The sequence below is a fragment of the Rufibacter immobilis genome, assembly GCF_003721565.1.
GTDB lineage: Bacteria > Bacteroidota > Bacteroidia > Cytophagales > Hymenobacteraceae > Nibribacter > Nibribacter immobilis.
In genome coordinates this window covers 229938-287608 of the sequence record NZ_RJJE01000001.1, presented here as the reverse complement: position 1 = coordinate 287608, position 57671 = coordinate 229938, and the positions used below count along the sequence as shown (strand labels likewise).

Genomic DNA, 57671 nt, shown 5'->3' with positions numbered 1-57671 from the left:
CCTGAGCGTAGTTCAATGGCTTCTACTTTCAAGATACCATCGGCGTTCAGGATAAAGTTCACGTCTACCTTAGGAAAACCAGCGGGCATGGCCGGAATGCCTTTCAGGTCAAACTCAGCCAGTTTTCGGTTTTCTTTCACCAGATCGCGCTCTCCTTGGTACACTGAGATTTTCATGTTCACCTGCCCGTCTACCGACGTAGTGTACTGCCGCCCGGCTTTGGTCGGGATCTTGGAGTTGCGCGGAATGATGGAATCCATCAAACCGCCCATAGTTTCAATGCCTAGCGTGAGCGGCGTTACGTCCAGCAACAGAATGTCTTTGCGGTTCCCGGCCAGCACATCGGCTTGGATGGCGGCACCCAGGGCCACCACCTCATCGGGGTTCAGAGAGTTGTTTGCAGGTTTCCCGAAGAAGTCGCTTACGGTTTGGTACACCAGCGGCACACGGGTAGAACCGCCCACCATAATCACAGTGTCAATCTGCTCAGGAGCCAGACCAGCGTCTTGCAGGGCCATGCGGCAGGAGGTCATGGTGCGGTCCACAATGGGCGTGATGAGTGTTTCAAAGGTGTGCTTGTCTAACTCTAACGTAACGCCGTTTAGTTCTGCGGTAAAGGTCTCCTGGCTGCTCAGGGCTTTCTTGGCTTCCTCGGCCTTGAGCCGAAGGGCTTGGGCCGTATTGGCATCCTGAGCGGCCAAATCAGCTACCAGGCGGTTGCCCAGGATCCAGTGCTCAATGATGGCTCTATCCATGTCATCGCCGCCCAGGTAGGTGTCGCCGTTGGTGGAGAGCACCTCAAAAATGCCCTGGTGGATCTTCAGGATGGAAATATCAAAAGTGCCGCCGCCCAGATCATACACGGCAATGGTTTTCTCCTCGGTGGGTTCTAGCCCGATGCCGTAGGCCAGAGAGGCCGCCGTAGGTTCGTTCACAATGCGCAGTACCTCCAGCCCGGCCAGTTTGCCGGCATCGCGCGTGGCCTGGCGCTGGGAGTCATTGAAGTAAGCGGGCACGGTGATGACGGCGCGGTTCACCGGAGTTTTGAGGGCGTGCTCGGCGCGGGCGCGGAGCTCTTTCAAAATCTCGGCAGAGAGCTCAATAGGCGAGTAGAAGCGGTCCTGCACCCGTATCTTCACCAGCCCTTCGGAGTTGTCGTCAATGATCTTGTAGCCGAAGAAATCTTTGTGCGCGCCCAGGTCTTGGTACGATTTGCCCAGGAGGCGCTTTACGGAGTAAATAGTGTTGGCAGGGTCAGTGATGAGGTAGTCTTTGGCGGCGTTTCCTACCACGGCCTCGCCATTCTCTCCGAAGTGTACCACAGACGGAACTATGGTCCCTAAACCTTGGTCGTTGATGGCGATGGCGGCCCGGTCTTCTGGGTGCATGTACGCCACCAAACTATTGGTAGTGCCTAAGTCAATGCCCACAATCACCTCTTCCTGTTGAATAGAGGCGGTGGTTAAGTTTATCGCAATTTTAGCCATGGGGTCAAATTTTAGGAGACGCATGAAAGCCTCTCGGCGCAAAAGTACAAAGAAATAGCCTGTGAACAGGTTTACGGTTTCTTCTTAGTAACTGATTGACTTGGCGCTATATAAAAAGCCCCGCTATACCTAGCGGGGCTTTTTATGAAACGAAAGTTTCTGTTTAGCGGCCGTTTTTGGAAAAAGAGGTCCTAAACAGGAAAAGCTGACTCTTCCCCTTGGCATAAGCGCCCGCTTACGCCAGAGAGAAGAGCCTCTGTAGAGATGAATTGCGTTTAGGGGCCCTTTTTCCAAAAACAGCCCCTAAACGCAACGGAAAGAGAGGCTTATTTACACCGCGTCTGACAAACTGCTGAAGGTGAAGTCTCTGATTTTGAGCGGTGGCAGCAGGTAGTTGTTGCTGGATTCGCCGCTCACGGTGCGTTCACTTTTGCCAATGGCTTCCAGGTTGTTGAGCATGATGATGGGGCTCTCGTTGAACCGGAAGTTCTTGACCGCGTGCTTGATCTTGCCGTTCTCAATGTAGAAAGTTCCATCGCGGGTGAGGCCGGTGAGCAGGAGCGTCTGCGGGTCTACGCTCCGGATGTACCACAGGCGCGTGACCAAGATGCCTTTCTGGGTGCCTTTGATCAGGTCTTCCAGGCTCTGCGTACCGCCCTGCATAATGGCTGTGTTAGGGAACGGAACCGGTGCTATCTTCTTCTGCTGTGCCCAGTACCTGGAGACCGGAATCTGTTTCACCACGCCTTTGTCTATCCAGGTGACTTTGTTCAGGGCCTGACCATCGCCCGCCCAGGGTGACGTGGGTAGCTCTGGGTGTGCCGGGTCTGAGTAGATGGTCACCCGCTCGTCCACCAATTTCTGCCCAATTTTGTTGCCACCGCCCGGTTTGCTCAGGAAGCTGCGGCCTTCATCTGCGGAGCGCGCATCCATCCCGTAGAACAGATTCTCCAGCATCACGGCCACGGCGGCAGGCTCCAGAATAACCGTGTATTTACCCGGCTCCAGAGCTTTGGCGTTGGCCGAGCCCGTGGCTTTGTTTACCGCAATGTTAGAGACTGAGGCGGTGTCTAGTTTGCTCACGTCATTGAACCCTCTGGAGACATACCCAGAACCGGTACCGTCTGGGGTGCGCACCGTCAAGGAGAAATCAACGCCCGTGTCTGTGTTATAGGCGAACAATCCTTTGCTGTTCATCATGGATTGGAACCCCACGTTGTCTTGCAGATAGCCCGCTGCGGTCATGCCTTTTGCTTTGGCAGCCGCAATACTCTGGGCCACCATTTCGGCGCGTTTGTCTGGCGTGATGGCCGCCGTAGTAGCCGAGTAAGGATTGGTGGTTATATATTTCTGCGGACCCAGCACGCCCATGTATTCAGGGTTCTATGGGGCTAGTTTAGCCAATTCTTCTGAGCGACGCACCACTTTCTCCAGAGAGGCATCGTCAAACTCATTAATGGTAGCCGTGCCCACCCGTTTCCCGAAGGAAGATTGCACCACCAGCGAGGTGGTATGCGACTCACCGGCCGTGGAAACTGAATTGCGCGCATAGCGCACGTTGCCCGCTTTGCCGCCGTTTAGGTTCGCCTCGCACTCATCGGCTTTGCTCAGGGCCATCACCTTCTTCAAGATGCCCTGGGCTTGGTCTTTACTTAATATTGCCATTGTTGTTAGTTAAGAGTTGAGAGTGAAGAGTTAAAAGTTGAGGAGAAAGTTGACATCTGTTTTGGGTCTGATTTCAGAAAAACAGGCTCTAAACGCACCTTCCAATTCCGCGGAGCGAAGAACAGGTGTGTCACCAACTCTTCACTCCTAACTTTTAACTCTTAACTATATCTAGATTTTCCGGCCTGTGTTGATCACGTTCACGCCGTTGAAACGGGTGGTGGCGGAGCCGTGCGAGACGGCGCTGCTCTGGGTGGGCTGGCCTTTGCCGTCGAAGAAGGAGCCGCCCAGGCGGTAGTCGCTCTCGTCGCAGACGGCGGCGCAGGAGTTCCAGAATTCCTGGGTATTGCTCTGGTAGGCTACGTCTTTGAGCGGCCCCACTATCTTGCCGTCTTTGATCTCATAGTACAGCTGCCCCCCAAACTGGAAGTTGTAACGTTGCTGGTCAATGGAGAAAGAACCATCGCCTATGATATAGATACCTTTCTCCACGTCTTTGATCATGTCATCTACGCTCAGTTTCTGTTTGCCCGGTGCCAGAGACACATTGGCCATGCGCTGGAACTGCACTGAGCTCCAGTTGTCGGCGTAGCAGCACCCGTGCGATTCTTTTTCCCCGATGATGTGGGCTTGGTCACGGGTGGCCTGGTAGTTTACCAACGTTCCGTCTTTCACCAAGTCCCACTGTTTGGTTTTCACGCCTTCATCGTCATACCCCACCGCACCCAGAGAACCGGGCTGGGTTTTGTCGGCGAACAGGGTTACTTTGTCGCTGCCGTATTTGAAGTTCTTGGTTTTCCATTTGTCCAGGGTGGCGAAGGAAGTTCCGGCAAAGTTGGCCTCATAGCCCAGCACGCGGTCCAGCTCCAGCGGGTGCCCCACGCTTTCATGGATGGTGAGCCAGAGGTGCGAAGGGTCCAGCACCAAATCATACTTGCCCGCCAGCACGCTCTTGGCCGTGAGCTTCTCTTTGGCCTGTTTGGCGGCGGCGGCGGCGTCTTCCACCATGTCATAATACTTGCCGTAGCGGGTGGTAATGCCTTTGTACTTGCCCTCGGGGCGGGCGCTTAGGTATTCAAAGCCCATGCCTACCGGCGAACTCAAGGATTGCCGGGTCTCAAACTTACCGGTTTTCTGGTCAATGGCAGTTGCGTTCAGCACTGGACAGATGCGGTGCACGTCTTGGTCAATGTAGGAACCGTCTGAAGACGCGAAGTATTTTTGCTCGTTCACCAGAAACAGCGCGGAGTTCACGTAATTGGCCCCGTTCTGCATGGCGGCGGCGTTAGCCCCAGCAGGATGTCTACTTTCTCTTTCAAGGGCACCTCAAAGGCGTTGCGCTCAATAGGTGTTTTCCAATTTACCTCGCCGTAGCCCCGTTGCGGAGCCAGTTGTACCGGCTCAGACTGCAACTTAGAGTTGGCTTTGGCAATGGCCACCGCCAGTTCGGCGGCTTTGGCGGCTCCGGCAGGCGTGACCTCATCAATAGCCGAAAAGCCCCAGATACCGTTCACCAACACCCGTACGCCCAACCCATACGACTCGGTATTGACCGTGTTCTCCACTTTGTCTTCCCGCGTGATGAGGTACTGGTTCAGGTAGCGGCCAATGCGGACATCGGTGTAGGTGGCGCCTCTTGATTTGGCGGCGTTGAGGGCGGCATCGGCTATCTGCTTTTTGAAAGCCACGTCAATGGGTTCCAGAACGGCCTCCGGAGCAATGTCATGGCCCCAGACGGGAATAGGAAGCATAAGCGCCCCTAAGCCTAAGCCGGAAAGATGGAGAAAGTCACGTCTTTTCAAAGTATAAAGGGTTAAGAGTTAGTTTATTAAATATAAGGGTTTGGCTTGCATTCCCAAATTGGGTATAAGGTTTTTCTATATTGATGGGGGTTCAATGGTAGGTTATGTCACGCATTCCGTCCCCCTTCAAAGGGGGTAGGGGGATGATTACTCTGGCAGGCCAAGGCATTCCCGAGAAGAATGTTAGGGCAATCCCTCGTGGTTGCCCTAATAGGCATTTCTTTCTAATGCTGTGTAGCAAAAGCTTTTAGTTCTTCAAACGGCTTTGTCATCCCCTACTCCCTTTAAAGGGGGACGGAATGCGTGCAAAACGGAAATCTTAAGCAGAATTATTTGTGGAGAGACGGTTAGCTGTAGCCATAAAGAAAACCCCACTTCTGCCGGAGGTGGGGTTTTTGCCTGATTTCAGAAAAAGAGCCGCTAAACGCTATTGGCAACCCAGTATCTCTACTGAGCCGATGGGTGCCCCCGGCGGCAGGTCTTTGTGCAACTGTGGTTTGGCGGCGGCAGGTTGTTTTAATCTTTCCAGCGCGAGTAACGCGTTGGCTTTCATGGCGTCATCAGAAGCTTTGGAAAGTTTTTTCAGTTGCTTCTCCAGTTCCTGCAGTTTCAAGGTGGCAATGCCACGCACGGAATATGCCGCGTTTTCATTCTGAGACAAAGCCAGAAGGTGCGTTAACACCAGTTGCTGCGTGAGGAGCTGCGTTTGTCCTTTCAGACCGTTCTGGGTCTTTGCTTTCCAGGTTTGTTCCAGGATCTGGTCCAGCACTTCTTCTAAGCCTAATCTGCTGCCCCGGGCTTTCAATTCTACCAAACGGGCGGCGCGTTCTGGGTGGAACAGGAAGGACAAGGTAAAATCTGCGGAGGCTTCGGCGGCGGCCAACGGATCAAAGGTGAGCCCGGTGCGTTTGTCAAACAATTCCCGCGTAGGCGACCAACCGGCGGGCCTTGGCGGGATGAGCGCAATGATGTTCTCAGGAAGCGCCAGCACCTCTGGCTGCAACGTGGCAAGCAGAGCGTCTAAAGCTTTCTGTTGTTCGGCGGCAGGGACTTTTTCGGTGACTAGCTGTCCATCTCCGCGCGAGGCGTAAGTGTAGTTCAGGCCGCCTACCACTTTGGCGGTGGCTTCTACCTGGTAGCGGTGGTAGTTATAGATAGGCACCAGCACGTCTTCCAACATCGCCATGGGCGTACCTTGCTTAATGTTGTTCACGCCAAATTGCGCTAGTGCTTTTTCCCGGATCGCCAGTACCTGACGCAACTCATCGGCGGCGTTGACCCCGTTGTCCCAGAGGTGGGCCTGCGGATGGGCTCCACCGGGAGAGCGGGCGTCACGGTCAGAGATGAATTGGAGGCCTCTTCTGTGGCCTTCGCGGAGCAGTTGGTCCAGGGCCTGTGTTTCATCCGTGCCCTTGGGGAAGTCTTGGTACCCATAGGCTACGGCCAGTTTGTCCCACTCGCCCATGCCCACGGCGTAGGCATCAGCCAAATCAATCTTTCCGTCTGGGGTGAGTCTTACGGTAGGGTGGGGGTAATCCATAACCGAGGCGCGGTTGCTCACGCTGGCGGCGTAGTTGTGCATAATGCCCAGCGTGTGCCCCAGCTCGTGCGCCGACAGTTGTCGCAGACGCGCCAAGGCCATCCGCATCATCTCGGGGTTGGCGGGTTTGCCTTCCTCATAGGGCGCTAACAAACCTTCGGCAATTAAATAATCCTGGCGTACCCTGAGGGAACCCAGACTTACGTGCCCTTTCAGGATTTCACCGGTGCGCGGGTCTGTCACGGAGGCGCCGTAAGACCAGCCTCTGGTGCTGCGGTGCACCCATTGAATGACATTGTAACGCACATCCATGGGGTCAGCATCAACGGGCAGGATTTCTACTTTGAACGCATCTTTGTACCCGGCGGCTTCAAAGGCCTGTGCCCACCAGCGGGCTCCGTCCAGCAAAGCACTTCTGATGGGTTCTGGGGCGGCATGATCCACGTAATAGACAATGGGCTCCACGGCTTCAGACACAGCCGCACCGGGGTTCTTCTTCTGCAGGCGGTGCCGCGCAATGAATCGCTTTACTATAGACTGGTTAATGGGGGTGCTGAAGTCCATGTACTCAATCCCGAAATACCCGGCCCGCGGGTCCATGGCTCGGGGCGTGTAGTTGCGGTCGGGCAGTTGAATGAAAGAATGGTGCTGGCGCAGCGTCAGGGCTTCTGTGGAAGGAGCCACCTCCCGCACGAAGTTGCCGGCGTCATCTCCGCCCACAAAGGTGAGGGTGGCTTCAAACTCGGTGTTCTGCGGAAAGTTCTTGGTGCGCGGCAGGTAGAAGGCAGAGCGGGAGGCATCCAATCTATAAGAGCCCTGGCGTGATCGCCGAATGCTGCCCACTACATCATGCGCATCCCGTAGCAGAAAGTCAGTGGCATCCACTAGTACTCGGTTCCCTTCTGAGGCTTCTACCTTAAAGCCCCACAGCGTGGACTGCGCGAACGACTGGGCCACGGCCTGTTCCTCGGCGGGGTTGCCGTTCATGGCGCGGTAGCTTTGGTTAGGTTCTATGAGCAGCACCTTGGGCCCTACTTTCTGGAAAGACACCACGTGCGTGCCGCCCAACTGCCCTCTGTCCAACCCAATATCATTGGAGCCCAGCCCTGCCGGTAGCGAGGAGACATATAGAAAGGGCGTGTCCAACTTGTCTATCTCCAGAAAGATTTTGCCCGTGGCCTCGTCCCAATAAAAAGGGAAGAAGCCCGCGAATTTCTGTAGGCTCGCCGTTTTGGCGGCAAAACCGGCAGGTTTGTTCTGTGCGTGAAGAGAGGTAAACGCCAGCCAAAGCAGGCAAAGGAGCGTAAGCGTTTTTCGCATGATTTCAGAAAAGGAGGTTCTAAACGGAATCAGCGAATAAGGTAGGCATTTTCAAACATAGGGACAAGGCTATGTTTTTGGGGATTGAAATAAGGAAACAGTATTTGTATTACGTTGTTATAGGCATATTACTATCAGTACTTATATTTTGTTATAATTAACGCGTTCTATTTAGGTAAAGGCAATATTTTATAAGTAATAATAAACATGTCATCATATTTTTGATGTTTATGCCATTGTTTATTAGAAGCTACATAACATTCTATTTTGAATGACTCAGATATATGTTTTTCTTTAATAGATAATTGAAAAAGGTTTCCTTCTTGATTCTTAATTTCGAATATTGATGCACCATTTATGAATACCCACCAAATTCTGTATGTTGTAGGGGAGAAGCTTTCGTCAACCTGTACTTCAATTTTAAGTTCATCACTAGGGAATAGAATGTTGTTTCTTGTATTTAATGAATTAATAACTCTTTTATTTCCTACGACTAGCAATTCTGATGAATGGAATTTATTACCTAATGAATCAGTGATGGTGATAAAGGTTGGAACATTGAACTCTTTTTCTTTATTCATTTTAATGAAATATGACTTAATAGAATCGATAATATCATGAGAGTAGCAGATGACTTGCTCTGCTTGTCTAAAGCTTATCGGGTTTGCATGAGAGAGGTAGTTTCTAGGTGTGATTATTTTACTAAAAGTGTGTTTTGCTTGCTCCCTTCCAACGGGGAAAGCTTCATTTAATGCATCATTGAAGTACTTGTTATAAAGGTTAGGATTGCATATAATATCAAATATTTCTTCAATGAACGTTGCATCAATGAGTCTGCTAAACCTTTGAGGCTCTTTTGTTACCTTATCTTGACAAGACTTGAGAATAGCAGATTTAACTAAGTTATTACCGTTTTTATCTTTAAAATGAAAATAATCTTTTCCGAAGTTTTCAGATAACTTAGTGTCAATTAGGCTTCTAAGCCATAGTTCTAAAGACTCTAACGCATTTCTGCATGTTGTTCTTAATTCATCTTGTGTAGTGTTATTAAACATTTTTATTTAAGTATATCTTCTTTTCCTATTTCTTACTACAGCGTCACCCCAAACTTCTCACCCAAACCTTCCAGATCTTTCACCACCGGCGGGAGCAGCGGAATCCCTTCTTTCAAGCGGACCGCTTCACTCTCACGCTCGGGGTCACCGGGAATTAAGACTTGATGGCCGGCCTTTGCTTTGGAATTCCGGAAGGTGGTGATCCAGTTGTCCATGTGCTGTTTGAAGTCCTCGGCGGGGCGGAAGGCATCTACGCGCATCGCCCCGAAAAAATGCCCGATGCCCTCGCCCACGGGGTTGGCGGGCGGCGCCAGGAAGCTCACGAACGGCGGTACCCACGGACCATAATTGGCCCCAGATAAAACAGCCGAGAAAATGTCTACCACTGCGCCCAGCGCGTAGCCTTTGTGGCTGCCGGTATCGCCGCCCAAAGGCAGCAGGGCTCCGCCATCTTTCAATTCGTTGGGGTTGGTGGAGGAAGAACCGTCGGCGGACTGAATCCAGCCGTGGGGTGCCTCCAGGTTCTTGCGTTGCAGAATCTCCAGCTTGCCGTTGGCAGCGGTGGTGGTGGCCAAATCGGCTACAAATGGCGGCTGCTCATTAGCCGGAATGGCTACCGCGATGGGGTTGGTGCCTAAGAGTCTTTCCAGGGAATAGGTAGGAGCCACCAGTGGGCTGGCGTTGGTCATGGCCATGCCAATCATGTCATGTTCCAGCGCTTTCATGGCGTGGTACCCGGCAATGCCGAAGTGGTTGGAGTTCTTCACGCTCACCCAGCCGCTGCCCACGTTTTTGGCTTTCTCCAGCGCAATCTGCATGGCTTTGGGCGCTACTACCAGGCCAAGGCCGCCGTCGCCGTCCACGGTGGCGGTGCTGAGCGTTTCGTGCACCACGCGCACGGTGGGGGTGGCGTTGATGCGGCCGGCTTCCCACAGGCGCACATAGCCAATGAGGCGGGCCACGCCGTGTGAATCTATCCCGCGCAGGTCGGCGGAAAGCAAGGTTTCGGTGGCTAGCAAAGCATCATCAGGAGGGCAGCCAATGCTCAGGAAAATCTTCTGGGTGAAATCAAAAAGGCGTTGGTAAGAATACATGCGCAAATTCTACTTGTGATGCCCAAAGGTAAGCGAAACCGCAGGAAACATTCCAGCAGAAACGCTTTCTTTGTAGCCTGTTATTTTCTTCCCATTCTCTCGTTGTCTGCCCTTTATGAAAAAAATTGTTGTTTGCCTCTGTTGTCTGATGGTCTGTTTAGGGCACGTTTTTCCGGTTTTAGGCCAAAAACAGGAAGCAATGCTTACCCAGGTGAAAGCCGTTACGGTATTCCTGAACCGGGCGCAGGTCACCAACGTTGGGCGTACCACCGTGGAGCCGGGCATTACTGAACTGGTGCTGGAGGGCCTGCCGGCGCAGATAGATGAGCGCAGCGTGCAGGTAAACCCCACCGGCAACGTGACTTTGCTTTCGGTGCGGTATGAGCAGAATTTCCTGCGGAACACCGGGAAGCCCAAAGAACTGCAACGGCTGGAAGATTCTCTGCAGAGTTACAACGGCCGCATCAGAACTTTAACCGACCAACGGGAGGTATTGCAGAAGGAGGAAGCGCTCCTGCAGGCGAACCAGAATATAGGTGGTTCCCAAACCGGCCTCACCGCCGCCCGACTCAAAGAAGTAGCCGATTACTACCGCACGCGCCTGCTGGCGATCAGGAAAGAAATCCATACCGTTGACGTCCGGCTTGCGGTGCTGAAGGAACGGCAGGGGCAATTCAACAACCAGGTGAACCAAGCCAGGAGCAACCAGAACGCCAACAACCGCGTGATTGTGGCCGTGCAGGCTGCGGCAAGAACCCCGGTGGGACTGGAGGCCACGTACCTGGTGTACAACGCCGGCTGGGAACCCATTTATGACCTTCGCGCCAGCGGAAACCAAGGGCCGGTGCAACTGCAATACAAAGCCAACGTGCGGCAGAACACCGGCGTGAACTGGGACAACGTGCAATTAACTCTAGCTACCACTAACCCAGCTGAAGGTGCCCAGAAGCCTGAGTTGGAACCGCAACGTGTTGGGATTTTGCAAGATCCTCCAATTAGAAGAAAAGTTAAATTTTCACCTCCAGTAATCAAGAAAGACGAGGAGGTTCTGCAGTTACGAGAGGAAGTTGTCACCGCCGCCCCTGCTACCAGCACCGCAGACTTCACCGAGGCTGTTTCCACCACCTTAGCCGCCGAATTCAAGATCGGGATTCCGTTCAGCGTGCCTTCAGACGGAAAGCCCCACACCGTAGACATTCAGCAGCACAGCCTCCCTACCGCTTACGCCCATACTACCGTTCCTAAACTGGATAAAACAGCGTTTCTGGTGGCGCATCTTACTAACTGGGAGAACCTGAAGCTGTTGCCCGGCGAGGCTAATGTTTTTCTGGCTGGCACTTTCACCGGGAAATCGTTCCTGAACCCCGAACAAACCCGCGACACGCTCACTTTATCCCTGGGCCGCGATCAGAATGTGGTGGTGCAGCGCGAACGGATGAAAGACTACCAGAAGCGCACCACCTTGGGCAGCAACGTCAAAGAGCAGTTTGGGTATGAGATCAGCCTGCGCAACACCAAGGCCCAACCGGTCACCATCACGGTAGAAGACCAGATTCCCTTAAGCACCACCTCTGAGATTGAAGTGGAAGACGTAGACACCAACGGCGGCCAATGGAACAAAGAAACCGGTAAAGTCACGTGGCAAGTGGTGCTCAAACCAAATGAAGAAGTGAAACGGTCTCTGCGCTACGTAGTCAAGTACCCTAAAAACAAGCAGGTGAGCGGCTTGTAATACTTTGTAACAGGCAACGCAATGGAGTGCTGCGTTTAGGGGCTGTTTTTCCAAAAACAGCCCCTAAACGCAGGTGGCTCTCGCACGCAATTCCTCCCGCTCCAGGCAACCAGATCTCCTGCCGGGGCATCCTCTCTGTAGAAAGGCATCCTGATTATTTATGGAACGGATTTTGCCTTGCCCTGAATATCAGATACCGCTAATATTATGAAAGCACCCCTACTCTCCCTCCTGTTGGTTTTGCTGCTCCTCTGGGGTGGCCGGGCCGGCGCGCAGTCTAAGGTTCTCTATGAGCAAACCCGGCTGGAAAGCGTCTCTATCTCCAGTTTCACAGACACAGATTTAGGAAACTTGGCCCGCGAACTGGGCTATGACAACCACAACAGATCTGGCAAGCTGGTGCTGCCGGTGGAGTTTGAGCAGCGGGAAAAAATCACCCGGGAGGGGACTCAACTGGTGCTGTACGCGGCCGTCCAGAACGTGCGGGTGCGGGAGCAGGTCCTGTACCGCGATTTTGATTTCGCCGATGTCTTAACGCCTTCTTCCCTCAAAGCCAAGGTGCAGTTGCTGGGCCGCGAAGACAAGGTGCTGCAAACCTTTGAGGTAACTGGTAAAACTCTGCGCGAAGACGGTGCCACGGTGCTGGTGCAGACCTCGGTGCAGGATACTTCGGCTTTTCAAGGGTACAAGCTGCGGGTGGTGGAGAAGAAGCTCAGTTATTCTGGTGAGAACTACAGCGCCCTGCGGAATAGGTTGGCTTTGCTGAAGCAGTACCAGGAAGCCGATATCCGCCTGGCCCAATTTACCAGGGACCTCCAGACCATCAACCCCAACGACCTGGAGTACCTGCCCGCCCACAAAGACCGGCTCCAGAAGCTGGAACGCGAACTGGACCAACTGGTAGACAGCCGCATGGAGCGTGAACTGGGCCTCAACCGCCGCGACCCGCTGCAATTGCGCCGCCGGGTGAAGGAGCTGGACCATGCCTTCAGAGAGCGGCACGCGGCGCTGGACCAGATGTGGGCCCGCCTGCCCGAGATATATTACAACCGAGGATTGGAACTTGCCCTGAACGGAAATTCCCGCGCTGGGCGTGACTTCTTTGAGCGTGCATTGCAAGCCAACCCTGCCTTCGCGCCCGCGCACCTGCAACTGGCACGCCTAGATTACAAAGCCGGTTATCTGAAAGAGGCCAGCCAACGTATCCGGGAGCTGCTCAACCGCATGCAGGTAGACCCAGAGACGTACCGGTTTGGGCAGGAGTTGGCGCTGGATATTCAGAACGAGTATGTGCGCAACGGCGAACAGCTCAACAACCAAGGCAAGTACCAACAGGCGCTGGAGCAGTTTGAGGAAGCCCGTGATTTCTGCCGTGGCATCTCCAGCCTGCGCTGCCGCCCTGAGCTGTGGGAAGAAGGAATTGTCTTCGCCAAAAACGGTCTCTATGACAATTTGCTGCAGTCTGGTAAGCAGGCCCTGAACCAGAAGAACCTGGTGCAAGCCGAAAAACTGGCCAAAGAAGCCCAGCAGTACGCGCGCAACAACAAGACTGCCATAGATTCAGATGCCGCCGCTTCTGCCTTGCTCCGTGATGTACAGCAGCAGATGTATTTGGGGCACATGACCAAGGGCCGCCAAGCCTTGCAGACCAAGCAATATGCCGTTGCCCTAGAGGCGTTTGAGAAAGGAAAAACCTTGGCCAGCGACTACAGCCTCACCCCGCAACCCGATGCAGATAAACTGATCCGCCAGGCTGCCCGTCCGGTCATCATGGAAAAGATAACGCAGGGGCAACTGCAGGCCAGCGCGAACAAATTGCCCCAGGCCCGCACCATTGCCTCTGAGGTGACCAATCTGCAGATCAGGTACGGGCTGGTCAACGACAAAGAACTGGACGGCAAGTTTAGGGCGCTCAGCCAGGGAATTTTCTCCCAGGAATGTGCCAACGCCCAGGCTACCTATGACCAGCACTTGCAACGGGCCATGCAGTACAGCCAGGAACGGAAATTCGCGCTGGCTGCCGCCGAACTGGACAAAGCGGTGGCCGCAGCCCAGCAGAACGGCGGTTGTGCCATCTCATCGGCTACCGCCCAGACGGAACTGGACAGGATAGATGCACCCGCGTTTTATCAGGAGCAACTACAGAAAGCAAGCCAGCTGATAAGCCAAAACAAGGTAGCAGAAGCCGTAACCGTGTATCAGGAGGCGGGCCGACAGTTTGAGACAGACAGGGTAGGAGCATTCGGGCTGGTGCATGAGGCGCTGCTGCCATATGCTCAGCGCCAGGAGAACAAAGCTTTCATGGCCGAAGTGGCTCGTTTCTCCTCGGCCAACGGCGATGCCGCCGGAGCCATTGAGTTGGTGAAGAAATTGGCGGCGCTCAAGTACACCAAGTACAACCTGAACCAGTTGCAGGAACAGGTAGGCCAGCACCTGGCCACCCGTGATGCCCAGGCCAACCCCAAAGCCGACTACAAGCAACTGGCCAACACCTACACTAACGGCTCCAAAGACCTGAAGAAGCTGAACAAGGCGTACCAGAAGCAGTTCAAGAAATTGACATAGCCCTGTTTTTAATGGGGTATAGGAGTTAGATCATATTTACGTTTTGGGCATGTTTTCTGAAAAACGTGCCCAAAACGTAATTAGCCAAATGTGTGAGATCTGCGGGTGTAAACATCCCCCTTCGCCCCCTTCAAAGGGGGAGTGTCAGCAATAGTGGCAAAGCCGAGCCTTGACCAGCGGTCAGCTTCGAACAAAAGCCTAAAGAACCAACTGTCTCTACTACCCGCACCATTTCCAGTCTTTCCCTAGAGCGCCTCGCTTGTGGCCAAAGAAAAGCAGAAACTAAACGCCAACCACAGCTACTTGGCCACAAGGGCAGTGCGAGAGGGGAAGACGGGGCCCCGCGGCCGTGAGCGCTTATCAGAAGAAATGAAACAACAGAGCTCCTAAAGCCATAAAAAGGCAGTTGCTCCGTGGCATCAGCCAAATGCGTGCAAAAACAACTTTCCTACTGCTGCAACAGCTCCGCCAACATCCCTTCTTTCAGGGCATAGGCAGACACTCTCATCTGATCCAGGTTGTACTTCTCCAGCACCCAGTCAATGGCTACGCAGGCTACCACAATCATGTCTACCCGCATGGCCAGCATACCCGGAATAGCTAGACGCTCGGTCCGGTTCTTTTGCAGGAGTTCTTTGTATTGGCGCTGGAAAGTGGTGAGGGGTAACTCCATCTCCGGTGATCCTTCCGCCTCACGCACTATTCCCTGTTGGGCCAGGTCCATGTCTACCAAGGTGTCAAAGGTACCGGAGGAGCCAATCAGGACCTCGGGTTGGTGCTGTAGAACGGCGGCGGTCAGTTTCTGGAGCTGGTCTTGCAGGTAATGGCGCAGGGCCTTCACTTGCGCGGGCTGAATGGCCGGTTCCTGATCTGGATAAAATTTGTCCAGGAGGCGCTGCGCCCCAATCTCAAAGCTTTTCTTCCAGAGAATGCCTTTGTCTGTACCAATGATGAACTCCACGCTGCCGCCGCCAATGTCCATAACCAGCGCGGGTTTGGGACCTATCTGAAGTGCCTGCTGCACGCCTTTGAAGATGAGCTCGGCCTCCCGGGCACCGGAGACAATCTCCACCTCAATACCGGTATGTTCTTTGATGGCTCGCACTACCCCTGGGCCGTTGCTGGCGTTGCGGAGGGCGCTGGTGGCGGTGGCTTTCACCACGGTTACCTGGTGCTGATTCATGATCTCCCTGAACTCCGCTAGGGTTTTCAGGCCTCGCTCGCGGGCCTCAGAGGTAATCTCGCCTTTGCTGATGCCGCCTTCGCCCAACTTCACGGGTATCTTGGTTTTATACAGCGTCTGCTGCCCACCTTGGGCATCCAGTTCAACAATGAGTAAGTGGAACGTGTTGGTTCCAAGGTCTATGAGGGCAAAACGGCGCATCTTTTAATTTAAGAATTGGGAAATGGAGAAACGGAAAAAAGTTTGGTTGGTTAAGTGTCTGGCTGAGGTTGGGTAAATAACCCTATTTACCATTGGATACTTTCAATCTTTTACGTTTGTAGAAAGCAATTTTTTGCTCAGAGATAGTACCCTCTAATAAAGAATCCACACAACTGAAATTCTTTAGATTCTCATCCAGTGGATGGCATTCGCTAACCTCAATGGAAATGCGATGCTGGTTGTTCTTCGTTTTAGAAATAATGGATTTCTTAATGTAAGAATCACCTGCATCCCCCCAAGTTTCTGCTATCTCGTATTTCTGGGTGACAGTACCAGTGGGTAGATCAAAATGGAAAAGCATCATTTTGCTTGACCAGTAATCACCTGGTACTCTAGTGAGAAGTGCTACGGTGGTGGGGGAGATATGAAATCTCTTTGTGGCGTAGATTTCAGTGTGTTCTATGACTTCACCTTTATAAGGCCGATCTTCCCGTGAATACAACAGCGAATCGAACATAATACTAAGGGCTCTGGGAATTTCTTTGCCTTTGTAAAGAAAAGCAGCTGACTCAGGATCTTCATCTCCAATGGTGGTACTCACTTCCAAGGGAAACGCAGGAACACTATCGTATAAAGCCAAAAGATCCTGAGCGGAGTAGATTTTTTGAATTGTTTTCGCTTTTGTTTCCTTGCCCGGTTTTGGTGATGGAGTAATAGAGGCTGATGCCTCCTTCTGGTTACAGGAATAAAGAAGGAGGCTGACAAGGAATAACAGGTATTGTATTTTGATCTGTGTCATAGAGTGCTGGCTATTTCACCGAGCTGAACCGGAAGAACGTGCCCAGCGGCAGTTTGCGTTTGGCTTTATCCTCTAAGTACAACTCGCCCAGTTCCTCGTTGCGCACGGTTTGCCCGAAGGAGGCTCTGATGAGGTTGTCCAGAATCAATGCGGAGAAGCCCAGCGAGTACAGGTTGATCACAAAGAAGTTGTCCTGCGGGTCCAGCAGTTCTGAGCAGAGTTTGATGAGCTCGTTGATCTGCTCTTCCAGGAGCCATTTCTCGCCGTCGGGGCCGCGGCCGTAGGCGGGTGGGTCCAGGATGATGCCCTGGTATTTGTTTCCGCGTTTCACCTCGCGGCGAGCGTATTTCATGGCGTCTTCCACCAACCACCTAATGTTGTCCAGGTTGCTGGCTTCCATGTTCTGGCGGGCCCAGAAATTGACCTGCTTCACAGAGTCCAGGTGGGTGACATCGGCGCCGCCGGCGTTGGCCGCCAGAGACGCGCCGCCGGTGTAGGCGAACATGTTCAGGACCTTCGGCTTGCCGGGCAGGGCGCGGGTGCGGTCATAGATGAACTGCCAGTTAGGGTCCTGCTCGGGAAACAGCCCCACGTGCTTGAACGAAGACAGCCCTAGCCGGAACCGCAGCTTTAAGTCATGATAGCGGTAGTTGATGAACCACTGCTCGGCCATGCCTTTCTTGAGCTGCCACTGGCCTTTCTCCTGGTTGCCTTTCTCCCGCTTGAACGTGGCCTGGGCCAGCCGTTCCCACTCGCGCTCAGAGAGGTGTTTGTCCCAGGCGGCCTGGGGCTCCGGGCGGGCCAGAACGTAGTCGCCGAAGCGCTCCAGCTTCTCAAAGTTGCCGCAGTCAATCAGCTCATAATCGGTCCAGGCGCTCGTGGTCAGGAAAGAATACATATCTTTGTAGAGGTAGTGATGCTGCAAAGGTACACCTAATTCGTATCACGTAGTACGTATGATGTAGCAAGACAGAAACGGGTGATAGATAGCCTACTTCTGTTTTAGGCCCGATTTCTGAAAAACGGCCTCTAAACGCCTGTCGTGATTCTTGATACGCACTACGTGCTACACGATACCCCAAAAGAACATGAACTTGACTTTCTATAAATACCAGGGCACCGGCAATGATTTTGTGGTGCTGGACAACCGCAACCAGGACCTTGAACTGAGCCGGGAGCAGGTGGCCTTTCTCTGTGACCGCCGCAAAGGCGTGGGCGCCGATGGCCTCATGCTGTTGCAACCCAAAGAAGGCTTTGACTTTGAGATGGTGTACTACAACGCAGACGGCAGGCCCAGCTCCATGTGCGGCAACGGCGGACGCTGTCTGGTGGCGTTTGCGCAGTTCCTGGGCGTGGTGGAAGACCAGGCCTATTTCCTGGCCGCCGACGGGCCGCACCAGGCCTACCTCAAAGACGGGCTGGTGCACCTGCAGATGAGAGACGTAGACACCATAGAAGACCTGGAAGACGCCTGCTTCCTGAACACCGGCTCCCCGCATTACGTGAAGCAGGTGCCCGCCCTGAAAGAACTGGACGTGTATGCCGAAGGCCGTGCCGTCCGTTACTCAGACCGTTTCAAGGCCGAAGGAACCAACGTGAACTTTGTGGAGCACCAGCCAGAGAACAAGCTTTTCGTGCGTACCTATGAGCGGGGCGTAGAGGATGAGACCTTCTCCTGCGGCACGGGTGTGACCGCCGCCGCCCTGGCCGCCAGCCGCGCCGGTTACACCAGCCCCGTGCAGATTGAGGTGCTGGGCGGCGAACTGCAGGTAAGTTTTGAGCAAGAAGACGGACAGTTCAAGAACGTCTTCCTCATAGGTCCGGCCGTGCAGGTATTCCACGGGGAAATCAACCTGTAAAGAACGCTTGCGTTTAGGGGCTGTTTTTGGAAAAACAGCCCCTAAACGTAAAAAGCTCTGGACGCTGGCTGTGTGGTCATTCGGGCGGCGCCCGATGCTGTGGTCCGTTTGCGTTTAGCGCCCGTTTTTCAGGAATTAACTCCAAAACAGAAACCACCTTCGCCTCATTTGCCATGCTGCAAACTTCCCGCATTGCCCTTCGCGCGCCAGAACCTTCAGACCTAGACTTTCTCTTTGACTTTGAGAATGACACTACGCTGTGGCCGGTGAGTTTGTCCCTTACGCCGTTTTCAAGGGAGGTGCTGCGGCAGTATCTGGAGAACGCCACGGCAGACATTTACGCTGCCCGCCAACTGAGGCTCATGGTATGCCTGCGCGAAACGGATAACATCGTCATTGGCACCGTTGACCTTTTTGACTTTGAGCCCCTGCACCAGCGGGCGGGGGTGGGCATTGCCCTGGCCGCCGCCCAACGGGGCAAGGGGTACGGGTTGGAAGTGCTGCAACTGCTGGAAGCATACGCCGCCCAGGTGCTGCAACTGCATCAATTGTACTGCTCAGTGGGGCAGGAGAACACAGCCAGTCTAAAGCTTTTCCGGCAGGCGGGCTTTCAGGAAATAGGGGTGCGCCAAGAGTGGCTCCGTACGCCCGGCGGCTGGCAAAATGTGGTGGAGTTCCAGAAGTTGCTATCTGTTTCTTGAAAAAAAACTATTGTGCCCCTCTGCCGTAGGAAGAAGGGGTATAGCATAAATACTATAAGTTCTTTCTGGATTTATACGGTATTTAGCTGAGTTTCAATGTGGATTGCTGGGATAATCCTCTGAAACGCAGCTTTTTTTCCTGGTACACGTATGCTAGTTTAAAAAAAGGAAAAGACATACGCTTGCTTTCCCTTTAAGGACCCACACTTCATAACTAGCTTTCGTATTATGTTTGACCTAGACTCAGATTTCATCCCCAGCGGGGGGACTAGCTCCCTTTCGTCTGAACCAGAGGTAACTTCAAGCGCTACGTATTTATCTTCTGTTTCCAATACCCCCAAAGTCTCTCCCAAGTCAGTCTCTGACAAGAGTTCCCTGGAAGAATACCTGGCTTCTGTGTCGGCCATTGTCTGTCTGTCGCACCTGCGGTGGGACTTCGTGTACCAGCGGCCTCAGCACTTGTTGTCGCGTTTTGCCAAGCATACCCGTTTGTTCTTCTTTGAGGAGCCTTATTTCTATGACAACGCCCAGCCTAGGCTGGAGATGCAGGAGCGGGAAAACGGAAGAGTTACGGTAGTGGTAGCCCACTTGCCCAACGGCTTAACCCCACAGGAGTCAGATGCCAAGCAGGCAGAAATGCTCAATGAATTCATGGCCGACCATGATCTGGAGAAAACGGTTTTCTGGTATTATACGCCTATGGCGCTGGAAATTTCGCGTCAGTTCAATCCTGCTCTGGTGGTGTTTGACGTGATGGATGAGCTTTCGGCGTTCAAATTCGCACCGCCGCGCCTAGTTGAGCTGGAGGCAGAGCTGATGGCCAAGGCCGATGTGGTGTTCACCGGCGGACAGAGCCTGTATGAAGCCAAAAAAGACCGGCACAAAGAAGTCTACGCGTTTCCCAGCAGCATTGACAAAGCCCATTTTGCTCAGGCCCGCCAGCCGCAGGCCGATCCCGCCGACCAAGCCAACATTCCGCACCCGCGCATGGGCTTCTTTGGCGTGGTAGACGAGCGTTTCGATATTGAATTGCTGCGTGAGGTAGCCTTGGCCCGTCCAGAGTGGCAATTTGTGATCATTGGCCCGGTGGTGAAGATAGACCCGGCCGTTCTGCCTAGCAGCGAGAACATCCATTACCTAGGCGGCAAATCATATCAGGAACTGCCTTCTTACCTGGCAGGCTGGGATGTGGCCATGCTGCTGTTCGCCCATAATGAATCAACCAAGTACATCAGCCCTACTAAAACGCCGGAGTATCTGGCTGCCGGTAAACCCGTGGTGTCTACCTCCATCAGAGACGTGGTGCGCCCGTACGGCGAGCAGAACCTGGTGCAGATAGCAGACGGCGCCCAGGCGTTTGAGGCCGCCCTGGAGAAGGCGCTGGTGCAGAAAGAAGACAAAAACTGGTTGCGCCGCACAGATGACTACCTAACTGGTATTTCCTGGGATAAAACCTGGCAGAACATGGTGCGCCTCATGCAGTGTATCAGCAAAGAGAAGCGCGCCCAGCAACCAGCTGCCTCCATAAAGTAAAAGTATTTACTGCGACATTTCCCTTTTGGCAGTGGTGTCCGTTTAGGGGCTGTTTTTCCAAAAACAGCCCCTAAACGGACACCACTGCCGGCCCTGCCCCTGAAAGAGCAGCAGGCAGCGAAAGCGCAGTAGTTTCAATCATAGCAGCTATCTAAGAAATATTTAAAATTAGCCCATATATGTTCGACTATCTGATTGTAGGTGCAGGATTTGCCGGGAGTGTACTGGCCGAGCGTTTAGCTACGTACTCCAACAAAAAAGTATTAATCATAGACAAGCGTCCGCACATAGCGGGCAATGCCTATGACCATTATAACGAAGACGGGATTCTGGTTCACAAGTACGGTCCGCACATCTTCCATACCAACTCTAAAGAGGTGTTTGAGTACCTGGGGCAATTCACTGAATGGCGGCCGTATGAGCACCGCGTATTGGCCAGCGTAGACGGCCAACAGGTGCCCATGCCCATCAACCTGGACACCATCAATAAACTGTACGGGCTAAGCCTCACGTCCTTTGAGCTGGACAAGTGGTTTGAGTCGGTGGCCGAGAAGGTGCCTATGGTCAAAACCTCTGAGGATGTGGTGGTGAGCAAAGTGGGCCGTGAACTGTATGAGAAGTTCTTCAAGAACTACACCCGCAAGCAGTGGGGCATGGACCCGTCTGAGCTGGATAAATCCGTAACCTCACGTGTGCCCACCCGCACCAACCGTGACGACCGCTACTTCACAGACACGTACCAGGCCATGCCGCTGCACGGTTTTACCAAGATGTTTGAGAAGATGCTGGATCACCCCAACATCAAGATCATGCTCAATACAGACTACCACGAGATCATTGACGTGATTCCGTTCAAAGAGATGATTTACACCGGTCCGGTAGACGAGTACTTTGATTTCAAATACGGTAAACTGCCGTACCGCTCCCTGGAGTTCAAGCATGAGACCGTGAACAAGGAAGTATTCCAGCCGGTGGCCGTGGTGAATTACCCCAATGAGCAGCTGTACACCCGCGTAACAGAATTCAAGTACCTCACCGGGCAGCAGCACCCTAAAACCAGCCTGGTGTACGAGTTCCCGCGCGCCGAGGGAGATCCGTACTACCCAGTTCCAAAGCCAGAAAACGCAGAGCTCTACAACCAGTACAAGAAGCTGGCCGACGCCACGCCCAACGTGCACTTTGTGGGCCGGCTGGCTACTTACAAGTACTACAACATGGACCAGGTAGTGGCGCAGGCGCTCACGCTGCACAAGAAACTGACCGAGAAAGAGAAGATTGCAGTGCCAGTGGTAGACGGCGTAGATGTGCTGCCCAAAGTAGTGCGCGAGGCCCTGAACGGAAGCGGCAGTACCGTAAACGGAAGTTCCACCAAACTGAGTATGAATGGCAAACATTGAGCTTTGGGGCGGCGTTGAGTGTACCGTAAACCGTGTAGGAGAGCAGTACTTTGATCAGCTTGCCCAAAGCGGGCATGCGCGGCGGCTGTCAGATTTAGATCTGTTCGCAGAGCTGGGCATCAAAAAAATACGGTATCCGGTGCTATGGGAAAGTGTGGCGCCAGACCACCCAGAACAAAAGAACTGGGACTGGGCTACCGAGCGCCTGAATCGGCTCCGTGAATTAACTATTGAACCTATCGTGGGGTTGCTGCATCATGGCAGCGGCCCCCGGTACACCCACCTCATAGACGAGGACTTCCCCCATAAATTTGCGCAATACGCACGTGCGGTGGCCCGGCAATTCCCTTGGGTTACGTATTACACCCCTATCAATGAACCCCTGACCACTGCCCGGTTCAGCGCCTTGTACGGCCTGTGGTATCCGCATACCAGAGACGATGCGTCCTTCGTCAAAGCTTTGCTGAACCAGATACAGGGAACCAAACTAGCCATGGAGGCCATCAGGGAGATCAACCCTAGCGCCCAGCTGGTGCAGACCGATGACCTGGGATACTCGCACAGCACCCCCGCCTTGCAATACCAGGCAGACTTTGAGAACCACCGCCGGTGGCTCACTTGGGATCTGCTCTGCGGAAAGGTAAACCAGCAGCACCCCCTTTGGAACTATCTGCTCAAAGCCAAGGCCCCGGAAACGCTCTTGCTGGAACTGCTAGAGAACCCATGCCCGCCCAACGTGATTGGGGTCAATTACTACGTCACCAGCGAGCGTTATTTAGATGAGCACATCGCTGATTATCCTTGGCACACGCACGGCAGCAACCAGAAACACCGCTATGCGGACGTGGAGGCGGTACGCGTACAGGCGGCTTCCCCTTTGGGCGCACAGAAGATACTGGAACAGGCTTGTGACCGCTATAATCTACCCGTCGCTATCACGGAAGCGCACCTATGCTGTACCCGCGAGGAACAGATGCGCTGGTTCACGGAGGTCTGGGATGCCGCCTCGCTGCTAAAAGAACAGGGCAAAAACGTATTAGGCGTCACTGCCTGGACCTTGTTGGGCGCCTATGACTGGAACAGCCTGCTCACACAGAACAGAGGCCATTATGAAATGGGCGTGTATGACCTGCGCGGCGGGGAACCTGCCCGTACCGCTGTTTCAGAATTGCTCACGGGTATAGCCTCAGGAGCGGAGCGGCACCCTCTGTTACAGGTGCCAGGTTGGTGGAACCGTGCCTGCCGCAGCGTGTATCCGCCCTCGGCGGAGTGCCCGGAGGTGTGGGATATTTCCCTGAACAAATCAAAACAGGGCTCTAAGCTTCAGCCACTCCTGATCACGGGAGCCACCGGAACCCTGGGCCGTGCCTTCGCCCGTGTCTGCGATATTCGGGGTATTCCGTATGTGCTGCTCTCGCGCCAGCAGATGGACATCACCAATGAAGATTCTGTTAGAAAAGCCTTAACTCAATATAAACCTTGGGCCGTAGTGAATACTGCCGGTTACGTGCGGGTAGACCAAGCCGAACAGGAGCCGGAAGCCTGTTTCCGGGAGAATACCCTGGGGCCTGCGGTTCTGGCGAAAATCTGTCAGGAGGAGCAAGTGCAACTGGTGACCTTCTCTTCAGATCTGGTTTTTGGAGGCGAGAAAATGGTTGTTTACACTGAGCAAGATACCCCTCAGCCCCTGAATGTGTACGGACGCAGCAAAGCTGAAGCCGAAGCGCAGGTGCTGGCGGCCATGCCCACGGCCCTTGTCATCAGGACCAGTGCTTTCTTCGGACCCTGGGACGAGCATAATTTCGTTTATCATGCCCTGAAGGCGATGGTGCGGCAGGAACCGCTTGAGGCGGCGGCAGACCAGTTCATTACCCCAACCTACGTTCCTGATCTGGTCAATACTACCTTAGATTTACTTATAGACGCAGAAAGTGGCATTTGGCATTTGGCAAACAGAGGAACCTACAGTTGGGCCGAGTTTGCCGCCTTGGCTGCCAATATGGCCGGTCTAGATCCCAAACCATGGCTGGAAGCGGTGCCCTCGGCCAAGATAGGGCAGCCTGCGGCTAGACCAATGTTTTCAGGGCTGGGCACGGTGAAGAGAGGCGTTTTGCCCACCGTGGAAGATGCGTTGCAGCGTTTCCTGCACGCGACGCAGTTCCCGGTACGGCCCTCGCTGCCCCCGCAAGAAGAGGAGGTGGCAGACCAATCTTTGCTGTCGGCGGGGGCTTAGGCTTAGGTGAAGATATCTTTCCGTTTAGGGGCTCTTTTTCCAAAAAGAGCCCCTAAACGGAATTTTTGTGTCTGGCTAGTCCTGTCCTCCTTAACGCCCTGAACAGTTCGTTTTTACCTATTATGACTGGCAGAAATTGCGGTTTTAAACAGTTGGTAAACGATTGCTTTTCCTTTGTTTTCTTGGCTCCAGAATCTTTTTGGATCAGGCGTCAGAGCCGGATACTCTATGGTCTACCCTTGGGTATTACTGTCCTGCTTAGAGGCTGGGATGCACTATTCCCGTTTAGGGGCTCTTTTTCCAAAAAGAGCCCCTAAACGGGAATAGTGCATCTTTTTATGGGTTGTGACCGGAGAAATTCAAACTTTCTCTGCCATCCCGTCAGGCTTAGGAAACTGATCTGCAACTGGTATTGTTTTGGCTTAATAGGAATTTGTCGGAAAATCCGCTTATTTTTGAAATTGAATCAAGTACATCTTAAATAGTATTTTATGTTTGATTTTTTTGGGAAGACGGTCGCCAAGATATTCGGAACCAAGTCGGATCGGGATATCAAGGGCGTGTTGCCGTATGTGGCGCTCATCAACCAGGAGTTTGCCCGTCTGGCCTCCCTGTCTGATGACCAATTGCGGAACCGCACGCAAGAGGTGCAAGCCACCATTGCCGAACGTCTGAAACCCATTGATGATAAAATCGGGGCTCTGCACCAACGCATAGAGAATGAGCCGGAGCTGGATATTGCACAGAAGGAGGAGGTTTTCATCCAGATAGACCAACTGGAGAAAGACCGCAACAAAGATCTGGAAGTGGTGCTCATGGAAGTGCTGCCACAGGCATTCGCTATTGTGAAGGAAACTGCCCGCCGCCTTAAAGAGAACAGCCAACTGGTAGTAACCGCCACCGACTTTGACCGTGAAATTGCGGCCCGCAAACCCAACGTACAGATCAACGGCGACCAGGCTATTTGGGCTAACCGTTGGAACGCCGCCGGTACTGAGGTAGTCTGGGACATGATGCACTATGACGTGCAGCTGATTGGGGGGATTGTGTTGCACCAGGGTAAAATTGCCGAGATGGCGACCGGTGAGGGTAAAACTCTGGTGGCTACCTTGCCTTCCTTCCTCAATGCCCTGGCCAAACGCGGTGTGCACGTGGTAACCGTGAACGATTACCTGGCCAAGCGTGACTCTGAGTGGATGGCGCCGTTGTTTGAGTTCCACGGTATCACCATTGACTGCATAGACAAACACCAACCTAACACAGACGCCCGCCGCAAGGCTTACCTGGCAGACATCACCTACGGTACCAACAACGAGTTCGGGTTTGACTACCTGCGCGACAACATGGCCCGTGAGACAGGTGAACTGGTGCAGCGCAAGCACCACTACGCCATGGTAGATGAGGTGGACTCCGTTCTTATTGATGATGCCCGTACGCCTTTGATCATCTCTGGTCCCGTACCGCGCGGCGATGAGCATGAGTTCTACCTGCTAAAACCAAGAGTAGCCGCTCTGGTAGAAAATCAACGCAAACTGGTGAGCAACTACCTGGTAGAAGCCAAACGCCTGATCAAAGAAGGAAACGACAAAGAAGGAGGTTTGGCCTTGTTCCGGGCTTACCGCGGTTTGCCTAAAAACAAGCCCTTGATCAAGTTCCTGAGTGAAACCGGCGTGCGCCAGATTTTGCTGAAGACCGAGGCTTTCTATCTGCAAGACCATTCCCGCCAAATGCCAGAGGCCGACAAGCCTTTGTTTTTCACCATTGACGAGAAGCACAACCAGATTGAGTTAACCGAAAAAGGGATTGACTTGATCACCGGCCAGGGCGAAGATCCAAACCTGTTCATCTTGCCAGACATTGGGACTGAGCTGGCGGCCATTGAGAACCACCAGGAACTTTCCGCAGATGACAAGTTGCACCAGAAAGAGCGCCTCATCCAGGAGTACCAGGAGAAATCGCAGCGGGTGCACACCATTAACCAGTTGCTCAAAGCCTACACCCTGTTTGAGAAGGACACAGAGTACATTGTGACCGAAGACCGCAAGGTGAAGATTGTAGACGAGCAGACTGGCCGTGTCATGGAAGGCCGTCGTTACTCAGACGGTTTGCACCAGGCCATTGAAGCCAAAGAGAACGTGCGCGTAGAAGACGCTACCCAAACGTACGCCACCGTTACCTTGCAGAACTACTTCCGGATGTACCACAAGCTGGCCGGTATGACCGGTACCGCTGAAACGGAAGCCGGTGAGTTCTGGGAAATCTATAAACTGGACGTGGTAGTGATTCCTACCAACCGCGTAGCCCAGCGTAAAGACGAGCACGACAAGGTGTACAAAACCATGCGTGAGAAGTACAACGCCGTGGCCGAGGAAATCCAGAACCTGACCAAAGCCGGACGTCCGGTACTGGTGGGTACCACTTCCGTGGAAATTTCTGAGCTGGTAAGCCGCATGCTGAAACTTCGCGGCATTCCGCATCAGGTACTCAACGCCAAGCACCACCAGCGCGAGGCTGAGATTGTAGCCGAAGCCGGTAAACCAGGTACCGTGACCATTGCCACTAACATGGCGGGCCGTGGTACAGACATCAAATTGACACCAGAATCTAAAGCCGCCGGTGGTCTGGCCATTATTGGTACAGAACGCCACGAGTCCCGCCGGGTAGACCGTCAGTTGAGAGGTCGTTCCGGCCGTCAGGGTGACCCAGGATCGTCCCAGTTTTTCGTTTCCTTGGAAGACAGTTTGATGCGTCTCTTCGGTTCTGACCGTATTGCGCGTCTCATGGACAGAATGGGTCTGGAAGAAGGCGAAGTGATTCAGCACTCCATGATCACCAACTCCATTGAAAGAGCGCAGAAGAAAGTAGAGGAAAACAACTTCGGGACCCGGAAGCGCCTCTTGGAATATGATGACGTGATGAACGCCCAGCGCGAAGTGGTATACAAACGCCGCCGCAACGCCCTCTACGGAGAGCGCCTGGAGCTGGACATCTGGAACATGATCTATGACGTGACCGAGGACATTGTACAGACGTACAAAGCCACCGGTAACCATGAGGACTTCCTGCTGCACATCATTAGAGTGTATGGTTTCAACTCAGCCATCACGGCGCAGGAGCTCGCCTCGCAGTCGGTAGATACGTTGATGAACCGCCTGTACAATGAGGCGCTGGACTTCTACCTGGCCAAAAACCAACAGATCATGGACCAGTCTGCGCCTATCATGGCAGACATCTATGAGAACCGCGGGCCGATGATTGAGAACATAGCTGTTCCGTTCTCAGACGGTCGCAAGCAGATCACCGCAGTAGCTAACCTGGAGAAAGTAGTGAACAGCCACGGACGTGAGTTGATCAAGACCGTGGAGAAAGTGATCACGCTGGCTACCATTGACCAGGCCTGGACCCAGCACCTCCGCGAGATGGATGACCTGAAGCAGAGCGTGCAGAATGCGGTGTATGAGCAGAAAGATCCGTTGTTGATTTATAAGTTTGAATCGTTTGAGTTGTTCAAGCGCATGATCAGCAAGGTGAACGAAGAAACCATTTCGTTCCTGTTCAAAGCCAACCTGCCGGTACAGGAAGAGCAGCCTGCCCCTGTGCAGGAGGCCCGTCAGCCGCAGGCGCCAAGACCGCCAAGATTGCATGAGCAGAAAGAAGAAGTACACTCTACCTTAGAAGAGTCTGTGCCTTCCATGCCGTCTATGCCGCAGGCGCCCGCCCCTAAGCAGGTACCCGTGAGAGCAGAGAAAATGGCAGGCCGCAATGACCGCGTCAATGTGCAGTACACAGATGGGCGCGTCCTGAAAGACGTAAAATTCAAGAACGTAGAGAACGATTTGCTCAACAACCGTTGCGTACTCCTTGAAGACGAAAATTAAAATTTCACCGGAACAGAGCCTGGCACAGTATATAGACCATACTGTGCTCAGGCCTGATACCACCAATGCCATGGTGGCACAACTCTGCCAGGAAGCCCTTCAACACAGGTTTGCGGCAGTGTGTGTGCCACCATGCTTTGTAAAGCAGGCCGTAGCCGCCCTGCAAGATTCCGGTGTACAGGTGGCTACCGTGGTGGGTTTTCCGTTAGGTTACCAGTTGGCCAAAGTAAAATTCTTTGAGGCCCACCAGGCTTTGTCTGAGGGCGCCACGGAGATTGACGTGGTCATGAACATAGCCGCCTTCAAATCTGGCAAGTATGAGGAGGTAGTGTCTGAATTGCATGAACTCAGTACCCTGTGCCACTTTAAAAACGCCATTCTGAAAGTAATCATTGAGACGGCGTTGCTTTCTGAGGAGGAAATTATGAAAGCCTGTGAAATCTGTACCGAAGCCGAGGCAGATTACGTGAAGACCTCCACCGGTTTTGCGGCCACTGGCGCCCAGATGGAAGATGTGCTCCTCATGCGTGCCAATTTACCCCAACATATTAAAATCAAAGCCTCGGGCGGCATCAAAACCAAGGAAGCCGCCCTTGCGTTGGTAAACGCAGGAGCAGACCGGATTGGAACATCCTCCGGCGTTTCGTTGCTATGACTTGGAGAAACATGACATCCAGATTTTTCGCCTTCCTTTGCTTGGGCGCCATGATGAGTTGCGCGGCCACCGGTGGCTCAACGGGTAACGGTGCCGCTTCCAACAGTTCTGCCCGTTCATCAGACAACAGAAACGGCAGTGGTTCTTCTACGCTGGTAGACACCAAGAAGTACCGCCCTTCCATTCCTGCGGCCACGGCCAGTTCATCGGTGCCCATGGCGCCGGCGGCTCCCGCTAACCACGTACGCAACCAGGTGACGCTGCTCATGGACAGTGTGGTGCAGGTAAACCGGAACATCAAATATGCGGCGGGTTACCGTATTCTTGCCTATACAGGGGTAGAGCGCAAAACAGCTATGGACCTGCGGAACAACATTGTGAGGCGGCTGCCAGAGCAGAAAGACTACCTTACGTTTAAGCAACCCACCTATCAGTTAAAGATTGGAGATTTCATGAGCAGAGTAGAGGCTCAGGTCGCTCTTACCAAGATTCAGGACTTGCTGCCCAACGCCCTGCTGGTGCAGGAAACCATCAATATTCCCAAATAGTTAGATTCTTCAAATCATCTTCCGCCGTTTAGGGGCTGTTTTTCCAAAAACAGCCCCTAAACGGCGGAATCATTTTATAGCCGTACCTTTGGCTTTTACTTACTAGCCTTTTTCCTATGGAAAATTTAGCAGCCCGCATTCAAACCCTGGCCCATACCTATGCCGCAGACACCGTGGCTACCCGCCACCACCTGCACCAGAACCCGGAGCTATCCTTTCAGGAATATGAAACCTCAGCGTACGTGTTCCGGAAACTGCAGGAATACGGCCTGAAGCCCGAGCGGATGACCGAAACGGGAATAGTGGCCTTGGTGAAAGGCAGAAACCCAGAGAAAGCCACCACCGCCCTGCGGGCCGATTTAGATGCCCTGCCCATTCTGGAGACCAACGAGGTCGCGTATAAATCAAGAAATGAAGGGGTGATGCACGCCTGCGGGCATGATGTGCATACATCTTCCCTCTTAACCACCGCCCGCATTTTGCAGGAATTGAAAGACGAATTTGAAGGTACGGTAAAACTGATCTTTCAGCCCGGTGAGGAGAAGTTCCCAGGCGGAGCCTCCCTAATGATCAAAGAAGGCGTGCTCCAAAACCCGGTTCCCCAAAGCATTATGGGGCAGCACGTATTCCCGTTTCTGCCGGCCGGGAAAGTAGGGTTCCGTTCTGGGATGTATATGGCCAGTGCCGATGAAATCTACATCACCGTGAAAGGCAAAGGCGGCCACGGCGGCTTGCCGGAGCAACTGGTGGATCCAGTCTTGATTTCAGCGCATCTGTTGGTGGCGCTTCAGCAGATTGTGAGCCGCAGGGCTAACCCCAAAACACCGTCGGTGCTGTCCTTCGGGAAGGTGATCGCCAACGGTGCCACCAACGTGATTCCGGGTGAAGTGAAGATAGAAGGCACCTTCCGGACCATGGATGAGGCCTGGCGCGCCGAAGCCAAACAAAAAATAAAGCAACTGGCCGAAGGCCTCTGCGAAAGCATGGGCGGCTCCTGTGATATCACCATCATGGACGGCTACCCGTTCCTGAAAAATGATCCGGCGCTGGTAGCCCGCGCCCGCGCCGCCGCTGAGGCCTATCTGGGGCCGGAAAATGTGGTGGAGCTGGATATGTGGATGGCCGCTGAGGATTTCGCCTACTACTCCCAACAAACAGATGCGTGTTTCTATAGATTAGGTACCCGCAATGAAGCGCAGGGAATCACCTCCGGGGTGCATACGCCTACCTTCAACATTGACGAAGACGCATTAGAGGTGGGCAGCGGCCTCATGGCCTGGTTGGCCATCCAGGAGCTTCAGTCGCTGGGAGGTAAAATCTAGTTAATGCTTTATCAAAGCAGTTGCCACATTACCCACCCCTACCCCTCCAAGGAGGGGACTTTCTCCTGCTAACTTTGCAGATTATTCCCCTCTTTGGAGGGGTAGGGGTGGGTATCACTGTTGGGCGGTAAACCGCGCAACTCGGGTTATCGGGTTAATTAAATACCCAGCTCCAGTTGCAGGCGCAGAATCCAATTGTCTTGGGTAGTGTTGGCGGCTAAGTCTTCCTGGGTTTGGTAGGTGAGGTCAGATTGCAGCTTGATGCGGTGCCAGTTTACGTAATAGTTGGCTGCCACCGTGTATTGTTTCGTCTGGAGGGTCAGGTGCTGAATCTCCCGTTCCGGAGTGATGACTGAATAACGCCCCGCCAGTTCAAAATGGTTGGGAAACTGATAGCTTACCTGCCCATTGTAGCCTTGGCCGGCGTACACATACTGCAGATCGTCGGCTTCTGCCGGGAACACCAGATGACTTCCTTCCCGCTGAATCCACTCGTGGTATGTAGCCCAACCGTTGTACTTGAAAACCAGATCGGCCATGGCCGATTGTAGGTCTGTGAACCCCGAGACCTCTGCTCCAATCTGTCCGCCGGTGCGGTAAGCATTGTCATTTTCTGAGAAGCCAATCCCTACAGACAGCTTGGGAGTAGGTTCGCGTACCCAATCTCCCTCAAAATAATCTCCGTCCATGGTGAACTCCCCTAATGGGAGGACTTCGGCCCGGGCGGTATACGCCAATCCAGAACCTGCAAGGGGAGAAGTGTTTCGGCCATCGCCGTTAGAGAGGGCGGCTTGCAGGCGCACCGGCACAGCACCAATCTGGTGCCGGTAAGAAGCGAAAAGCCCGAAGTCGCGGTCAAGGGTAAAGGTGGCGTTCACAATGGAGCGATCTACAAACTGCTGTTCGCCGGAGGAGATGACCCGCTGTCGGTTGCCGGGTAGTTTGGTTTGGCCAAAGCCTAGCTTGAGCCGAGGGGTGAACTGGTAATACACCACCGCGTCTCTGATAATTTGGGGATGATCGGAGTTGGCCACATCCATATCGCCGGGGGAGAAGCCCAGTTGAAGAGAGTACGTCAGCTTCTTGTTGTAGAGAAAGCCCGAAGTGCGCAGCCGAAGCCGCTTGATGTAACCACCTTTTGAGGCCAACGAAAGGGAGTTGCCGTCTTGGGTGGTGAACTCGGCACGGCTCTGGATTCTGAACCGGAGGTTGATGCCCGCCAGTGAGTCGCGGGTGAGAATTCTGATTCCCTTGGTCCGGTCCAGTAGCACATCAGTTTTTCTATCTGTCTTTAAGTCTTGTGTAAAGCCTGGCAAATGCAGCGTCAGGAGTAGGAGAGCGAGCCAATAGTATTTCTTTTTCTTCATAGTTTGTGGCGATAAGCTTAATGGATGAGGGCAAACAAGGCCCTGAAACCGGAAAGAATCTGGAATCCATATTTTTATTGCCAAATTTTTCAGTGGCTGTTGCGTCAAAGAAGGAGGTATAGGTAAGTGAAAGCAGACATTGTGTCTTTTAATTTGTAGACTTAATTGAATTTTTTAGGACTTTTTGTCTTATTTAGAAAGGTTTTTGCGGTTGGTACAGAATTTATAGATAGGTAGATATCCAAGTGAAACTTCTAACTAAGAAATAAGACAATGACAACTGTAAAACAACACCCGGTATTGCAAAGCAGAGCTCCTCAGGCATTTAGCAGTCTGTTAGACAGCTTCTTCAATGATGCCGTAAGCACCCGCCGCGTACAAGGCTTTACCCCTGCGGTAGATCTTTGGGAAACAGATAAGAGCTATGAACTGGAAATGGCTCTGCCTGGTCTCAAGAAAGAAAACATTCAGGTTGAGTTTGAGGAAAACGTGCTGCGCATTAGCGGTGAGCGTACCTTCAACAAAGAGAGCAAGGAGCAGAAATTCCATAGAGTGGAAAATCTGTACGGTAAATTCAGCCGCGCCTTCCAGCTTCCAGAACATGTAGATGCCACCGCCATAGATGCTCAGTTTGAGAATGGAGTGCTGCACATCTCAGTGCCCAAAGTGGAGGAGAAAGTGGTAAAACACCAGATCTCTGTGAAATAACAAAACGTTAAGAGTATGTTAAAAAGGCGCTCCTGGGCGCCTTTTTGGCGTAGTCTTTGTTGACATAAGAATACTAGTTTTGCTATTTTAGCGTTTGGCACGTAAGAAATAAACAACAACTGTTGATTCCTTTTGCCAAAGAGATACGATCAATTTATTAACTATAAAGCTGACCTATAAGATGAAAACGAAACAGTTTATGTTGGGGCTTATGCTCTCTGCAATGGTAGGCGGCGGTGTGGCTGTTGGTGGTTATAAACTGCTGGAAGATGATGCGCCCGCCCCTGGGCAGCAATTGCCAAATACGAATGTGCGGTACACCAGCGCCATGCGCTCTTCAAACGTAGTAGTGCCCGAAGGGTTGAACTTCGTGACCTCAGCAGAGTTGGTAACCCCGGCGGTAGTACACGTAACCACAGAATACAAAGTACAGGCGCGTAGAGCCCCAAGTGATATCCACCCTTTTTTCCGCGATTTCTTCGGGGATGATTTTGAAGGCTATCAGCGCCAGCAAGGCCCGGCCATGGGTTCTGGTTCTGGGGTGATCATTGCCTCCAACGGCTATATTGTCACTAATAACCACGTGATTGACCGCGCCGACAAGATTCAGGTGATCTTGGACGACAAGCGCACTTTCGATGCCACCTTGGTGGGCACAGACCCAAATACAGATATCGCGCTGTTGAAGATCAACGCAGACAACCTGCCGGCCCTGCGCTACGGCAACTCAGACAACGTGAAAGTAGGCGAGTGGGTGTTGGCGGTGGGTAACCCCTTCAACCTGAACTCAACCGTAACCGCCGGTATTGTGAGCGCCAAAGGCCGTAACGTGGGTATTCTGCAAGGGGCCGGTAACATGAGCGTAGAGTCTTTCATCCAGACAGACGCTGCCGTGAACCCCGGTAACAGCGGGGGAGCCCTGGTGAACCTGAATGGTGACCTTGTGGGTATCAATACCGCCATTGCTTCGCAGACTGGAACCTTTGCCGGTTATTCCTTCGCGGTACCTTCTTCCATCGTGAGTAAAGTGGTAGATGACCTCCTGAAATACGGGGAGGTGCAACGCGCGCTCCTGGGGGTGCAGATGCAGGAAGTAGACGCAGATCTGGCTAAAGAAAAAAGCCTGAAGACCTTGAACGGGGTGTACGTGGCCGGTTTCTCTGAGAGCAGCGCCGCTAAAACCGCCGGTTTACAAGAAGGCGACGTAATCACGGAGATCAACGGCGTGAAAGTGAACACCGGTGCCCAGTTGCAGGAGCAGGTAACCCGTTACCGTCCCGGCGATAAGATCAAGGTGACGTACATGAGAGGCGGCAGCGCAAAAACTGCCAACGTGACCCTGCGCAACGCCAACGGCAGCACCGAGATTGTGAAGCGTGATCCTAACTCATCTAAATCCATGACCATTGACGGCGCTAGATTTGAGGCGGCCAGCAAGCAGGAGTTGAATAAGTTGGAGATTACCGGCGGGGTGAAGATCAGTGGGGTAGAGAAAAGCAACTTCGCGGAGACCGGCATGAAAGACGGCTTCATCATCACCAGCATTGACCGCAACCCTACGGCTACGCCGCAAGACGTAGACAAAATCCTGAAGAGTACCCGCAGAGGCGGTCTGCTCATTGAAGGGGTTTACCCAGATGGCCGCAGAGCGTATTACGCCATTGGTCGCTAGTTTGGGCCCTATTTAAGAAAAACAGGCGCTAAACGCCTTTTAAAGCTCCTGCCGGTAGGCAGGAGCTTTTTTTGTTTTATATCTTAGCAGAAAGGCCTATACTAGGGCTAATTCTTGTGAGTTTAATCCATATTGTATGCAAACAGACATCTCCCAAATACTCTCCCAATTAGGAATAAAAGAAGTAAACCCCGCCTACAGTACCGGTTTAACCTGGGGCGGTGAGCAGAGCCAGCAGACCCGCACCATCCATTCGCCCACCAACGGGAAATCCATCGCTACCGTGAACATGGCCTCTGAAGAAGACTATGAGCAGGTGATCACCCAGGCGCAGCAGGCGTTTCTGGAGTGGCGCAAGTGGCCATCGCCCAAGCGGGGCGAGGTGGTGCGCCAGATAGGGCAGAAGCTACGGGAGTACAAAGAGCCACTGGGCAAGTTGGTGAGCTATGAAATGGGTAAGATCTTGCAGGAAGGCCTGGGCGAAGTGCAGGAAATGATTGACATCTGCGATTTCGCGGTGGGCTTGTCGCGGCAGCTGCACGGCTACACCATGCACTCTGAGCGGCCCACGCACCGCATGTATGAGCAGTACCACCCGCTGGGCATTGTGGGTGTGATCTCGGCGTTCAATTTTCCGGTAGCGGTCTGGAGCTGGAATGCCATGCTGGCCGCCATCTGCGGCGATGTGGTAGTTTGGAAGCCTTCGGAGAAAACCCCGTTAACGGCAGTGGCCTGTCAGCAGATCATCCAGGACGTGTTGCAGGAAAACCAGGTGCCCGAAGGCGTGTTCAACGTGATTGTGGGTGATGCCGTGATTGGCAGCAAAATGGCCCATGATGAGCGCGTGCCCTTGGTGTCGGCTACGGGTTCTACCCGCATGGGCAAGAAAGTAGGCGAGGCCGTGGGAGCTAGGCTGGGCAAGTCTCTGCTGGAACTGGGCGGAAACAATGCTATCATCCTAACCCCTAACGCAGACCTGGAAATGGCCATCAGGGCGGTGGTGTTTGGTGCGGTGGGCACCTGCGGACAGCGCTGCACGTCTACCCGCCGTCTGATCATCCATGACAGCATCTATGACGAGGTAAAAGAGCGCCTCCTCAAGGTGTACCCCAACCTACCCATCGGTGATCCGTTGAAAGACGGCATTCTGGTGGGTCCGCTCATTGACAAAGAGGCCACGGCCGCTTTCCTCAGCGCCCTGGAAAGAGTGCAGCAGGAAGGCGGGAAGCTACTGACGGGCGGAACCGTGTTGGAAGGCGAAGGATATGCCACCGGCACCTACGTTTCCCCGGCCATTGTGGAAGCAGAAAACCACTATCACACCGTGCAGGAAGAGACGTTCGCGCCTATTCTGTATCTCATTAAATACAGTGGCGGCGTGGAAGACGCCATTGCTATCCAGAACGGCGTGCGGCAGGGCTTGTCTTCGTCCATTTTCTCCTCCAACCTGCTGGAAACCGAAGCTTTCCTGAGCCACTGGGGTTCTGACTGCGGCATTGCCAACGTGAACATAGGAACATCCGGCGCCGAGATTGGCGGGGCCTTTGGGGGCGAGAAAGACACCGGCGGCGGCCGCGAGTCGGGGTCAGATGCGTGGCGTTTCTACATGAGAAGACAGACTAACACCATCAACTTCGGGCGGGAGTTGCCGTTGGCCCAAGGAATTAAATTCGATTTCTAAGGCCGCTTTCAGGTGTCTGACATGACTAGGCAAAACAGCTTTTTGGCAGTAGCGGGCATTGTTCTTGTCCTGCTGCTGCCCACATTGCTTTCGGCACAGAGTATAGACCAGAAAGCTATTGTAGCCAAAGGGGCCCAGGTGGAGAAGTTGGGTGACGGATATTCCTTCACTGAGGGGCCGGCAGTAGACCGGGAAGGGAACGTGTACTTCACAGATCAACCCAATAACAAGATCTTCAAATGGTCTGCCGGCACGGGGAAGATTACACTGTTCACAGATCAGGCGGGGCGTTCCAACGGGCTGTATTTTGACCGGAAGGGCTATCTCATCGCGGCCGCAGACATGGACAACCAGCTTTGGTCTTTTGACCAGGCGGCGCACCACACGGTACTTGTTTCTGATTACCAAGGCAAACTGCTCAACGGCCCCAATGACCTCTGGATTGCCCCCACGGGTGCCATGTACGTCACTGACCCCTTGTACAAGAGAGAGTACTGGACCAGGAACCCCGAAAGGCAGCAGGATGGCGAGCACGTGTATTACCTAAGCCCAGACCGCTCCCATTTTTACCGCGTAGCCGAAGACCTGGTGAAACCAAACGGAATTGTAGGCACGCCCGATGGGAAGAAGCTCTATGTGGCAGACGCCGAAGCCGGAAAAACCTACGTGTACACCATCAAGGCAGACGGTTCCCTTACGGATAAAAAGCTGTTCGTGAACATGGGCTCAGACGGCATGACGATAGACAACCACGGCAACGTCTACCTCACCGGAAAAGGAGTCACGGTATTTGACAAAGAAGGGAAACAGATTGCGCATATTCCCATTCAGGAGGACTGGACCGCCAATGTGGTGTTCGGGGGGAAAGACCGGTCAACGCTTTTCATCACGGCCATGGGCGCAGTGTACGGGCTGAGAATGACGGTAAAAGGCGTGTTGTAACCCATCATCTTCGCCTGGGGCTTTGCGTTTAGGGGCTGTTTTTTGAAAAAGAGCCCCTAAACGCAAAGCCCCCACGGAGGTGATCCTCAGCATCTAGATGTAGAAATTCACTGAAAGCCCAAGCTGTTTCAACGGTTTGGGCTTTTGCGTTTAGAGGTCGTTTTTTCAAAAAGACCCCCTAAACAGAAAGCAGAACTACGCCAGATTACGTATCTTTTCTGGCAAACCATTCTCTGCCGTATGCCCAGCACTTCCGTAGCCGCGTTCAAAAAGGTCATCACCAATCCCGTAAAGCTAAAACTGTTTCTGTTTAAGAACCTGCCCATGGCGTACCTGGCAGGCGTCAGGATCAAGAGTCTGACCGAGCAGGAGGCGCAGGTGACCATTGAGTACGGCTACCTCACCAAGAACCCGTTTAAATCCATCTACTTCGCCTGCCTGAGCATGGCCGCCGAGATGGCCTCCGGGGTGTTGAGCATGATGTACCTGTACAAGGCGCAGCCATCGGTGTCTATGCTGGTGGTGAGCCTGGAGGCGGAGTTCACCAAGAAAGCCGTGGGTACTGTCACCTTCACCTGCGCAGACGGGGCCGCCATTGCCCAGGCCGTGCACCAAACCCAACAGACCGGCCAGGGCACCAGCGTGCAGGCCCTGAGCATTGGCCGTGATGAGCAGGGCGAAGAAGTAGCCCGCTTCCGGATTACCTGGTCCTTCAAAGCCAGGACCCCCAGGGCTTAACTTCCTTTTCCATCATCCTTCGGGCTGGCTTTCTCTCTTTCGGCATCGGTTTGTTTTGCCGCAGGTAACTTATAGCCGTCTGTCTTCAACCTTCCACTGCCTCGTGCGGCACCGTGGCCTGCAGTTCTCTGCGCTTGCTAAGAAGCAGAGAGCCAGTAAGTAGCAGCTTGCCGGGAGTTTGTGGCAACTTGGCGAAATAAATGAATAAATTAAGGGAATAAAAAAGAAGGCGAATTTTTGGACCGCCGTGCAACCCTGAGCCACTTTGCGTGTCTTTTGGATAGAAGATAGGAACAAAGGAGAGTCTGGAGGCTCTGAGTGGCGTTGGTGTTGTTCCGTGAGATGCTGTTACTAGATTACCATCATGATGAGCCTTAACCGGTAACGATTTGGAGACGCTGGAATACACCGACGTAAACGCGCACATAGTGGCCCGCTGCAAAGAGGGCGACCGGAAGGCGCAATATGAGCTCTACAAGCTCTACAGTAAATCTATGTTCAACGTGAGCATGCGCATCACCAATGACTACACAGAGGCCGAGGACGTGTTGCAGGAGTCGTTTCTGAGCGCGTTCCGGGAGCTGCACACCTTCAAGGGCGACTCCACCTTTGGCAGCTGGCTGAAGCGCATTGTCATCAACAAGTCCATTACCAAGGTGCGGGGCCGGCGGTTGCAGGTAGAACCTATGGAGGACCACCAGGACTTCGCAGACGAGGGCCCAGACCCCGCCCAGGAAGACATGGACTACAAAGTGGAAAGCATCAAAAAGGCCATACAGTCTTTGCCAGACGGATACCGGGTTGTGCTCACCCTGTACCTGCTGGAAGGATATGACCACGGCGAGATTGCCGAAATATTGAGTATCAGTGAGGCCACGTCTAAGTCACAGTACAGCCGGGCCCGCAAAAAATTGTTGAGTCTTATGCAGGAGCAGATGTTTTTAAGCTGATTTTGGAAAAAGACCCCCTAAACGAGTACAAAGAGCAATAGCCATGAAAGATAAATTAAAAGATTTTGTACAGGACCACCGTGATGAGTTTGACTCCTTCGCCCCGCGCCCAGACCTGTGGCAAGACATAGCCGCCGAACTGCAGCAGGAGAACAGCAAACCCATGCTGGCCGTTGCGCCAGAGCCCGCCCAAGCCAAAGTGTTCTCCCTTAACTGGAACACCGCCTTCCGGTATGCCGCCGCCGTGGCCGTACTGGTGATGGTGGCTTTTACGGCGCAGTACTTTATCTCCAATTCAGCAGACCAAACGGGTTCAGTGGCTGCCACCCAGCCGGTAACCTTAGATAAAATAGCCCCTGAGCTGCGCCAGATAGAAACCCAGTACGTGCAGGTGATCCAGGAAAAAGAATCTGAGTTGAAGGCCATGGGGGCCGGAGACATCCGGTTCGCAGATTTAGACTCGGCTTACAATGAACTGAAAAAAGAGCTGTACACTACCCCCAACAAAGAAGTACTGCTGCAGGCCATGAGCGATAACCTCAAAATGAGGATTGCGCTCCTGAACCAACAGCTGGAGGTACTGGAAAACAGAAGCAAAGAACAAACCCGCGTTCGTCATGAAACTACCAATATCTAAACTACTCCCGGTCCTCTGCTTTTGCGCAGCCGTAGGTACCGCCCAGGCGCAGACCGTGCATGTGCCGGCAACGCCTTCCTGCCATGACGCCATCACCCACGTAACCAAGGCTGAGGTAGCCGCTCACGTGGAGCAGGCATTGTCTTCCCTCAAATCTTTGGAGGTATTGGAGAACCTCAGGGAGATGAAAGTGGTGGAAAACCTCGAACTCCTGGCTTCGCCCGCGCGCGCTATGCAAGACCTGGACCTGCCAGAGCTGCCGGTTCTGCCCAACCTTGCCCAGGTCATGGCGCAAGACCTGGCGCAAGAAACCACGGGCGAGGTGTACAGCAAGAGCCGCAAAGTGAGTCGCAGCTTCAAAGTAGACCGCGCAGACAAACTCAACATAGAAAACCAGTTTGGCCGGGTAGACGTGCAAACCTGGGCCAAAAACGAGATTGCCGTGGAGGTGACCATTGTGGCCCGCGCCGTGACCGAAGCCAAAGCCCAGGAAATCCTGGACCGGATCAACATCAACGAGCTCCGCAGCGGCGGCCTCATTTCCTTCGTGACGCAGTGGGAGCCCATGCAGATCAGGAGCAGCAGCGAGAAAGGCTTTGAGATCAACTACCTGGTGAGAATGCCCAAGGCCAATCCGCTGCGGGTGAGCAACAAATACGGAACCGTGCAACTGCCTGATTTTGACGGCCCCACGGAGCTGGAGCTCAAATACGCCAAACTCACCACCGGCAGCCTCAACAACACCAGAAACAGCATTACGGTGGCCTACAGCGGCGGCGAGTGCCGGTTGGCCTACGTGAAGGGCGGCAATCTCAATTTCAAGTACTCCAGCATGCAGCTGGCTGCCGCCGATGACATCAGGGCCACCACCGCCTACAGCAACATCGGCATAGACAAAGTAGACGTGCTCAGCATGGAGAGCCGCTATGACGCCCGTTTCCATGTGGGTTCCGCCAGTCAGGTTTCTGGTTCTGGGAGCTACTCCAACATCAAGATTGGGAACCTGCGCGAATCCGCGAGCCTCAACGTGAAGTACTGCTCCGGTTTTGAGATCAGCAACGTGGCCAGCGGTTTCAGGAAAGTGGACCTGACGGGCGGCTACACCGGCATGGCCCTGGGCTTCGCCGATAACTCGGCCTTCAATTTTGAGGTGGACACGCACTACGGAAGCCTGAAAATGAACCAAGACCTGGCCGACTTCAGCTTCAAGGAAGTCCGGAACACCTCCAGCACCTATAAAGGCAAGTACGGGAAAGCATCGCCCAAAGGGTCCGTGAACGTGTCTAGCAGGTACGGCAGCATTGCGTTCAACTAAAGAAACACCCCTGCAAACAGCAAAGGGCGGGCCTCCAAAAGGCCCGCCCTTTTTTATCCCTGCGTTTTTAGGTTATTTTTGGAAAAAGAGCCGCTAAACGCAAAATCATGGACAAGACACCGTCAGAAATCATCCACGCCAACCAGGCGCCGGAACCCGTGGGGCTGTATCCGCATGCCAGAAAAGTAGGCAACCTGCTGTTCCTCTCGGGGGTGGGGCCGCGCGAGAAAGGCACGAGCCAGATACCGGGCGTCACCTTAGATGAGGCGGGCGCAGTGGTGAGTTATGACATTGAGGCGCAGTGCCACTCCGTGTTCCGAAACGTGCGGGCTATTCTGGAGGAGGCGGGCTCTGCCTGGGAGAATCTGGTGGACGTAACCGTTTTCCTGACCAACATGAAAGCCGATTTCCAGACCTACAACCGGCTCTACGCCCAGTATTTCCAGGACTGCCAGCCTTGCCGCACCACCGTGGAGGTAAACGCGCTGCCCACGCCCATTGCCATAGAGCTCAAATGTATTGCCACTATCTAACATGCGTTTAGCGGCCATTTTTCCAGAATTAGGGGTAAAACAGGCGCAGCCGCGGGCAATAAACCCAAGGATTTTCCTTTTGATAAGAGACCACCTGTTTTAGGCCTGTTTTCAGAAAAAGAGCCGCTAAACAGGGGAGGCGTACTAAGGAAAACATCACGCTGCCTTTTGGGGGCGGCGTTCAACAACAACAGCGAAAAAGACCAGCGCCGGGAACAGACGCAGACAGATTAAGTCAGCGCCCCAGGGCTTCTCTTGCAAGACTAACTGAATGACACAGACTTCTCCAGAAGCATTGTTCACAGAGCGGGAACAACGCTTTTTCGCCGCCGAAGAGCGGCAGGCTTCTACGTACCGGTGGGTGGGTTGGCTGCGGCTGGCTTTCTTTGTAGGCTCCGTGATTGGCTGCGTGGTGCTGTTCTACTACGGCAGAAGCGGCGCCGGGCTGGGTTTGCTCGTGAGCGGATATTTCATCTTCGCGGCGCTCATCCATTGGCACAACAAGATTGAGTACGCCCGCAAGCACCAACTCTACCTGGGCCTCATTAACCGGCGGGAAAACGAACGCCTGCGCGGCGAACTGACTGATTTCCCTAGCGGCGAGGAATTTCAGGAACCCAACCACTCCTACACCGCCGATCTGGACGTTTTTGGCCCCAACTCCATCTTCCAGCTCCTGAACCGCGCCGTGACGCGGCTGGGCCAGCAGCGCCTGGCCCAGTGGCTCAAGCAGCCCGCCAGCGCGCAGGAGATCATCGCCCGGCAGGAGGCCGTGGCAGAACTGGTGCCGGACCTGGAGTGGCGGCAAAACCTGGCCGCGCGCGCCATGCACCATGACCGCAAAACCCAACAGTTGCCGCAGTCTTTCCTGCTGTGGCTCCGGAGCCCCAACTTCTTCACGGGTAAAGGCTGGCTGGTGGCGGCCACGTTTCTGCTGCCCTTGCTCACCATTGCCGCCGCCGTGGCCTGGGCCCAGGATTACTCCCATTACCCGTTCATAGGACTGGTGCTCGTTCAGTTCCTGATCGCGTTCAAATACCAGCGCCAGCGCGATGAATATTATGATGAAAGCACCGGCATGTACGAGACGCTGCGCAGCTACACAGATTTGCTCGTGCATATTGAGAGCCGCACCTTTACCAGTGCCAAAGCGCAGGCCCTGCAACAGCAACTGAAGATTGACGAGCAGGTGGCCTCGGCGCACGTGCGCCAGCTGGCTTCCATTATCCAGTACTTATCGGCGCGGCTCAACACGTACCTCAACTTTGTCCTGAACCACATGCTCATGTGGGATTTTATCTGGATGTGGCGGCTGGAGCGCTGGAAGAAAACCATGTCGGGGAATATTGGGCAGGTGCTCAGCGCGGCCGCCGAGTTTGAGGCGCTGGCCAGTCTGGCTGCTTTCCAGTACGCCAATCCGGCGTACGCCGTCCCGCAGATAAGTCAGAACCCATTTGAGTTTAAAGCAGAAGAACTGAGCCACCCGCTTATTTTCAGCCCGGGCCGCACCGCCAACAGCATTTCGTTTGCGGGGGCGGGGCACACGGTGCTCATCACGGGGTCCAATATGTCTGGGAAGAGTACGTTTCTGCGGGCGGTGGGCGTGAACATGGTGCTGGCCTTTACCGGCGCGGCCGTCTGCGCCCGTCAACTCACCGTTTTCCCGGCTTTGGTGTACACCAGTATGCGCACCGAAGACAACTTAGCCGAGAACACCTCTTCGTTCTACGCCGAGCTTAAACGCCTCAAAATCCTGATCGACTTAACCGCCGCCGGGCAGCCCGTCTATTTCTTCCTGGACGAGATCCTGAAAGGCACCAACTCCCATGACCGGCACCAGGGCGCCATGGCGCTCATCAGGCAACTGCACCAACGGCAGGCGGCGGGCTTTGTGTCTACCCATGACCTGGAACTGGGCAACATGGAGCAGGAGTTACCGGGCGCGGTGCAGAATTTCAGCTTCAACAGCTACTTTGAGAACGGCCAGCTTCGGTTTGACTACACCTTGAGACCCGGCATTTGCCAGAGCTTCAACGCCAGCCAGCTCATGCGGCAGATGGGCATTGAACTGTAGCGTTTTTGCCCTGATTTTGGAAAAAGAGCCTCTAAACGGCGGCTCCGTCTCTTTTCCTGAAGAGGAGGCGGAGCCGCTTTTGGTGTAACCAAACCCGTGGGAAAAGGTAAAACTTCCATAACATTGATGCGCCCAAAGCGGTTACCTTTGTGTAGATTATCCAAGAAAGCCTTTACTTCTATAACACCATGCGCGTAGTAGCAGACATACCTCACCCAGATATTAAAATTACCTTATTGGCCTGGAACGGTAAATATTTACTTAAGCTGGAACTGGGTCCTTTTGAGCAAACCTACAAAGTAAGCGAGATGGATATCCTGGGGGGCGATGAGGAGATAAAGCGCTGGCTAGACGAGGAGTTTCTACTGAAAAGTATAGAATTATTTCTAGCCATGCGCGAAAACCTGCACGCCACGCGCCTGCGCCACGAGTAAGAACTAATAAGGTTTCAGTATTTGTACCCTTTCCATCGAAAGATTGTGGAAAATGTTGTGGAGAACTTGGAAATGCCAAATCCTTGCCCTAAATTCATTACAAGACAGACAAATGAATAGGCAAACAAGTGAGGTACATAAGCATTTAACCACCAGCGCTATCAGTTATTAGCGTATAGTCCCCCCTATAGCGCCATGAAGATAGGTTTAAGTAAAAACATCAAGATTTCCTATAGGGCAGATATGCGAACGGTCATTATCCGTTGGCAGCAGCCTGTCACCCTCACGGAGTTCAAGATGAACTGTCTCGCCATCCTTTCGCTGGCCAAAGAAAACGCGGCTTCGTCCTGGCTTTTGGACTGCCGGTCTAAGGGCGAGGTTACCCAACAGGAAAGTGACTGGCTCAGCAAAGATTTCTATCCCAAAGCGCTGGAGCAGGTGGCCCCGCACGTAATAGTGGCCTGGCTGCTGAACCCCAGGCAAATGCAGCGCCTCCGGGAAGCCCATACCCTTTCCGCCACTTCTGAAGATGGAATGGATGTGCGGCAGAAGGCTTTCCTCACGGAGCAGGAAGCCGTGAACTGGCTGGAAGGTTCCGTGGCGGAACTGGAGCACCGCAGCCACCGCTCCCGGTAATAAATCATCCTTTATAAACTGATCTCAGGAGAGAGGAGTCAAAAGCAACGGGTGCGTTTAGGGGCTGTTTTTTGAAAAACAGCCCCTAAACGCACCCGTTCAAATTTATAGAACCTGCTGGAGGTGACTTGTGCTACTCCGCAAAAGAAGGATACAGGGTCATGCCGCCGTCTACGTACAGGGTGGCGCCGGTCATATAGTCTGCTTCGTCTGAAGCCAGCCAAGACGCTACCCGGGCAATGTCATCGGGTTCCCCAATGCGGCCGTACGGAATCTGGGAGAGCATCTGCTGCTCGCCTTCCTTGCTGTCCCACTCTTCCTTGTTAATGGCGGTTTTGATAGCCCCCGGCGAAATGCTGTTCACCCTGATCTGCTTGGGTGCCAGTTCCTGGGCTAGGGTTTTCATCATCATGGCCACGCCGCCTTTGGAGGTGGCGTAGTTCACATGCCCCGCCCAGGGAATAATGTCATGCACCGAACTCACAAAAATGATTTTACCCGCCGCCTTTGAAACATCTTTTCTGATTCCTTGGGCCACGAATTCCTGAGCGGCTGCCCGGGCGCAGAGGAAGGGTCCGGTTAAATTGATGTCAATCACTTTCTGCCACTCGGCCAATGTCATCTCCAAAAAGTTAGCGTCTTTCTGGATGCCGGCGTTGTTCACCAGAATGTCTACGCTGCCAAATGCCTCCTTCGCCTGGGAAAACATCTTGTTCACCTGGTCTTCCTTGGAGACATCGGCTTCCACAATAAAGCCTTTTCCGCCGGCGGCTTCTATCTGTTTCAGGGTTTCTTGGGCCCCTTCTTCGTCTGAGTTGTAATTGATGACCACTTGGGCACCGTCCTGGGCCATGCGGATGGCAATTCCCTGCCCAATGCCCGAACTGGCACCCGTCACAAGAGCTACCTGGTTCTGTAAGCGTGCCGCTTTTGAGTTTTCCATGTTGTGTTATAAGTAGTGCTCTTTCTGATACTACGCCTCGGCGGGAAAAGTTGTAGGTACCTTGTGCTTCTGCGAGAAAGCTATATCTCTGAATGTAGCTGAGGAGGGAAATACTCCACTTGCCTCTAAGTTTCTCTGAAATTGTAGAAGCAGCCTTGCCTGAGTTAGATACAAATCAAAGAGATGTTAACGTGCTGATTAATAATAGGAGTTGACGGTTACGTGTTCGTGCACAATTGATATATTTCTTAGTGTGTTCGAACACATTTGTAGTTATGGCTCTTGTTTATCTTGTTTTATGTTTCTATGTTTAAAAAAATTATTCATAGTTGTGCCATGGAAGTGAAACCAACACTGCTGGTATTGGCGGCCGGAATGGCTACCCGCTACGGTAGCCTCAAACAAGTAGATGCCTTTGGGCCTCACGGCGAGACCATCATTGAGTATTCAGTCTATGATGCGATGCGCGCTGGTTTCAGGAAAGTAGTGTTCATCATCAGGCAGGCGATTGAAGAGGAATTTAAGGCAGTGATGCAGCAGAAGCTGAACGGCCGTATTCCGGTTGAATACGTTTTGCAGGAGCTTTCCCTGCTGCCGGAGGGAGTGGAGGTGCCTGAGGGCAGAATGAAGCCCTGGGGAACGGCCCACGCAGTGTGGGTAGCCCGCCACGTGCTCACTGCGCCTTTCGCGGTCATTAACGGCGATGATTTCTACGGCTATGAATCGTTCAAGAATATGGCCCAGTTTCTCCAGGAGGGAGGCAAATGCGGGTTGGTTGGCTTTGCAGTCGCGAATACGCTGTCTGAGAACGGTGCCGTGTCACGGGGAATCTGTGAGGTAGACGAAGAAGGGAATTTGCTGAGTATTACCGAGCAGACCCACATTGAGCGCGCTGCCCAGGGCATTGTAGCCGTGCAACCCGACCACCAGGAGGTGCCGCTGGCGCCGGAACAGCTAGTGTCTATGAACTTGATGGGGTTCTCGCCCTCGCTCTTGCCCTATTTTGAAGAGTATCTCACTGTTTTCCTGCGGGAACAAGCCCATGAGCCCAAAGCCGAATTCTACCTGCCCGTAGTGGTAGACAAACTGGTGAAAACGGGCGTGACCCCGGTGAAGGTGCTGCCTACCTCTGAGAAATGGTTTGGGGTAACCTATCCCGCAGACAAACCGCTGGTGAAAGCCGCCTTGCATCAATTGGTGGCCCAGGGGAAATATCCTGAGAATCTATGGGAAGAGACAATATAACCAAACAAGAAGCCATGGTACAGACAGCGGCGGTAAGTGAAACAATGACAGAGGTGCTTTCCCATTTCAGCCTGGAAGGATGCGTGGCCAGTGTGACGCCATATGGTTCGGGGCACATCCATGATACCTATCTGGTGAAGAACCTTGATTCAGGATGTTCGGATTACGTGTTGCAGCGGGTCAATCATCATGTGTTCAAGAACGTGCCGGGCCTAATGGAGAACATCCAGGTAGTGACAGCCCATTTGCGCCGGAAACTGGAGGAGTCGGCTTCTGCACAGCCAGAGAAAGAGGTGCTCACCCTCATTCCTACCAAAGACGGACAGTTGTTCTACATAGACCTGGAAGGCAATTACTGGCGCATGTACCTCTTTCTGGAAGAGACCACCAGTCTGGATCTGGTCTCCACACCCCAGCAAGCCTATGAAGGAGGCAAGGCGTTTGGGCGTTTCCAGGCACTGTTGGCTGATTTACCCGCCCACCAGCTCCACGACACCATTCCCAACTTCCACAATGTGGTAAGCCGCCTTGAACTGTTCAAAGAAGCAAAGGCGGCCAATTCTGCCGGTAGGGTGCAGGAAACGGCCCCTGAGATTGCCTTTGTGGAGGCGCGTGCCCAGCAGATGAGCACGATCTATGAGATGGGCCAGCGGGGCGAACTGCCCTTGCGCATTACGCATAATGACACCAAATTCAACAACGTGTTGCTAGACAAAGCCGGCAAGGCCCAGTGCGTGATTGATCTGGATACCGTGATGCCGGGTTACGTGGCCTATGATTTTGGAGACGCCGTCAGGACCACCGTGAATACCGCCTCTGAGGATGAGCCCGATTTAAAGAAAATACAAGTGAACCTGAGTTTGTTTGAAGGGCTGGCCAAAGGCTTTCTGGAGGAAACCAGTAGTTCCCTCACACCTCATGAAATCTCTTCCCTGCTGCACGGGGTACTGTTGCTGCCTTTCATCATGGGCCTGCGGTTCCTGACGGATTACCTCAGTGGGGATGTCTATTATAAAATTCATTTTCCGGCCCATAATCTGCAACGCGCCCGGGCCCAGTTCCAGCTGGTGAAACAACTGGAAGCGCAGCGGCCGGTGCTCCAGCAAATTCTGGAGGAGATAGTGCAGGAGACCCGTCTGGCAGAAACAGCCGCTAAATAACCAAGAACCATGAAGCAACTGGAAGTCCCCTATCTGTTTGTGCTGGACCGCGAGGCTTCGCAGCAGGAAGTATCTGAACGGTTAGATGCCTTGCCCAGACACGCGCTGGATACGGTGCCCTGGCCCGCTTACGCCTATAAACCAGAGGTGTCTTTTGCCGTGGCGCACAGCAATGACTGTTTCTTTGTTAAGTTCTACGTGGAAGAAGACTCCATCAGGGCGGTGTTCCGCCAGACCAATTCGCCGGTGTACCGAGACAGCTGTGTGGAGCTCTTCATCGCCTTCAATGATGAGGGTGAGTATTACAATCTGGAGTTCAATAGCCTAGGTTCCTGCCTGATGGCGTTTGGGGAAGGGCGCGAAAATAGGCAGTTTCTCTCTGAGGCAGTCATAAGCCAGATAAAAAGATACGCCCAAATGACCGTAGGCGAGCCCAACAAAGATGGCGCGGCGGTGAAGTGGGAGCTGACATTGACCATTCCCGTTGAGGTGTTCAGTTTCCATGCGTTTACTTCCCTTACCGGGCAAAGCTGTAAAGTGAACTTCTACAAATGCGGCGATGATTTGCCTGAGCCCCATTACCTCACCTGGAACCACATTCTGGCCCCGGAGCCAGACTTCCATTTGCCCCAGTACTTCGGAGACCTGCAGTTCCTGTAAGAGTAGCGAGGCAGATTTCTTTTCTGGACGTTTAGGGGCCGATTTTCCTAAAACTGACTTAAAACAGACACTTACCTCTGATCTAACTTTTGTGCTTTCACCCCTTTAAGAACAAGACCATGAGTAACAATAGGAGAGAATTCCTGAAGCTTGCCGGCCTGGCCGGGGTTGGCCTGGCCAGTACCGGATTTATCAGTGGCTGCGCCTCCACCGCCTCGGCTACTAAGCTGGGCCAGATCCAGGAGCAAGCCAAAAAGAGCCATCGGCAGACCTTCAACATGAGCGGGTATGCCGCCCCAAAGCTGGAAACCGTCCGGGTTGGTTACATTGGGCTGGGGATGCGGGGTATTGAGTCAGTGAAGCGGATGAGCCACATTGAAGGGGTGAAGATTAAGGCGCTGTGTGACATCAGACCGGAACGGGTGGCCGCCTCCCAGAAGAAACTGACGGCGGGTACTCCACCGCCCGCTACCTATTCAGGCAAGGAAGAAGCCTGGAAAGAAATGGTGAATCGCCCTGACATTGATCTGGTGTACATCGCCACACCGTGGCACTTGCATACGCCCATGGCCGTGTACGCCATGGAGCACGGGAAACACGTGGCGGTGGAAGTGCCCGCGGCCAAAACCATTGAAGAATGCTGGCAACTGGTGGAAACTTCTGAGCGCACCAAAAAGCATTGCATGATGCTGGAGAACTGCTGCTATGACTTCTTTGAGATGCTGACCCTCAACATGGCCCGCCAGGGATATTTTGGCGAAATCGTGCATGGGGAGGGAGCCTACATCCATGAGCTCATCGGGCTTAACTTTGGCAAGACCAGTGAGACCCAGGAGGCTTACTATGACATGTGGCGCCTGAAGGAAAACACCCGGAACGGGAGCCTGTATCCCACCCACGGGTTGGGGCCTATCTGCCAGATCATGAACATTAACCGCGGCGACCAGATGGATTACCTCGTGTCTGTGTCTTCCAATGATTTCACCATGGGTGCCAAAGCGAAAGAACTGGCGGCCAAAGACAGTTTCTACCAACCGTATGCCCAGATGCAGTTCAGGGGCAATATGAACACCACCACCATCCGGACCAAGAACGGCAGAACCATCATGATTCAGCATGATGTTTCCTCCATCAGGCCCTATTCCAGAATCCACTTGGTGAGCGGCACCCAGGGCATCGCCCAGAAATGGCCCACGCCCGCTAAGATTGCCAACAGCCATAAGTGGCTCTCTGCCGAAGATTACAAGAAAGTGGAAGCGCAATACACTCCGCCGCTCACCAAAAAGCTAGGCGAGATGGCGAAGAAAATAGGCGGGCACGGCGGCATGGACTTCCTGATGGAATGGCGCCTCATTGATTGCCTGCGCAACGGTTTGCCCCTGGACCAGGACGTGTACGATGCCGCCCTCTGGAGTGCGATTGCCCCCTTGAGTGAATGGTCTGTGGCCAACCGCTCCAACTCCATTGACGTGCCTGATTTTACCGCAGGCGCCTGGCAGCGTAACCACCCCGTAGACCTTAGCCTGGCCGGCGGTGGAACTACCAACGTGCGCGCCTAACCTCTCCCTCAATTTATCTCTCCTTGTTCTGTTTAGGGGCTCTTTTTGGAAAAAGAGCCCCTAAACAGAACAAGGTTGAAATGCCGGTAAGGAGCCAATTCGTCTCCGGGCCCTACAGAAGTACCGCCTCCCTCCCTACATGATTTTCTGACAAATGCCATCCTCTGCGCCAGTTCTGGTTTGCAGCGGTAAGGTCAATCATGTGCCTGATCATCCGCCTGGGCGGAGTACAATTTTGGTTTGTAATCCTAAACTCTTTCATGTATGAAGCAGCCTTTCTTTCATTCTGTTTATCTTTTTCTGTTTCTCGCCCTTTGTCAGATAGAACTACTGGCCCAGGACAGCCAGAAATATGCCATCATTCCCCAGCCACAGTCTTTAACTCCTGAGAAAGGGGAATTCCTGTTGAATGAGAAAACGACCCTTCTATTACCGGTAGACAGTGCCGGGTTTAAACTGGCCGCCAGCTTTCTGGCAGACTTGGTGAAAAATGCCGCAGGGTATGAGCTGAAGTACGGCAAAGCAGGAGCCAAGCCTTCTAAAAATACGGTTGCTTTTCTGGTAGATCCTAATTTGGAGAATGAGGAAGCTTATACGCTACAGGTGCATTCCAAAGGGGTGCAGATAAAGTCCAAAACCGCCAAAGGGGCCTTCTTTGCCGTGCAGACCTTAAGACAACTCATGCCTGCGGAGGTAGAAGGTAAATCCACTCAGAAGACTTTCCCCATTCCGGCCGTGACTATTACCGATGCCCCACGTTTTTCTTACCGCGGCGTAATGCTGGATGTGGGGAGATATTATTTTCCCGTAGACTTCCTGCGCAAATACATAGATCTACTGGCTTTCTATAAAATCAATACTTTTCACCTGCACCTCACCGAAGACGCCGGTTGGCGCATGGAAATAAAGAAATACCCCAAACTACAGGAAATTGCCGCCTGGCGAGACAGTACCGTGGTTGGGCATGCCAAAGACAAACCCCGCAAATATGACGGGAAGCGCCACGGAGGCTACTATACCCAGCAGGAACTGAAGGAGTTAGTGAAATACGCCCAAAACAGGTTTATCACCATTATTCCTGAAATTGATATGCCTGGTCACTCCTTGGCAGCTTTGGCTGCCTATCCAGAACTAGGCTGCCTCAAAGACACTACTTACCAAGTACTAACGGCCTGGGCCATCCAGAAAGATATTTTTTGCCCCCATGAAACCACTTTTACCTTTCTGGAAGATGTGCTCACAGAAGTGATGGAGGTTTTCCCCAGCAAATACATCCATATTGGCGGCGATGAGGCACCCAAAGACCGCTGGAAACAGTCTGCGGCGGCGCAGGAAGTGATAAAGCGGGAAGGACTCAAAGATGAGCATGAACTGCAGAGCTACTTCATCAGGCGTGTAGAAAAATTCGTGAACTCAAAAGGCCGGGCTATCATTGGCTGGGACGAGATTCTGGAAGGTGGTCTGGCACCTAATGCCACCGTGATGTCTTGGCGCGGAGAAAAAGGGGGAATTGCCGCCGCCAAACAAAAGCATGATGTGATCATGACGCCTAACACCTATCTGTACCTGGACTATTACCAAACCCCAGAGGCCCGTAAAACGGAACCCGTCGCTATTGGCGGCTATCTGCCCTTAGAGAAAGTGTATTCCTATAACCCTGTCCCGGCCAGTCTCACCGCCGCCGAAGCAAAGCATATTCTAGGTACCCAAGCCAACGTCTGGACGGAATATATTTCTACCGGAGATCATGCGGAGCACATGACTTTCCCCAGAGCTTCCGCGTTTGCCGAAGTAGCTTGGACACGCCCCGAGCGGAAGAACTATGCAGATTTCAAGCTACGGCTCCTCCAGCATTCCAAACATCTTGATAAGCTGAAAGTAAAGTACGCTCCTTATTTCAAAGCCGAAAAAGGGCTTAGCCAAGCAGGTAAATAAGAAGAGGTCCGTGATAAGGAACCTTGCCAGGGAAGCATAAGAATTAGGTTTTCCTGGCAAGGTTTTGCTATAGCAATTTGCTCTAGGGCTAAAGTAAAAGGATCTATTTTAGCTATAGGAGCCCGCTTGGCAATTGTAAACCTTGGCCAGACTTGGCATGTGGTAAAGCTGATGTACTATGATGCCTGATCATTTCCACAGTTCAAAGAAGATACTAACCGGTTCAACAGCAACGCTCCCGTTTAGGGGCTGTTTTTCTAAAAACAGCCCCTAAACGGGAGCGTTGCTGTTGATAATAAACTCAGTTAGCTCTACCTACTTCTTGAGTTGTATCTCTGCCACCAGAGGGAGGTGGTCAGAAGCGTATGTTTCAGTGATGGTTCTGAAGTTTTTGACGCTGAACTTGTTCATGGGGTGCAGCAAAATGTAATCTATGGTGCGGGTAGGTGTAACCGCCGGAAAGGTGGGCGGGCACGCAGCCGGGCAGCCGGAACCTAACTGCTGGAACAAGATATTCATAGTGGTGGAGGTTGGCTGGGCATTGAGGTCACCGGCAATGATGAGCGGCAAAGGGAGATTCTTTACTATTTTCACTAGTTCATTCGCTTGTAGAATGCGGTTGTCTTCAGGCCCTAAATGATCTAAGTGCGTAGACGCAAACAGGAATTTGTGGCCTTCTTTTTCAACCGTAACCATGGCTACGGAACGAGTCTCGCCGCCCAACTGAGTGGTAACCGGAAGCTCATATCGTTTACTTTCCAGAATGGGCAAGCGGGAAAGTACGGCATCGCCAAACTGGCCTCCCTGGTAGTCAATGGCTTTGGTGTAGAAGTAATGCATGCCGGTAAGTCGTGCCAGTTCTTTGGCTTGGTCTACTGTGGTGCCAGACCTTTTAGTGTTCACGTCTACTTCCTGTAGGGCCACTAAATCAGGTTTCTGAATGTTAATCACATTGGCAACAGCCTCCAGGTCTCTGTAGTCTGCGGGTTTGGAAGGCGGGTTCCCGATATGGATGTTGTAAGACATTACTTTTACCGTTATTTCCTTGGGAGCGGGTAAGGGTACATCCTCTTCGTCATCTGGGGTTGCGCTGGTTCCGCCACAGGCAGCCAGCAGAAATACGGGCAGAAAGAATTTCAGAAGCTTATTCATCTTTGTTAATTGCCTTAAATAGGTTTTTAGAAATGGAAAGCAGAAGCAGCCATGGAAGGCTATGCCCATGCAAGGGGAAACTTCCTGCTGCTTCTACACCTGGTTATTTGTTGCTATTCCTTGTACACCTGGAACTGTGTAATCACGGGTAAATGCGCACTGGTAGAACTGGCACCCACGGTATGGCTAATTACCCTAAACCTGCTGGGGTTCTTGTACATGATAAAATCAGAGAAATTGACCGGGTTGGCCACAGGGGTGTTTGGCGGGCAGGTGGAGCAAGGGAAGATGAGCTGAGCTTCTGCCAGTGAAACATACACCGGGCCTGCTGGTGGGCGGTCATTGAAGTTGCCTGCCAGAATGAGAGGTTCTGTGGTATACGTGTTTAGGATCTTTACTAACTCCGGTAACTGAACCCCGCGGCGGGTGGCATTGGAACTTAAGTGAGTGCCTGCGAATACTATTTCTGTTCCATTGCTAAGTTCAACGGTAATAACCCCCAGCGGACCTTTCTCTGTGTTTTCATCGCCGGTAGGCAAGATATGGGTCACGGCTTGTTTTAAGGGCAATTTGGAGAAGATGGTACAACCGTAGGCTCCGCCACCGTCAAAATTTGAAATAGAGGTAACAAAAAGGTAGTGGGGCATTCCAATTAATGGAGCCAATACCGCTGCTTGGTCTACTTTCCCGTTGCGGTTGGTGTTCATGTCCATTTCCCGTACCAATAAAATGTCTGGGCTGTGCTGATTGATGATATCTGCGGCCAGTGCCATGTTGTAGATACCTGCTCCCTTGCCAAAAGACATCACTTTGAGACTGGTGCCCTCTTTTTGCGCTTCCACCAGGAAATAAGCTGTTTTCAAGTTATTATTGATAGGTAAGTTGCCACTCACCTGGTCAATGGATACGGGAAGAAGGTATTGTTTGAAAGGTTCTAGTACCCCATTGGTGCGTACTTTTATCTTGAGGGGGAGAGAGCTAACTGAGCCCGAAGGAATAGTAGCCGTTGTCTGATTTAATTCATAGCTGCCGGAAGGCATAACGGCATAGTTGGTGCCATTAGTTGTGTTGAAAGTCTGTACCAGGTTTTCATCTACTTTAAAGCTCACCTCCACCGCACTGCCCGGTACGTCTGGCCCTCCGTAGGCTACCCCAAACACAATACTTTGCAGGGTGTCTGCCATGGTGAAGGTGCGCTTGGCCGGGGCCTCTATGGCCTGTGGCAGGTAGATTTTGACATAGTCGCTGGGGTTGGGGATGTCTGTGTCATACTTGCAGGCGGTAAGGCCGCAGCTGGCAAGCAACAGTACCCAATAGAAGATGTTTATCTTTTTCATGGTCTTTCTCTGAATTAATAACCTGGATTCTGCACCAGATTGCTGTTTTTGTTTATTTCCGGCTGGGGGATAGGGAAGAAGTAGTAGCTCTTCCGGAAGACACGGGTCTCAAAAACAGTTCTATTGTAAAAAGCCGGAGGGTCTGCGCTAATGTTCATGCCATAGAAGGGACCGGCATCTGTCTGCTCGGCAATTTTCCAGCGGCGGGTGTCAAAGTAGCGCATGTGCTCAAAAGACAGTTCTACCCTTCTTTCATGCCAGATAGCCTCACGCATGGCGCTCTGCGAACCAGGGACAGGCAAGGGAGAGGCACCTTCCCCAAATTGAGGAATGCCAGCTCTTTCTCTAATGCTATTCAGGTAGCGCAGAATATCTGGGTTACCAGGGTCTGTTTCATTGAGGGCTTCCACATAATTGAGCAGTATCTCCGCGTAACGGAACATGAGGTAAGGACGAGCTGTGTTAACGGCGGTTCTGGGGTTAGCGGCCGGCGACACGTTTTTACGATTGATGTATCCGGTACGGGAATGATCCCAGGAACCGGCCGGGCCAGATTCGCCTGAATTGTACGTCTGAATGACTTTTACTCCCTCGCTGGTGTTAATCCATTGGGCTCCGTTGTAGTTGACATTGGCATAGAAGCGTGGCTCCCTGTTTACGTACATATTGTAGGTGTTTGGGAGGGTGTATTTGGTGGCGGCTGCCGTGAAGCCTGTCTCTGTGTATCCAGACTGCGCATTAATGATAGGAGAGCCGTTTGCATTATAGCCTAGGATTGGTCTCATGCCGTTGGCCATATAGTATGCATCTACCATCTGCTGGGTAGGGCCGGTACTGGCGTAACCGCTGGCTAAGCGTGGGCTGGAGGCGCGCTCCCAACCCGGCAAGTTATTAGATACCCGGGCAAAGATTACCTCAGGGTTCCAGGCATCCAGAAAAACGCTGCGGTAAGAGAGCAGTGGATCAAAATTTCCTTGGGCATTATTCTTTTTGTAGAGTGAAAGAACACCTAAATCAATAATGTCTTTGGCCGCTTTGGCTGCTCTTTCCCATTTAACGGCACTATATTGTTGGTTGATAAGGGGTTTTCCGTCTAAGTTCACAAAGCCTGCATACTCCTGGTTGCCGTTAAACAGAGGGCTGGCGGCATATAAAAGCAACCGGCTCTTAAGCGCCATACAGGCAACCTTTGTGGCTCTTCCAAACTCCCCAACCCCATATTGCTGGCTATTAGATTCCTGAGTGGTCCAGTGGAGCGGGAGGTCTTGGCCGGCAAGGTCTAATTCTGAGACAATATAGTCTACGCATTCATCATAAGAATTGCGGGGCAAGTGGAGGAGCGGGTCAGTGGGATCTAAATCGCCGGGGAGTACCTCGTCGCCCAAAATAGTAATAGGTCCCCAGGTACGGAGCAAACTGAAGTACAGAAACGCCCGCACAAAGCGTGCCTCTGCTGTTCTGCGCGTGATGAGTTCTGGGGTAAATTGAGGGTTACCCCCAATGTTGTTGATGAAGGTGGTGGCTGACCGGATGCCTTTGTAATAGTCACTGTAGTAATTATCATAGTACCCGGAGGCGGCGCTCCAGTTGCCTATGTTCATCAGAAAGGTGAGATAACCCGGGCGGTCATAGGTAATATCTCCTTCATCAGAGAGACCAATCCAAGGGGCATTGTTTGTGAGGTAAGACTCGTCCTTGATGTAGTTGTATACGTTGGCCAGATATTGTTCTGAGGTTTCGCGGCGCATGAAGACCTGCTCTATGGTTAAGCGGTCGTCTGGTACCTGATCTAGAAAATCTTCTTGACAAGACCCCGTTAACAGGAGAAGAAATATGCCAATGCTGTATTTGAATAGACTTTTCATGGTTGGTGCATTAGGTCTGTTAGAAGTTGAGATTGAAGCCAATGCTAAAGGTGGCCACATTAGGATACATAGCTCCACCTGGGAAAGCGGCGTCACTTCCGTCTCCAAGCTCCACGTCCCAAAGTTTAAAAGGAGTGAATGTGAGAAGATTAACCCCGGAGAAGAAGATGTCTGCATTGGAAATCTTTACCTTCTCGGTGTACCTCTTGGGCAGTTTATAAGAGAGTTGGGCGGTTTTAAGTCTCAGATAACGTCCATTGGCAATCCACCAGGTGCTTCTGGCGTAATTGTCATTGACGGTTCCGGCGCTTAGGCGAGGATAGAAGGCATTGGGGTTGGGGTTTTCAACTGTCCATCTGTCATGGATATTGTTGAAAAGGTTGCCGCGGCTCAAGCCCTGCTGGAAGGGAATCAGACCTTCACCATTGAGCCAGATGTCCATGTTGCCTACCCCCTGGAATAAGGTAGAGATTGTAAACGCCTTATAGCCTAACGTAAAGCCGAAGCCATAGATGATTTCAGGTACCTGCCCGTATCCAATTGGGGCTTGGTCGTACGCGTCAATGCGGCCATCTGCATTAAGATCCTTGAATTTGATGTCGCCTGGGCGCACATCGCCAGCTTGGAAGGCACTGTTGGCAATCTCTTCCTCTGAGTTGAATAACCCAAGTGCAACATACCCGAAACGCTGCCCCACTTTTAGACCTTTGCGGTCAAGCCATGGATATATAGGGTTTGGCTCATCATTTTCTATGACCTCATTACGGTTGAAGGTAATGTTCCCCAGTAACTGGAACGTGAAGTTTTTGCCCAATTTACCTGAGTAGTTGGCAGACGCATCAATACCTTTGTTGTCAATCTTGCCTACGTTTCCGTACGGGTTGTTCCGCATGCCTACATAGGCGGGTAAAGAAGCCCGGCGTAGGAATATTCCTTCTCTGCGCTCATGAAAGATATCAACCTGTAGGTTTAAGCCATTGTTAACGGTCCAGATATCCAATCCAAGATTCGATTTCATGGCAGTTTCCCACGTCACATCCACGGCATATTCACCAATGTCGTATCCGGAGATGTTAGATGGAGTTTTCCCAAATGAATAACCGGTTGTGGAAGCTACAGTGCCCAGATAGGCAAATCTTCTTCCTCCAATGTTGCTGTTCCCTACAATACCATGGGAAACCCGGAGTTTCACCATTTGGGCAATGCCTTTTAATGGAGAGAAGAAAGGTTCTTCTGAAATAAGCCAGCCTACCGCCGCAGAGGGAAAGAAGCCGTAGCGTTTGCTGGGCAGGAAGTTCTCAGAGCCGTTGTAACCAAAGTTGACTTCGGCAAAATATTTCTCTTTGAATGCATATGTAGCTCTGCCTGCTATCCCTCTAAACCGGAATGGCAAAGAAGTTTCAAAATCAGAGGCTTGGGTGTTGATTTCATCACTTTGGTTAAAGAGCAGCATTCCGCCAAAGCTGTGGAGATCAAAATCCCGCTGATAATTAAGGGCCGCTTCATTATAGATGGTGCGGGAGCCGTTGTTGTTGCGGCTGTATCCTAAGAACTCTGTG

The 57671-nt window shown here is 52.8% G+C and carries 41 protein-coding genes and 2 pseudogenes (2 of these 43 cut by a window edge); 28 read left to right on the top strand and 15 right to left on the bottom strand.

Translation table 11 applies throughout. The features are described from left to right. The 6 genes and pseudogenes from hscA to EFA69_RS01120 all read right to left on the bottom strand — a co-directional run. A protein-coding gene (hscA, locus tag EFA69_RS01145) for a Fe-S protein assembly chaperone HscA (RefSeq protein WP_221175647.1) crosses the window boundary here: on the bottom strand, positions 1-1511 show its 5' portion. Its footprint begins 373 nt before the window's first position; 1511 of the gene's 1884 nt are visible here — the first part of the coding sequence; it begins with the start codon at positions 1509-1511; its stop codon lies off the left edge, out of view. 306 nt (positions 1512-1817) lie between these two features. After that, positions 1818-3152: pseudogene (locus EFA69_RS01140) on the bottom strand (TldD/PmbA family protein). 171 nt (positions 3153-3323) lie between these two features. After that, positions 3324-4954 (bottom strand): annotated as a pseudogene (locus EFA69_RS01135) (TldD/PmbA family protein). A 427-nt stretch (positions 4955-5381) separates the two neighbouring features. After that, a complete protein-coding gene (locus EFA69_RS01130) occupies positions 5382-7814 on the bottom strand; it encodes a zinc-dependent metalloprotease (RefSeq protein ID WP_123131254.1) in 2433 nt (810 codons plus the stop codon). Positions 7815-7981: 167 nt separating this feature from the next. After that, complete coding sequence (locus EFA69_RS01125) at positions 7982-8869, bottom strand: hypothetical protein (RefSeq protein WP_123131253.1); 888 nt, start codon at positions 8867-8869, stop codon at positions 7982-7984. Positions 8870-8904: 35 nt separating this feature from the next. After that, positions 8905-9963: an Ldh family oxidoreductase gene (locus EFA69_RS01120; protein WP_123131252.1), complete on the bottom strand. Its 1059-nt coding sequence runs from the start codon at positions 9961-9963 to the stop codon at positions 8905-8907. Between the two features lie 199 nt (positions 9964-10162). Between EFA69_RS01120 and EFA69_RS01115 the strand changes: the two genes are divergently transcribed. Both EFA69_RS01115 and EFA69_RS01110 read left to right on the top strand, forming a co-directional pair. Next, positions 10163-11695, top strand: a complete 1533-nt coding sequence (locus EFA69_RS01115) for a DUF4139 domain-containing protein (protein ID WP_183906649.1) — start codon at positions 10163-10165, stop codon at positions 11693-11695. Between the two features lie 207 nt (positions 11696-11902). Continuing rightward, positions 11903-14260 carry a tetratricopeptide repeat protein gene (locus EFA69_RS01110; RefSeq protein WP_148041222.1) on the top strand — a complete coding sequence of 786 codons (2358 nt, stop codon included), beginning with the start codon at positions 11903-11905 and terminating at the stop codon, positions 14258-14260. Between the two features lie 448 nt (positions 14261-14708). Here the strand turns inward: EFA69_RS01110 and EFA69_RS01105 are convergent, their stop codons facing one another. The 3 genes from EFA69_RS01105 to EFA69_RS01095 form a co-directional block, all read right to left on the bottom strand. Beyond that, complete coding sequence (locus EFA69_RS01105) at positions 14709-15644, bottom strand: Ppx/GppA phosphatase family protein (protein WP_123131249.1); 936 nt, start codon at positions 15642-15644, stop codon at positions 14709-14711. A gap of 82 nt (positions 15645-15726) precedes the next feature. After that, positions 15727-16443: a hypothetical protein gene (locus EFA69_RS01100; RefSeq protein ID WP_123131248.1), complete on the bottom strand. Its 717-nt coding sequence runs from the start codon at positions 16441-16443 to the stop codon at positions 15727-15729. A 10-nt stretch (positions 16444-16453) separates the two neighbouring features. After that, positions 16454-17341: a class I SAM-dependent methyltransferase gene (locus EFA69_RS01095; protein ID WP_123131247.1), complete on the bottom strand. Its 888-nt coding sequence runs from the start codon at positions 17339-17341 to the stop codon at positions 16454-16456. 190 nt (positions 17342-17531) lie between these two features. Between EFA69_RS01095 and dapF the strand changes: the two genes are divergently transcribed. The 9 genes from dapF (at position 17532) to EFA69_RS01050 (ending at position 30569) form a co-directional block, all read left to right on the top strand. Beyond that, positions 17532-18302, top strand: a complete 771-nt coding sequence (dapF, locus tag EFA69_RS01090) for a diaminopimelate epimerase (RefSeq protein ID WP_123131246.1) — start codon at positions 17532-17534, stop codon at positions 18300-18302. Between the two features lie 173 nt (positions 18303-18475). After that, positions 18476-19003, top strand: coding sequence for a GNAT family N-acetyltransferase (locus EFA69_RS01085; protein ID WP_123131245.1), 528 nt, complete (start codon positions 18476-18478; stop codon positions 19001-19003). Positions 19004-19231: 228 nt separating this feature from the next. Continuing rightward, positions 19232-20536, top strand: coding sequence for a glycosyltransferase family 1 protein (locus EFA69_RS01080; protein WP_123131244.1), 1305 nt, complete (start codon positions 19232-19234; stop codon positions 20534-20536). Positions 20537-20715: 179 nt separating this feature from the next. After that, positions 20716-21933, top strand: coding sequence for a UDP-galactopyranose mutase (glf, locus tag EFA69_RS01075; RefSeq protein ID WP_123131243.1), 1218 nt, complete (start codon positions 20716-20718; stop codon positions 21931-21933). After that, positions 21920-24166, top strand: coding sequence for a dTDP-4-dehydrorhamnose reductase (gene rfbD / locus EFA69_RS01070; RefSeq protein ID WP_123131242.1), 2247 nt, complete (start codon positions 21920-21922; stop codon positions 24164-24166). Before glf ends, rfbD begins: the two co-directional genes overlap by 14 nt. A gap of 491 nt (positions 24167-24657) precedes the next feature. Next, complete coding sequence (secA, locus tag EFA69_RS01065; RefSeq protein WP_123131241.1) at positions 24658-28044, top strand: preprotein translocase subunit SecA; 3387 nt, start codon at positions 24658-24660, stop codon at positions 28042-28044. After that, a complete protein-coding gene (gene deoC, locus EFA69_RS01060) occupies positions 28028-28699 on the top strand; it encodes a deoxyribose-phosphate aldolase (RefSeq protein ID WP_245964461.1) in 672 nt (223 codons plus the stop codon). The genes secA and deoC overlap by 17 nt, the downstream gene beginning before the upstream one ends. A gap of 11 nt (positions 28700-28710) precedes the next feature. Next, on the top strand, positions 28711-29247 hold the full coding sequence (locus tag EFA69_RS01055; RefSeq protein WP_148041221.1) for a PDDEXK family nuclease: 537 nt from the start codon (positions 28711-28713) through the stop codon (positions 29245-29247). A 116-nt stretch (positions 29248-29363) separates the two neighbouring features. After that, positions 29364-30569, top strand: a complete 1206-nt coding sequence (locus EFA69_RS01050) for a M20 metallopeptidase family protein (protein ID WP_123131239.1) — start codon at positions 29364-29366, stop codon at positions 30567-30569. A 158-nt stretch (positions 30570-30727) separates the two neighbouring features. On the opposite strand, the gene EFA69_RS01045 is transcribed toward EFA69_RS01050, so the two are convergent. After that, positions 30728-31936 (bottom strand): porin, encoded by a 1209-nt coding sequence (locus tag EFA69_RS01045; protein WP_123131238.1) that lies wholly within the window; start codon positions 31934-31936, stop codon positions 30728-30730. A 273-nt stretch (positions 31937-32209) separates the two neighbouring features. Here EFA69_RS01045 and EFA69_RS01040 point away from each other — a divergent pair, with 273 nt between their 5' ends. The 12 genes from EFA69_RS01040 to EFA69_RS00985 all read left to right on the top strand — a co-directional run bounded on the left by EFA69_RS01040 (position 32210) and on the right by EFA69_RS00985 (position 44256). Beyond that, positions 32210-32644: an Hsp20/alpha crystallin family protein gene (locus tag EFA69_RS01040; RefSeq protein ID WP_123131237.1), complete on the top strand. Its 435-nt coding sequence runs from the start codon at positions 32210-32212 to the stop codon at positions 32642-32644. 181 nt (positions 32645-32825) lie between these two features. Continuing rightward, positions 32826-34316, top strand: coding sequence for a Do family serine endopeptidase (locus tag EFA69_RS01035; RefSeq protein WP_123131236.1), 1491 nt, complete (start codon positions 32826-32828; stop codon positions 34314-34316). 136 nt (positions 34317-34452) lie between these two features. Next, entirely contained in the window at positions 34453-35997 is a 1545-nt protein-coding gene (gene amaB / locus EFA69_RS01030; RefSeq protein ID WP_123131235.1) for an L-piperidine-6-carboxylate dehydrogenase, read from the top strand. A gap of 21 nt (positions 35998-36018) precedes the next feature. Next, positions 36019-36939, top strand: coding sequence for an SMP-30/gluconolactonase/LRE family protein (locus tag EFA69_RS01025; RefSeq protein ID WP_123131234.1), 921 nt, complete (start codon positions 36019-36021; stop codon positions 36937-36939). Between the two features lie 240 nt (positions 36940-37179). Beyond that, positions 37180-37677 (top strand): PaaI family thioesterase, encoded by a 498-nt coding sequence (locus tag EFA69_RS01020; protein ID WP_123131233.1) that lies wholly within the window; start codon positions 37180-37182, stop codon positions 37675-37677. Between the two features lie 389 nt (positions 37678-38066). Next, positions 38067-38627 carry an RNA polymerase sigma factor gene (locus tag EFA69_RS01015; RefSeq protein ID WP_123131232.1) on the top strand — a complete coding sequence of 187 codons (561 nt, stop codon included), beginning with the start codon at positions 38067-38069 and terminating at the stop codon, positions 38625-38627. A 43-nt stretch (positions 38628-38670) separates the two neighbouring features. Continuing rightward, positions 38671-39264, top strand: coding sequence for a hypothetical protein (locus EFA69_RS01010; protein WP_123131231.1), 594 nt, complete (start codon positions 38671-38673; stop codon positions 39262-39264). Continuing rightward, complete coding sequence (locus tag EFA69_RS01005; protein ID WP_123131230.1) at positions 39245-40579, top strand: DUF4097 family beta strand repeat-containing protein; 1335 nt, start codon at positions 39245-39247, stop codon at positions 40577-40579. Before EFA69_RS01010 ends, EFA69_RS01005 begins: the two co-directional genes overlap by 20 nt. A 107-nt stretch (positions 40580-40686) precedes the next feature. Continuing rightward, complete coding sequence (locus tag EFA69_RS01000) at positions 40687-41112, top strand: RidA family protein (protein WP_123131229.1); 426 nt, start codon at positions 40687-40689, stop codon at positions 41110-41112. A gap of 271 nt (positions 41113-41383) precedes the next feature. After that, positions 41384-43186, top strand: coding sequence for a MutS-related protein (locus EFA69_RS00995; protein ID WP_123131228.1), 1803 nt, complete (start codon positions 41384-41386; stop codon positions 43184-43186). A 188-nt stretch (positions 43187-43374) separates the two neighbouring features. Next, a complete protein-coding gene (locus EFA69_RS00990; RefSeq protein ID WP_123131227.1) occupies positions 43375-43620 on the top strand; it encodes a hypothetical protein in 246 nt (81 codons plus the stop codon). 195 nt (positions 43621-43815) lie between these two features. Next, on the top strand, positions 43816-44256 hold the full coding sequence (locus tag EFA69_RS00985; RefSeq protein WP_148041220.1) for a hypothetical protein: 441 nt from the start codon (positions 43816-43818) through the stop codon (positions 44254-44256). Between the two features lie 133 nt (positions 44257-44389). Here EFA69_RS00985 and EFA69_RS00980 read toward each other — a convergent pair whose 3' ends face one another. Beyond that, positions 44390-45199 (bottom strand): SDR family oxidoreductase, encoded by an 810-nt coding sequence (locus EFA69_RS00980; protein ID WP_123131225.1) that lies wholly within the window; start codon positions 45197-45199, stop codon positions 44390-44392. A gap of 336 nt (positions 45200-45535) precedes the next feature. Between EFA69_RS00980 and EFA69_RS00975 the strand changes: the two genes are divergently transcribed. The 5 genes from EFA69_RS00975 (at position 45536) to EFA69_RS00955 (ending at position 51758) form a co-directional block, all read left to right on the top strand. Continuing rightward, positions 45536-46444 (top strand): nucleotidyltransferase family protein, encoded by a 909-nt coding sequence (locus tag EFA69_RS00975; protein ID WP_123131224.1) that lies wholly within the window; start codon positions 45536-45538, stop codon positions 46442-46444. Then, positions 46426-47604 (top strand): phosphotransferase enzyme family protein, encoded by a 1179-nt coding sequence (locus EFA69_RS00970; RefSeq protein WP_221175646.1) that lies wholly within the window; start codon positions 46426-46428, stop codon positions 47602-47604. Before EFA69_RS00975 ends, EFA69_RS00970 begins: the two co-directional genes overlap by 19 nt. Before the next feature lie 9 nt (positions 47605-47613). Then, a complete protein-coding gene (locus EFA69_RS00965) occupies positions 47614-48264 on the top strand; it encodes a carbohydrate-binding family 9-like protein (protein WP_123131223.1) in 651 nt (216 codons plus the stop codon). Positions 48265-48383: 119 nt separating this feature from the next. After that, complete coding sequence (locus EFA69_RS00960; RefSeq protein ID WP_123131222.1) at positions 48384-49823, top strand: Gfo/Idh/MocA family protein; 1440 nt, start codon at positions 48384-48386, stop codon at positions 49821-49823. Between the two features lie 264 nt (positions 49824-50087). Further along, the gene (locus tag EFA69_RS00955) at positions 50088-51758 is read left to right on the top strand and encodes a beta-N-acetylhexosaminidase (RefSeq protein ID WP_123131221.1); all 1671 of its coding nucleotides are present in this window, start codon (positions 50088-50090) and stop codon (positions 51756-51758) included. A gap of 315 nt (positions 51759-52073) precedes the next feature. Here the strand turns inward: EFA69_RS00955 and EFA69_RS00950 are convergent, their stop codons facing one another. The 4 genes from EFA69_RS00950 to EFA69_RS00935 all read right to left on the bottom strand — a co-directional run. Then, positions 52074-52910 (bottom strand): endonuclease/exonuclease/phosphatase family protein, encoded by an 837-nt coding sequence (locus EFA69_RS00950; protein ID WP_245964460.1) that lies wholly within the window; start codon positions 52908-52910, stop codon positions 52074-52076. A 113-nt stretch (positions 52911-53023) separates the two neighbouring features. Beyond that, the gene (locus EFA69_RS00945; protein WP_123131219.1) at positions 53024-54247 is read right to left on the bottom strand and encodes a BT_3987 domain-containing protein; all 1224 of its coding nucleotides are present in this window, start codon (positions 54245-54247) and stop codon (positions 53024-53026) included. Positions 54248-54261: 14 nt separating this feature from the next. Then, positions 54262-56112, bottom strand: coding sequence for a RagB/SusD family nutrient uptake outer membrane protein (locus tag EFA69_RS00940; protein ID WP_123131218.1), 1851 nt, complete (start codon positions 56110-56112; stop codon positions 54262-54264). Between the two features lie 19 nt (positions 56113-56131). Further along, on the bottom strand, positions 56132-57671 hold the 3' portion of the coding sequence (locus tag EFA69_RS00935; protein WP_221175645.1) for a SusC/RagA family TonB-linked outer membrane protein. 1502 nt of this gene lie beyond the right edge of the window; the window shows 1540 of its 3042 coding nt (coding positions 1503-3042); its start codon lies off the right edge, out of view; the stop codon is at positions 56132-56134.

Bases quoted from the DNA above. Each gene is read 5' to 3' on its own strand.
- EFA69_RS01130 (WP_123131254.1), bottom strand. From the start codon at position 7,814: ATGCGAAAAACGCTTACGCTCCTTTGCCTGCTTTGGCTGGCGTTTACC.
- EFA69_RS01125 (WP_123131253.1), bottom strand. From the start codon at position 8,869: ATGTTTAATAACACTACACAAGATGAATTAAGAACAACATGCAGAAAT.
- EFA69_RS01120 (WP_123131252.1), bottom strand. From the start codon at position 9,963: ATGTATTCTTACCAACGCCTTTTTGATTTCACCCAGAAGATTTTCCTG.
- EFA69_RS01115 (WP_183906649.1), top strand. From the start codon at position 10,163: ATGCTTACCCAGGTGAAAGCCGTTACGGTATTCCTGAACCGGGCGCAG.
- EFA69_RS01110 (WP_148041222.1), top strand. From the start codon at position 11,903: ATGAAAGCACCCCTACTCTCCCTCCTGTTGGTTTTGCTGCTCCTCTGG.
- EFA69_RS01105 (WP_123131249.1), bottom strand. From the start codon at position 15,644: ATGCGCCGTTTTGCCCTCATAGACCTTGGAACCAACACGTTCCACTTA.
- EFA69_RS01100 (WP_123131248.1), bottom strand. From the start codon at position 16,443: ATGACACAGATCAAAATACAATACCTGTTATTCCTTGTCAGCCTCCTT.
- EFA69_RS01095 (WP_123131247.1), bottom strand. From the start codon at position 17,341: ATGTATTCTTTCCTGACCACGAGCGCCTGGACCGATTATGAGCTGATT.
- dapF (WP_123131246.1), top strand. From the start codon at position 17,532: ATGAACTTGACTTTCTATAAATACCAGGGCACCGGCAATGATTTTGTG.
- EFA69_RS01085 (WP_123131245.1), top strand. From the start codon at position 18,476: ATGCTGCAAACTTCCCGCATTGCCCTTCGCGCGCCAGAACCTTCAGAC.
- EFA69_RS01080 (WP_123131244.1), top strand. From the start codon at position 19,232: ATGTTTGACCTAGACTCAGATTTCATCCCCAGCGGGGGGACTAGCTCC.
- glf (WP_123131243.1), top strand. From the start codon at position 20,716: ATGTTCGACTATCTGATTGTAGGTGCAGGATTTGCCGGGAGTGTACTG.
- rfbD (WP_123131242.1), top strand. From the start codon at position 21,920: ATGGCAAACATTGAGCTTTGGGGCGGCGTTGAGTGTACCGTAAACCGT.
- secA (WP_123131241.1), top strand. From the start codon at position 24,658: ATGTTTGATTTTTTTGGGAAGACGGTCGCCAAGATATTCGGAACCAAG.
- EFA69_RS01055 (WP_148041221.1), top strand. From the start codon at position 28,711: ATGACATCCAGATTTTTCGCCTTCCTTTGCTTGGGCGCCATGATGAGT.
- EFA69_RS01050 (WP_123131239.1), top strand. From the start codon at position 29,364: ATGGAAAATTTAGCAGCCCGCATTCAAACCCTGGCCCATACCTATGCC.
- EFA69_RS01045 (WP_123131238.1), bottom strand. From the start codon at position 31,936: ATGAAGAAAAAGAAATACTATTGGCTCGCTCTCCTACTCCTGACGCTG.
- EFA69_RS01040 (WP_123131237.1), top strand. From the start codon at position 32,210: ATGACAACTGTAAAACAACACCCGGTATTGCAAAGCAGAGCTCCTCAG.
- EFA69_RS01035 (WP_123131236.1), top strand. From the start codon at position 32,826: ATGAAAACGAAACAGTTTATGTTGGGGCTTATGCTCTCTGCAATGGTA.
- amaB (WP_123131235.1), top strand. From the start codon at position 34,453: ATGCAAACAGACATCTCCCAAATACTCTCCCAATTAGGAATAAAAGAA.
- EFA69_RS01025 (WP_123131234.1), top strand. From the start codon at position 36,019: ATGACTAGGCAAAACAGCTTTTTGGCAGTAGCGGGCATTGTTCTTGTC.
- EFA69_RS01020 (WP_123131233.1), top strand. From the start codon at position 37,180: ATGCCCAGCACTTCCGTAGCCGCGTTCAAAAAGGTCATCACCAATCCC.
- EFA69_RS01010 (WP_123131231.1), top strand. From the start codon at position 38,671: ATGAAAGATAAATTAAAAGATTTTGTACAGGACCACCGTGATGAGTTT.
- EFA69_RS01005 (WP_123131230.1), top strand. From the start codon at position 39,245: ATGAAACTACCAATATCTAAACTACTCCCGGTCCTCTGCTTTTGCGCA.
- EFA69_RS01000 (WP_123131229.1), top strand. From the start codon at position 40,687: ATGGACAAGACACCGTCAGAAATCATCCACGCCAACCAGGCGCCGGAA.
- EFA69_RS00995 (WP_123131228.1), top strand. From the start codon at position 41,384: ATGACACAGACTTCTCCAGAAGCATTGTTCACAGAGCGGGAACAACGC.
- EFA69_RS00990 (WP_123131227.1), top strand. From the start codon at position 43,375: ATGCGCGTAGTAGCAGACATACCTCACCCAGATATTAAAATTACCTTA.
- EFA69_RS00985 (WP_148041220.1), top strand. From the start codon at position 43,816: ATGAAGATAGGTTTAAGTAAAAACATCAAGATTTCCTATAGGGCAGAT.
- EFA69_RS00980 (WP_123131225.1), bottom strand. From the start codon at position 45,199: ATGGAAAACTCAAAAGCGGCACGCTTACAGAACCAGGTAGCTCTTGTG.
- EFA69_RS00975 (WP_123131224.1), top strand. From the start codon at position 45,536: ATGGAAGTGAAACCAACACTGCTGGTATTGGCGGCCGGAATGGCTACC.
- EFA69_RS00970 (WP_221175646.1), top strand. From the start codon at position 46,426: ATGGGAAGAGACAATATAACCAAACAAGAAGCCATGGTACAGACAGCG.
- EFA69_RS00965 (WP_123131223.1), top strand. From the start codon at position 47,614: ATGAAGCAACTGGAAGTCCCCTATCTGTTTGTGCTGGACCGCGAGGCT.
- EFA69_RS00960 (WP_123131222.1), top strand. From the start codon at position 48,384: ATGAGTAACAATAGGAGAGAATTCCTGAAGCTTGCCGGCCTGGCCGGG.
- EFA69_RS00955 (WP_123131221.1), top strand. From the start codon at position 50,088: ATGAAGCAGCCTTTCTTTCATTCTGTTTATCTTTTTCTGTTTCTCGCC.
- EFA69_RS00950 (WP_245964460.1), bottom strand. From the start codon at position 52,910: ATGAATAAGCTTCTGAAATTCTTTCTGCCCGTATTTCTGCTGGCTGCC.
- EFA69_RS00945 (WP_123131219.1), bottom strand. From the start codon at position 54,247: ATGAAAAAGATAAACATCTTCTATTGGGTACTGTTGCTTGCCAGCTGC.
- EFA69_RS00940 (WP_123131218.1), bottom strand. From the start codon at position 56,112: ATGAAAAGTCTATTCAAATACAGCATTGGCATATTTCTTCTCCTGTTA.